The sequence below is a fragment of the Streptomyces sp. NBC_01017 genome, assembly GCF_045162795.1.
Classification (GTDB): domain Bacteria; phylum Actinomycetota; class Actinomycetes; order Streptomycetales; family Streptomycetaceae; genus Streptomyces; species Streptomyces machairae.
Genome location: NZ_CP108683.1, coordinates 8,416,360 through 8,474,030, shown reverse-complemented (window position 1 = coordinate 8,474,030; position 57,671 = coordinate 8,416,360). Strand labels below are relative to the sequence as shown.

At 70.3% G+C, this 57,671-nt stretch carries 49 protein-coding genes and 2 pseudogenes (2 of these 51 only partly in view); 16 read left to right on the top strand and 35 right to left on the bottom strand.

The annotated features are described in order from the left end of the window. Window positions 1-321: the end of a gamma-glutamyl-gamma-aminobutyrate hydrolase family protein gene (locus tag OG331_RS38900; protein WP_406210589.1), read on the top strand. It extends 378 nt beyond the left edge of the window; the window shows 321 of its 699 coding nt (coding positions 379-699); its start codon lies off the left edge, out of view; its stop codon occupies window positions 319-321. Between the two features lie 98 nt (window positions 322-419). Here OG331_RS38900 and OG331_RS38895 read toward each other — a convergent pair whose 3' ends face one another. Then, window positions 420-1,343, bottom strand: coding sequence for a LysR family transcriptional regulator (locus tag OG331_RS38895; protein WP_406205562.1), 924 nt, complete (start codon window positions 1,341-1,343; stop codon window positions 420-422). 70 nt (window positions 1,344-1,413) lie between these two features. Between OG331_RS38895 and OG331_RS38890 the strand changes: the two genes are divergently transcribed. After that, window positions 1,414-2,538 carry a TDT family transporter gene (locus tag OG331_RS38890; RefSeq protein ID WP_406210587.1) on the top strand — a complete coding sequence of 375 codons (1,125 nt, stop codon included), beginning with the start codon at window positions 1,414-1,416 and terminating at the stop codon, window positions 2,536-2,538. Here OG331_RS38890 and OG331_RS38885 read toward each other — a convergent pair. The 4 genes and pseudogenes from OG331_RS38885 to OG331_RS38870 form a co-directional block, all read right to left on the bottom strand. Then, a pseudogene (locus OG331_RS38885) lies at window positions 2,450-3,170 on the bottom strand (helical backbone metal receptor). The gene OG331_RS38890 and the pseudogene OG331_RS38885 sit on opposite strands and share 89 nt — an antisense overlap. Further along, complete coding sequence (locus OG331_RS38880) at window positions 3,170-3,739, bottom strand: helix-turn-helix domain-containing protein (RefSeq protein WP_406205559.1); 570 nt, start codon at window positions 3,737-3,739, stop codon at window positions 3,170-3,172. Before OG331_RS38880 ends, OG331_RS38885 begins: the two are co-directional and overlap by 1 nt. 533 nt (window positions 3,740-4,272) lie before the next feature. Further along, a complete protein-coding gene (locus tag OG331_RS38875; RefSeq protein ID WP_406205557.1) occupies window positions 4,273-6,096 on the bottom strand; it encodes an ABC transporter permease/substrate binding protein in 1,824 nt (607 codons plus the stop codon). Then, entirely contained in the window at window positions 6,089-7,165 is a 1,077-nt protein-coding gene (locus OG331_RS38870; protein ID WP_406205554.1) for a glycine betaine/L-proline ABC transporter ATP-binding protein, read from the bottom strand. Before OG331_RS38870 ends, OG331_RS38875 begins: the two co-directional genes overlap by 8 nt. A 171-nt stretch (window positions 7,166-7,336) precedes the next feature. Between OG331_RS38870 and OG331_RS38865 the strand changes: the two genes are divergently transcribed. The 3 genes from OG331_RS38865 to OG331_RS38855 all read left to right on the top strand — a co-directional run bounded on the left by OG331_RS38865 (window position 7,337) and on the right by OG331_RS38855 (window position 11,059). After that, complete coding sequence (locus OG331_RS38865; protein WP_406210584.1) at window positions 7,337-8,266, top strand: 5'-3' exonuclease H3TH domain-containing protein; 930 nt, start codon at window positions 7,337-7,339, stop codon at window positions 8,264-8,266. A 170-nt stretch (window positions 8,267-8,436) separates the two neighbouring features. Beyond that, window positions 8,437-9,282 (top strand): siderophore-interacting protein, encoded by an 846-nt coding sequence (locus tag OG331_RS38860; RefSeq protein ID WP_406205552.1) that lies wholly within the window; start codon window positions 8,437-8,439, stop codon window positions 9,280-9,282. Between the two features lie 220 nt (window positions 9,283-9,502). Beyond that, complete coding sequence (locus tag OG331_RS38855) at window positions 9,503-11,059, top strand: amino acid permease (RefSeq protein ID WP_406205549.1); 1,557 nt, start codon at window positions 9,503-9,505, stop codon at window positions 11,057-11,059. A 34-nt stretch (window positions 11,060-11,093) separates the two neighbouring features. Here the strand turns inward: OG331_RS38855 and OG331_RS38850 are convergent, their stop codons facing one another. Further along, window positions 11,094-11,675, bottom strand: a complete 582-nt coding sequence (locus OG331_RS38850; RefSeq protein ID WP_406205546.1) for a GNAT family N-acetyltransferase — start codon at window positions 11,673-11,675, stop codon at window positions 11,094-11,096. Between the two features lie 67 nt (window positions 11,676-11,742). Between OG331_RS38850 and OG331_RS38845 the strand changes: the two genes are divergently transcribed. Beyond that, window positions 11,743-12,717, top strand: coding sequence for an RluA family pseudouridine synthase (locus OG331_RS38845; RefSeq protein WP_406205544.1), 975 nt, complete (start codon window positions 11,743-11,745; stop codon window positions 12,715-12,717). Here the strand turns inward: OG331_RS38845 and OG331_RS38840 are convergent. The 6 genes from OG331_RS38840 to OG331_RS38815 all read right to left on the bottom strand — a co-directional run bounded on the left by OG331_RS38840 (window position 12,711) and on the right by OG331_RS38815 (window position 18,261). Beyond that, window positions 12,711-14,186: a cytochrome P450 gene (locus OG331_RS38840; protein WP_406205541.1), complete on the bottom strand. Its 1,476-nt coding sequence runs from the start codon at window positions 14,184-14,186 to the stop codon at window positions 12,711-12,713. The genes OG331_RS38845 and OG331_RS38840 overlap by 7 nt on opposite strands. 110 nt (window positions 14,187-14,296) lie before the next feature. Beyond that, entirely contained in the window at window positions 14,297-14,917 is a 621-nt protein-coding gene (locus OG331_RS38835; RefSeq protein WP_406205538.1) for a GTP-binding protein, read from the bottom strand. Continuing rightward, the gene (locus OG331_RS38830) at window positions 14,898-15,302 is read right to left on the bottom strand and encodes a DUF742 domain-containing protein (RefSeq protein ID WP_406205535.1); all 405 of its coding nucleotides are present in this window, start codon (window positions 15,300-15,302) and stop codon (window positions 14,898-14,900) included. Before OG331_RS38830 ends, OG331_RS38835 begins: the two co-directional genes overlap by 20 nt. Beyond that, complete coding sequence (locus tag OG331_RS38825; protein ID WP_328428875.1) at window positions 15,299-15,706, bottom strand: roadblock/LC7 domain-containing protein; 408 nt, start codon at window positions 15,704-15,706, stop codon at window positions 15,299-15,301. Before OG331_RS38825 ends, OG331_RS38830 begins: the two co-directional genes overlap by 4 nt. Then, window positions 15,703-17,301 (bottom strand): sensor histidine kinase, encoded by a 1,599-nt coding sequence (locus OG331_RS38820; protein WP_406205533.1) that lies wholly within the window; start codon window positions 17,299-17,301, stop codon window positions 15,703-15,705. The genes OG331_RS38825 and OG331_RS38820 overlap by 4 nt, the downstream gene beginning before the upstream one ends. Before the next feature lie 324 nt (window positions 17,302-17,625). After that, on the bottom strand, window positions 17,626-18,261 hold the full coding sequence (locus OG331_RS38815) for a TetR/AcrR family transcriptional regulator (RefSeq protein ID WP_406205530.1): 636 nt from the start codon (window positions 18,259-18,261) through the stop codon (window positions 17,626-17,628). A 193-nt stretch (window positions 18,262-18,454) separates the two neighbouring features. On the opposite strand from OG331_RS38815, the gene OG331_RS38810 reads away from it, so the two are divergent. From OG331_RS38810 to helR, 6 genes are all read left to right on the top strand, one after another. Next, a complete protein-coding gene (locus OG331_RS38810; RefSeq protein WP_406205527.1) occupies window positions 18,455-19,279 on the top strand; it encodes an urea amidolyase associated protein UAAP1 in 825 nt (274 codons plus the stop codon). Next, window positions 19,276-19,878 carry an urea amidolyase associated protein UAAP2 gene (locus tag OG331_RS38805; RefSeq protein ID WP_406205524.1) on the top strand — a complete coding sequence of 201 codons (603 nt, stop codon included), beginning with the start codon at window positions 19,276-19,278 and terminating at the stop codon, window positions 19,876-19,878. Before OG331_RS38810 ends, OG331_RS38805 begins: the two co-directional genes overlap by 4 nt. Beyond that, window positions 19,875-23,417: a 5-oxoprolinase/urea amidolyase family protein gene (locus OG331_RS38800; protein ID WP_406205521.1), complete on the top strand. Its 3,543-nt coding sequence runs from the start codon at window positions 19,875-19,877 to the stop codon at window positions 23,415-23,417. The genes OG331_RS38805 and OG331_RS38800 overlap by 4 nt, the downstream gene beginning before the upstream one ends. Beyond that, a complete protein-coding gene (atzF, locus tag OG331_RS38795; protein ID WP_406205518.1) occupies window positions 23,404-25,107 on the top strand; it encodes an allophanate hydrolase in 1,704 nt (567 codons plus the stop codon). The genes OG331_RS38800 and atzF overlap by 14 nt, the downstream gene beginning before the upstream one ends. A gap of 163 nt (window positions 25,108-25,270) precedes the next feature. Then, window positions 25,271-26,473, top strand: a complete 1,203-nt coding sequence (locus OG331_RS38790) for a glycosyltransferase (protein WP_406210580.1) — start codon at window positions 25,271-25,273, stop codon at window positions 26,471-26,473. Window positions 26,474-26,573: 100 nt separating this feature from the next. Then, on the top strand, window positions 26,574-28,760 hold the full coding sequence (gene helR / locus OG331_RS38785; RefSeq protein WP_406205516.1) for an RNA polymerase recycling motor ATPase HelR: 2,187 nt from the start codon (window positions 26,574-26,576) through the stop codon (window positions 28,758-28,760). Between the two features lie 94 nt (window positions 28,761-28,854). Here helR and OG331_RS38780 read toward each other — a convergent pair whose 3' ends face one another. The 11 genes from OG331_RS38780 to OG331_RS38730 all read right to left on the bottom strand — a co-directional run bounded on the left by OG331_RS38780 (window position 28,855) and on the right by OG331_RS38730 (window position 40,309). Continuing rightward, window positions 28,855-31,707 (bottom strand): DEAD/DEAH box helicase, encoded by a 2,853-nt coding sequence (locus tag OG331_RS38780; protein ID WP_406205513.1) that lies wholly within the window; start codon window positions 31,705-31,707, stop codon window positions 28,855-28,857. A 116-nt stretch (window positions 31,708-31,823) separates the two neighbouring features. Beyond that, window positions 31,824-32,774, bottom strand: coding sequence for a twin-arginine translocase subunit TatC (tatC, locus tag OG331_RS38775; protein WP_406205510.1), 951 nt, complete (start codon window positions 32,772-32,774; stop codon window positions 31,824-31,826). A 47-nt stretch (window positions 32,775-32,821) separates the two neighbouring features. Then, entirely contained in the window at window positions 32,822-33,118 is a 297-nt protein-coding gene (gene tatA, locus OG331_RS38770) for a Sec-independent protein translocase subunit TatA (RefSeq protein WP_406205508.1), read from the bottom strand. A 260-nt stretch (window positions 33,119-33,378) separates the two neighbouring features. Then, a complete protein-coding gene (locus tag OG331_RS38765) occupies window positions 33,379-33,573 on the bottom strand; it encodes a hypothetical protein (RefSeq protein WP_328428866.1) in 195 nt (64 codons plus the stop codon). Window positions 33,574-33,593: 20 nt separating this feature from the next. Then, window positions 33,594-33,887 carry a hypothetical protein gene (locus tag OG331_RS38760; protein ID WP_406205505.1) on the bottom strand — a complete coding sequence of 98 codons (294 nt, stop codon included), beginning with the start codon at window positions 33,885-33,887 and terminating at the stop codon, window positions 33,594-33,596. 48 nt (window positions 33,888-33,935) lie between these two features. Continuing rightward, window positions 33,936-34,952: a helix-turn-helix transcriptional regulator gene (locus OG331_RS38755; protein ID WP_406205502.1), complete on the bottom strand. Its 1,017-nt coding sequence runs from the start codon at window positions 34,950-34,952 to the stop codon at window positions 33,936-33,938. Between the two features lie 19 nt (window positions 34,953-34,971). Further along, complete coding sequence (locus OG331_RS38750; protein ID WP_328882758.1) at window positions 34,972-35,925, bottom strand: WYL domain-containing protein; 954 nt, start codon at window positions 35,923-35,925, stop codon at window positions 34,972-34,974. A gap of 168 nt (window positions 35,926-36,093) precedes the next feature. Further along, window positions 36,094-36,465 carry an FKBP-type peptidyl-prolyl cis-trans isomerase gene (locus tag OG331_RS38745; protein ID WP_328428862.1) on the bottom strand — a complete coding sequence of 124 codons (372 nt, stop codon included), beginning with the start codon at window positions 36,463-36,465 and terminating at the stop codon, window positions 36,094-36,096. Window positions 36,466-36,521: 56 nt separating this feature from the next. Continuing rightward, the gene (locus OG331_RS38740) at window positions 36,522-37,502 is read right to left on the bottom strand and encodes an FKBP-type peptidyl-prolyl cis-trans isomerase (protein WP_406205497.1); all 981 of its coding nucleotides are present in this window, start codon (window positions 37,500-37,502) and stop codon (window positions 36,522-36,524) included. A gap of 176 nt (window positions 37,503-37,678) precedes the next feature. After that, window positions 37,679-39,040, bottom strand: coding sequence for a Pup--protein ligase (gene pafA, locus OG331_RS38735; protein WP_406205494.1), 1,362 nt, complete (start codon window positions 39,038-39,040; stop codon window positions 37,679-37,681). A gap of 9 nt (window positions 39,041-39,049) precedes the next feature. Continuing rightward, on the bottom strand, window positions 39,050-40,309 hold the full coding sequence (locus OG331_RS38730; RefSeq protein ID WP_406205491.1) for an MFS transporter: 1,260 nt from the start codon (window positions 40,307-40,309) through the stop codon (window positions 39,050-39,052). 149 nt (window positions 40,310-40,458) lie between these two features. On the opposite strand from OG331_RS38730, the gene OG331_RS38725 reads away from it, so the two are divergent. Beyond that, window positions 40,459-41,478 carry a LacI family DNA-binding transcriptional regulator gene (locus tag OG331_RS38725; protein ID WP_406205488.1) on the top strand — a complete coding sequence of 340 codons (1,020 nt, stop codon included), beginning with the start codon at window positions 40,459-40,461 and terminating at the stop codon, window positions 41,476-41,478. Window positions 41,479-41,571: 93 nt separating this feature from the next. Here the strand turns inward: OG331_RS38725 and prcA are convergent, their stop codons facing one another. The 6 genes and pseudogenes from prcA to arc all read right to left on the bottom strand — a co-directional run bounded on the left by prcA (window position 41,572) and on the right by arc (window position 47,499). Beyond that, on the bottom strand, window positions 41,572-42,351 hold the full coding sequence (prcA, locus tag OG331_RS38720; RefSeq protein ID WP_406205485.1) for a proteasome subunit alpha: 780 nt from the start codon (window positions 42,349-42,351) through the stop codon (window positions 41,572-41,574). A 59-nt stretch (window positions 42,352-42,410) separates the two neighbouring features. Beyond that, window positions 42,411-43,256, bottom strand: coding sequence for a proteasome subunit beta (prcB, locus tag OG331_RS38715; RefSeq protein ID WP_406205482.1), 846 nt, complete (start codon window positions 43,254-43,256; stop codon window positions 42,411-42,413). After that, window positions 43,208-43,412 (bottom strand): annotated as a pseudogene (locus tag OG331_RS38710) (endonuclease domain-containing protein); the annotation flags it as partial. The pseudogene OG331_RS38710 and the gene prcB, both read right to left, overlap by 49 nt. A 146-nt stretch (window positions 43,413-43,558) precedes the next feature. Beyond that, window positions 43,559-43,777 (bottom strand): ubiquitin-like protein Pup, encoded by a 219-nt coding sequence (locus OG331_RS38705; protein WP_328428856.1) that lies wholly within the window; start codon window positions 43,775-43,777, stop codon window positions 43,559-43,561. A 199-nt stretch (window positions 43,778-43,976) separates the two neighbouring features. Then, window positions 43,977-45,488 (bottom strand): depupylase/deamidase Dop, encoded by a 1,512-nt coding sequence (dop, locus tag OG331_RS38700; protein WP_406205478.1) that lies wholly within the window; start codon window positions 45,486-45,488, stop codon window positions 43,977-43,979. Window positions 45,489-45,732: 244 nt separating this feature from the next. Then, window positions 45,733-47,499 carry a proteasome ATPase gene (arc, locus tag OG331_RS38695; RefSeq protein WP_406205475.1) on the bottom strand — a complete coding sequence of 589 codons (1,767 nt, stop codon included), beginning with the start codon at window positions 47,497-47,499 and terminating at the stop codon, window positions 45,733-45,735. A gap of 245 nt (window positions 47,500-47,744) precedes the next feature. On the opposite strand from arc, the gene OG331_RS38690 reads away from it, so the two are divergent. Further along, complete coding sequence (locus tag OG331_RS38690; RefSeq protein WP_406205472.1) at window positions 47,745-48,050, top strand: ferredoxin; 306 nt, start codon at window positions 47,745-47,747, stop codon at window positions 48,048-48,050. Window positions 48,051-48,108: 58 nt separating this feature from the next. On the opposite strand, the gene OG331_RS38685 is transcribed toward OG331_RS38690, so the two are convergent. From OG331_RS38685 to OG331_RS38675, 3 genes are all read right to left on the bottom strand, one after another. Beyond that, window positions 48,109-48,687, bottom strand: coding sequence for a hypothetical protein (locus OG331_RS38685; protein ID WP_406205469.1), 579 nt, complete (start codon window positions 48,685-48,687; stop codon window positions 48,109-48,111). 295 nt (window positions 48,688-48,982) lie between these two features. Next, window positions 48,983-49,885 (bottom strand): tRNA (adenine-N1)-methyltransferase, encoded by a 903-nt coding sequence (locus tag OG331_RS38680; protein WP_328882750.1) that lies wholly within the window; start codon window positions 49,883-49,885, stop codon window positions 48,983-48,985. Window positions 49,886-49,960: 75 nt separating this feature from the next. Beyond that, entirely contained in the window at window positions 49,961-51,481 is a 1,521-nt protein-coding gene (locus OG331_RS38675; RefSeq protein ID WP_406205466.1) for a site-2 protease family protein, read from the bottom strand. A gap of 175 nt (window positions 51,482-51,656) precedes the next feature. Between OG331_RS38675 and OG331_RS38670 the strand changes: the two genes are divergently transcribed. Together OG331_RS38670 and OG331_RS38665 are read left to right on the top strand one after the other, a co-directional pair. Continuing rightward, entirely contained in the window at window positions 51,657-52,670 is a 1,014-nt protein-coding gene (locus OG331_RS38670; protein WP_406205463.1) for a RecB family exonuclease, read from the top strand. Between the two features lie 15 nt (window positions 52,671-52,685). Then, complete coding sequence (locus OG331_RS38665; protein ID WP_030053339.1) at window positions 52,686-53,357, top strand: response regulator transcription factor; 672 nt, start codon at window positions 52,686-52,688, stop codon at window positions 53,355-53,357. An 82-nt stretch (window positions 53,358-53,439) separates the two neighbouring features. Here the strand turns inward: OG331_RS38665 and OG331_RS38660 are convergent, their stop codons facing one another. From OG331_RS38660 to OG331_RS38650, 3 genes are all read right to left on the bottom strand, one after another. After that, on the bottom strand, window positions 53,440-55,020 hold the full coding sequence (locus OG331_RS38660) for an ABC transporter substrate-binding protein (protein ID WP_406205460.1): 1,581 nt from the start codon (window positions 55,018-55,020) through the stop codon (window positions 53,440-53,442). Between the two features lie 99 nt (window positions 55,021-55,119). Beyond that, window positions 55,120-56,724, bottom strand: a complete 1,605-nt coding sequence (locus OG331_RS38655) for an ABC transporter substrate-binding protein (protein ID WP_406205457.1) — start codon at window positions 56,722-56,724, stop codon at window positions 55,120-55,122. A 444-nt stretch (window positions 56,725-57,168) separates the two neighbouring features. Then, window positions 57,169-57,671: the 3' portion of an HAD family hydrolase gene (locus tag OG331_RS38650; protein WP_406205454.1), read on the bottom strand. It continues 193 nt past the right edge of the window; only the last 503 of its 696 coding nucleotides appear in the window; the start codon falls outside the window, past its right edge; its stop codon occupies window positions 57,169-57,171.

Below are 57,671 nucleotides of genomic sequence, written 5' to 3'. Positions count from 1 at the left end.
GGCACGCTCGTGCAGCACCTCGACGGGCATGCCGAGGTCGTGGGCGTCTTCGGCAGCCATACCGTCAAGCCGGTGCCGGGGACTCTGTACGGCGGGGTCGTGCCGGAGGCGACGTCGGTGCCCGCGTATCACCACCAGGCCGTGGATCGGCTGGGTGCGGGGCTGGTGGCGTCGGCGTATGCGGAGGACGGGACGGTGGAGGCGGTGGAACTGCCGTCGGCCCAGGGGTGGGTGCTGGGGGTGCAGTGGCATCCGGAGATGGGGGTGGATGTGCGGGTGATGGGAGGGTTGGTGGAGGCCGCTGCGGGTGCGGGTGCGTGACCCGGAGACGGTTGAATCTCCGGCGCCGGTCCAGGCAGTCCAGCCCGTCTGGGGGCGCCCCCTCCGGGGGAGTTCGAGGACGAGGCCGTTGAGGCCGACTATCCCCTGGTCAGCGACAGCAACTCCCTCGCCGGCCCCACCGGCCGGTGCCCCGTCGGCCACACCGCACGCAGGTCCCGCGCCAGGGACACGTCCGCCACCGGCACACTCACCAGCCGCCGCATCGAGAGTTCCTCACCCACCGCGAGCTCGCTCAGCACCGCGGGCCCCGCCCCGCTCACCGCCGCGGCCTTGACCGCAGTGGTCGAGGACAGCTCGATCAGCGGCCGGGCCAACCCGCCCAGCGCCACGTCGAGTACCTGCCGCGTACCGGAGCCCTTCTCGCGGAGGATCAGCGGAGTCACCGCCAGCTCGGACGCCTCCAGCGGGCTCCGCCGCCGGGCCCAGGCGTGCCCCGGCGCTGTCACCACGATCAGGTTGTCGTGGGCGATGACCACGGAGTCCAGCCCGGAGGGGACGGTGAGCCCCTCCACGAACCCCAGGTCCGCCTCGTCCGCCAGCAGTCGTTCCGCGACGGCCGCCGAGTTCCCGGCGAGCAGGGACACCGCGGTGTCCGGGCGCTGCGCGCGCAGGGCGAGGAGCCACCCCGGCAGCAGATACTCCGCGATCGTCATGCTGGCGGCCACCCGCAGCCGCGAGTCCCGTCGGTCCCGCAGGGCCTGCGCCCCCACGTCGAACGCCTCCGCGGCCTCCACGATGCGCCGCGCCCAGTCCGTCACCAGCGCCCCGGCGTCCGTGAGCCGCGACCCTCTCGGCGACCGGTCCACGAGCGCCACCCCCAGCTGGCGTTCCATCGACCGGATACGGCTGCTGGCCGCCGGCTGGGTGATCCCCAGCTCCCGCGCCGCCCCACCGAGACTCCCGAGCCGCGCCACCGCCAGCAGCAACTCCAGCGCACCGAGCTCGGGAACGCGATGCGCCAGCGTTCCCGTACGAAACTGCCCCTCCGCCGCCTCTGTCATAAGCCCAGTTTATGTGCTCATAGAGGCGAACTCCCTGGTCGTGGTCCAGGCAGCGCGCGACGCTGAGCACATGGTCACCGCCGTCCGTCATCTCGGACCCCATTGGTACGCCGCCGTCATGGGCACCGCCGCCGTTGCCACCGCCGGAGCCGGGCTGCCGGTCCACGTCCCCGGTCTGCGTACCGTCTGCACGGCCGTCTGGGCCCTCTCCCTCGTCCTCCTCGCCACCCTGCTCGCGGCCCGCGCCCTGCACTGGACCCACCATCGTGACCAGGCCCGCGCCCACCTCCTCGACCCGGCCACGGCGCCGTTCTACGGGTGCCTCGCCATGGCCCTGCTGGCCGTCGGCGGCGGTGCGATCACCGTCGGACGGGACTGGATCGGGACCGGAGCAGCCGTCGCGCTCGACGTCGTGCTGTTCAGCGCCGGTACGGTCGTCGGGCTGGCGGCCGCGGTCGCCGTGCCGTATCTGATGGCCGTACGCCATCGCATCGAGGCCTCGCAGGCCACGCCCGTGTGGCTGCTGCCGCTCGTCGCGCCCATGGTGTCCGCCGCGCTCGGGCCGCTGCTCGTGCCGCATCTGCCGCCGGGGCAGGCCCGGGAGACGCTGCTGCTCGCCTGCTTCGCGATGTTCGGGCTCAGTCTGCTCGCCACCCTGCTGATGCTGCCGATCGTCTTCGCGCGGCTGATCACGGGCGGTCCCCTGCCCCTCGTCCTCACGCCGACCCTGTTCCTGGTGCTGGGTCCGCTCGGGCAGTCCACCACCGCCGTCGGCATGTTCGCGGACGTGGCCCCGGGCGTGGTCCCGGAGCCGTACAGCGAGGGCTTCGGCATTCTCGCCGTCCTGTACGGCGTCCCGGTCATGGGCTTCGCGCTGCTGTGGTTCGGGCTCGCCACCGCCCATGTCGTACGCGCCCGGCGGCACGGCATGGGCTTCGCGATGACCTGGTGGGCGTTCACCTTCCCGGTCGGCACCTGCGTGACCGGCGCCGAGGCACTGGGCCGGCACACCGGGCTCGTCGTCTACGAGGCGCTCGCCGTCGGGCTGTACGTCGTACTCGTCGGCGCCTGGCTCGTGGCCTCCGTGTGCACAGCGCGCGGTCTGCTCAGCGGCGTGCTGCTCGCAGGGCCTCGGACAGCATTCGTGGTGCGTCGGCCAGTGACGGGCCGTACCACGTCAGGTGCCGTCCGCTGACCAGCGCGCAGGGCAGGCCGGCAAAGGCCTCCGGACCGTCGTCGGCCGTGAAGCGGTACGGCTCGTCGGGGAGGACGACGACGTCGGTGGCTGCTGCGCGCAGCTCGTCCAGGGGGATGCGCGGGTAGCGGTCCTCGTGTGTCGCGTACAGGTGGTCCACGCCCAGGCGGGCCAGGACGTCGCCGGCGAAGGTGTCGCGGCCCAGCACCATCCAGGGGCGCCGCCAGATCGGGACGACAGCCGTCGTACGGCGGTCCGGGGGCGGGAGTGACGACCACGTGTCCGCCGCCTCGTCCAGCCACCGTGGGCGGGCCCCGACTCCACAGGCCGCCAGCACCCGCGCCAGCTCACCGAAGGCCTGCGGCACGTCCCGCACCTCGGTCACCAGGACCTCGACGCCGGCCGCGCGCAGGGCGGCGAGGTCGGGCTCGCGGTTCTCCTCCTCGTTGGCGATCACGAGGTCGGGGGCGAGGGCGACGATGCGCGACCTCGGGGTTCTTGGTGCCGCCGACGCGGGTGACGTCCAGGCCGGCGGGGTGGCTGCACCAGTCCGTGGCGCCGACGAGGACGCCGGGGGCGGCCGAGACGGCGACGGCCTCCGTCAGTGACGGCACCAGGGAGACGACGCGCATCAGCGTCCCGGCCGGTCCCGGACCGCCTCGATGTGTTCCGCCACCGCGACGACGACCACACGCGTGTCCGGCACGGTCGCCCGCCAGCGGTGGCGCACCCCGCCGGTGAGGTACAGGGTGTCGCCGCGGCCGAGGCGGTACGCGCGGCCCTCCGCCTCGATCTCGACGGCGCCGTCGGCGACGTACAGCAACTGGTCGTTGCGGTACTGGAATTCACGGCCCGCGTCATGGTCGCCGGTGAACTCCGAGGCGTGCATCTGGTGGTGACCCCGCACCAGGGAACGCGCCCGGGGGGCGGGCCCCCACTCGCTGCCGTCGGCGCGTACGACATCGACGCTGCACGCCGGGTCGGCGGCGGCGAGGAGTTCGACCGCGGTCGTGCGCAGGGCGTCGGCGACCTTTTCGAGGGAGCTTCTGCTGGGGCGTGCCCGGTCGTTCTCGACCTGGCTCAGGAAGGGCACCGACAGGCCGCTGCGCTCGGCCACGACGGCGAGGGTGAGCTCGAGGGCGCGACGGCGCCGACGCACGGCCGCGCCCACTCGAAGGGGCTGTTCTTTGTGGTCGCCCATCGCTCCGGCTCCCTCCTTCGCTCGTCGGTCCAGGGTCCTCGCGCCCGCCGCCCGGCGCACACCTTCTGTTGAGTTCTCTGCACCCTACGCATGTTCGGCAAACCGTTTCATGCGCCCGTCACATCGACGACACGTCGGGGGGAGTACGACCCACCGGTTCGCGCCAGCGGATCGGCTCCGCCGATACGCCGGGTACCCCTGTGCCGCGCTGACTCCCGCTCAGCACGCGAGAGTCCTTGTTCACTTCAATGCGTCGGGGCTCCCCTGTGTTCCCTCACCTCGTGCGGGGTGGAGTGCCTGTTCAGCGGGGTTGTGCGGGGGTACAGGACCGGCCTTGAAATCGGTGCCGGGAGCGCGGAGTTGGCGGGCCCGGGCTCGGGTGGTGGGGTAGCGCTGCGTGGTTGGCCGGATCCTGTTCGTAGGCATGCCATGTGCCTATGCGGGCCGGCATACCGCGAGGGGTGGGTCCGTCGTACGCAGGGGAAGACGTACGGCGAGACCCACCCCTCGGGCGGCGGTCCGGGGCTGTCAGGTCACCCGGCCGCCTTGCTCTTCTCCGACCCGGCGACCGGAGCCCACTTGTCCACCAGGCCCGGGTTCTGCTTCAGCCAGGAGCGGACGGCGTCCTGCTCCTTGCCCTTGCCGGCCTTGGTGATCTGCGACTCCAGGCTGGTGAGCTGCTTCTCCGTCATGGAGAAGTTCTTCAGCCACTTGCCGACCTCGGGGTTGTCGTCGGCGAAGCCCTTGCGGGCGAGCGTGTGCACGCCGTCGCCCTTGCCCCAGGCACCCTTGGGGTCCTTGAGCTTCGTCAGGTCGTAGTCGCTGTACGCCCAGTGCGGCGACCAGAGCGTGACGGCGATCGGCTCCTTCTTGGCGTACGCGCGCTTGAGCTCGGCCAGCATCGCGGGCGTGGAGCCGTCGACGACCTCGTACGAGCCCTCCAGGCCGTACTCCTTGAGGACCTTGTCCTTGAGCAGGCCCATCATTCCGGCGCTCGGCTCGATGCCGATGATCTTGCCCTTGAACTTGGAGGCGTTGTTCTTGAGGTCGTCCAGGGAGTCGACGCCCTTGACGTACGACGGGACGCTGAGCTCCAGGGACGTGGGGCCGTACCAGGAGCCGAGGTCCTCGAGCTGCTTGCCGTACTTCTTCCAGTACTCGGCGTGCGTGGTGGGCAGCCAGGAGTCCGTCTCGAAGTCGATCTGACCGGTGGCGAGGCCCGTGTAGAGGGGGCCGGCGGAGTACTGGCTGGTGGTGACCTCGAAGCCGCGGCGCTCCAGCAGTTCCTTCCACAGGAACGTGGAGGCGATGCCCTCGTCCCAGGGGATGTAGCCGAGCTTGATCTCCTTGCCCTTGCCGACGTTCGTGGCGGAGGCCTCGGCGGTGCCCGCGGAGGGGCCGAAGACGCCCAGGCCGCCCGCGACGAGAGCCAGGACGGCCACGCCGGCGACGGCGACGACCGGGCGGGGCCGGTGGTTCCAGACCTTGACGCCACCCGTGGCGCGGGCCTTGGCGGCGGCACGGCGGCCGAGCGGGGAGATCTGGGCGCCGAGCGCGCCGGTGATGCGGTCCAGGTAGATGGCGAGGACGACGATGCCGACGCCCGCCTCGAAGCCGAAGCCGATGTCGAGCTGGCCGATGGCCTCGTTGACCGCGCCGCCGAGGCCGCCGGTGCCGACCATGCCGGCGATGACGACCATCGACAGGCTCAGCATGATCACCTGGTTGATGCCCGCCATGATGGTCGGCAGGGCGAGCGGCAGCTGCACCCGCAGCAGGGTGTCGCGCGGTGCCGTACCGAACGCCTCGGCGGCCTCGACCAGTTCCGCGTCGACCTGGCGGATGCCGAGCTCGGTCATGCGGACGCCGGGCGCGAGCGCGAAGATCAGGGTGGCGATGACGCCGGCGGCGGTGCCCAGGCCGAAGAACAGGATGGCCGGGATCAGCAGCACCATCGACGGCATGGTCTGGAGCAGGTCCAGGACGGGCCGTACGGCCGCGCTGACCGCCTTGGAGCGGGCCGCCCAGATGCCCAGCGGGATCGAGATCACCAGGGCGATCACCGTCGCGACCAGCACCAGGGCCAGCGTCGACATGGCCCGGTCCCACAGTTCGAGCGAGTCGACCAGTGCGAAGCCGGCGAAGGCCAGGACGCCCGGCACCAGGCCGCGCAGCCACCAGGCCAGCACCGCGAGAATGCCCGCGAGGAGCAGGGGTTCGGGGGCGGTCAGGACGGCGTTGACGGCGTCGTACATGCCCTCGACGACCGCCTTGATCGCGTCGAAGAGCCAGGACATGTGGGTGACGAGCCAGTCCACGCCGGAGTCGACCCAGTCACCGAGATTCAGCCTAGGCACGGGCGGCCACCTTCCCGTCCGGGGTGTCGCAGGGCGCTGGTTCGGCACTCTCGTCGCCGAGGAAACCGACCAGCCGCTGCCGCGGCACGACGCCTATGACGTTGTTGTCCTCGTCCACGACCGAGACGCGGTGCGACAGCCGGGCGCTGATGGCGCACAGCTCCGCGAAGGTCGTCTCGCCGGTCGCGGTCTCGCAGGCGCACAGGGGGGCGTCGGCGGTGACCGTGGTGTCCATCAGGGCGCTCGCGGTGAGCACGCGGGACCGGTCGACGTCCTGGATGAAGGAGGCGACGTAGTCGTTCTCCGGGCGCAGCAGGATGTCCTCGGCCGTGCCGGTCTGCACGATGCGGCCGTCGCGCATGACGGCGATGCGGTCGCCCAGGCGCATGGCCTCGTTGAGGTCGTGGGTGATGAAGACGATCGTCTTCTTCAGGGAGCGCTGCAGCTCCAGCAACTGGTCCTGCATGTCGCGGCGGATCAGCGGGTCGAGCGCACTGAAGGACTCGTCCATGAGGAGCAGGTCGGCGTCGGTGGCGAGCGCGCGGGCGAGGCCCACGCGCTGCTGCATGCCGCCGGACAGCTCGTCGGGCCAGGAGTTCTCCCACCCGGCCAGACCGCACAGGGCCAGCGCCTCGCCGGCGCGCTTTTCGCGCTCGGCGCGGGGCACGCCCTGCACGGCCAGGCCGTAGGCGGCGTTCTCCAGCACGCTGCGGTGCGGGAAGAGCGCGAAGTGCTGGAAGACCATGCTGATCTTCTTCGCGCGGACCTCGCGCAGTTCGCGGTCGCTGATCGCGGTCAGGTCCTGGCCGTCGAAGCGGACGTGACCCGCGGTCGGCTCCAGCAGCCCGTTGAGCATGCGCAGCAGCGTGGACTTGCCGGACCCGGACAGGCCCATGACGACGAAGATCTGGCCCGGCTCCACGGTGAAGGAGGCGTCGATGACGGCGGCGGTGGTGCCGTCCGCGCGCAGTTCCTCCCGGTCGGCTCCCTGGCGGAGCCGTGCTACGGCCTCGTCCGGTCGTCTTCCGAACACCTTGTAGAGCTGTTCGGCCTCAAGCCTGGATGACACGTGTACCTCTTGTCTCGACGGCAAAGGAAGAGAGTGACGGGCGCAACAGTTGAATACGCAAGCGACGTCACTCCGGGAGGCCGCCTGCCCTGCTTCCCCGGACACAAACGCACAAGTGGTCCAGGCCACAGCCGCTGTCGATCGGGGCCGCTGTCAGTGCCGTACGGCATGATGCGTGGCGTGACCGGACGACTGATGCTCCTCGACACCGCCTCGCTCTACTTCCGCGCCTACTTCGGCGTCCCGGACTCCGTGAAGGCCCCGGACGGCACGCCGGTGAACGCCGTGCGCGGGCTCCTCGACTTCATCGACCGCCTGGTCAAGGACCACCACCCGGACGCGCTGGTGGCCTGCATGGACGCCGACTGGCGGCCCCAGTGGCGGGTCGATCTGATCCCCTCCTACAAGGCACACCGCGTCGCCGAGGAGCGCGAGGCGGGGCCGGACGAGGAGGAGGTGCCCGACACGCTGTCGCCGCAGGTGCCGGTCATCGAGGAGGTCCTGGACGCCCTCGGCATCGCGCGTGTGGGGGTCGAGGGGTACGAGGCGGACGACGTGATCGGCACGTTCACCGCGCGGGCGAAGGGCCCGGTCGACATCGTCACAGGCGACCGGGACCTGTACCAGCTGGTGGACGACGCCCGCGGGATCCGGGTGCTGTACCCGCTCAAGGGTGTGGGCACCCTCCAGCTGACCGACGAGGCGTGGCTGCGCGAGAAGTACGGCGTTGTCGGTCGTGGGTACGCCGATCTGGCGCTGCTGCGCGGTGACCCGAGCGACGGCCTGCCGGGCGTGCCCGGGATCGGCGAGAAGACGGCGGCGAAGCTGCTCGCCGAGTTCGGCGACCTGGCCGGGATCATGGCTGCGGTCGACGATCCGAAGGCGAAGCTCACGCCATCGCAGCGCAAGCGTCTGGACGAGTCCCGGCCCTACGTCGCCGTCGCACCGACGGTCGTGCGGGTCGCGGCCGACGTCCCGCTGCCCGACGTCGACACGACGCTGCCGCGTGCGCCCCGGGATCCCGCGGGGCTGGACGAGCTGGCGCTGCGGTGGGGGCTGGGCGGGTCGCTGCAGCGGCTGCTGGTGACCCTGGGGGCGTGAGGACACCGGGGGCGCGCACGGTGCCCCGATCGTGCGCATGGGGCTCGTGGCGCGGGGAAGTCGGTCCCTGCGTGCGAAGCATGCACCATTTCATGAACGTTCATAGCGGCATTCGCCAGAGGGAGATGCTAACTTAGGTAAACCTAAGCTTGGAATGAGGGAGGCCAGTGATGGCACTACGCCCTGCCCGCAAGCCGCGGAAGCCCCACAGCGCGCAGGTCATCCGCACCGAACGGCTGACCCCGCACATGCAGCGTGTGGTGCTGGGCGGCGACGGGCTCGCCGAATTCGCGGCGGACACGTGCACCGACCATTACGTGAAGATGCTGTTCTCCCCCACGGGCGTGGACTACCCCGAGCCCTTCGATCTGGAGCGCATCCGCGAGGAGCTGCCGCGCGAGCAGTGGCCGGTGACGCGGACGTACACCGTGCGCGCGTGGGATCCCGAGCACCGTGAGCTGACGCTGGACTTCGTGCTGCACGGCGACGAGGGCTTGGCCGGCCCGTGGGCCCTGCGCGCCCAGCCGGGCGAGACCGTGCGTTTCATGGGCCCCGGCGGCGCCTACGCCCCCGATCCGGACGCCGACTGGCATCTGCTCGTGGGGGACGAGAGCGCGCTGCCCGCGATCGCCCGCTCCCTCGAATCGCTGCCCGACGGCGCCAAGGCGTACGCCTTCGTGGAGATCGCCGGACCCGAGGAGGAGCAGAAGATCGACTCCGACGTCGACGTCGTCTGGCTGCACCGCGGCTCGCGTCCCGTCGGCGAGGCCCTGGTCGAGGCCGTACGCACGCTGGAGTTCCCCGAGGGCCGGGTGCACGCGTTCGTGCACGGCGAGGCGCACTTCGTGAAGGAACTGCGTCAGCTGTTGCGGGTCGAGCGCAGCATGCCCCGCGAGGACCTGTCGATCTCCGGCTACTGGCGGCTCGGCCACGACGAGGACGGCTGGCAGGCCTCCAAGCGGGACTGGAACGCGCGGATCGAGGCGGAGCAGGAGGGGTCGGCACCGGCCGCGTAGGCCTGCGTACCTCCCAGGGGCGGCACCTTCGAAGGTGCCGCCCCTTCGCTGTGCCCGGACGAGCGCGAGCGCCCTGCCCGGAGGAACGCGAGGCGCTAGGCGGCGTGAGGACTTGGGCCCGCCTCGGACATGGCCACGTCATGCGGACGAAACAGCGCGTCCCTAATTTCTGTCGCTCGACAGGAACTCTCGCGCCGCTGTGCGAAAGCAGGTTGCCGCCATGACGAGCACCATCCCCGCAGACCTCCGCCCCGACCCACCGCACGACCCCGACGCGGGCTCCCTCGCCGCGTTCGGCTACCGGCAGGAACTGCACCGCAGCCTCGGCCGGTACGCCTCCTTCGCTGCGGGCTTCTCCTTCATCTCCGTACTGACGACCGTCTTCCAGTTCTTCGCGTTCGGGTACGCGTTCGGCGGCCCCGTCTTCTTCTGGGCCTGGCCGGTGGTGCTCGCCGGGCAACTGCTGGTGGCCGCCTGCTTCGCGGAGCTGGCCGCGCGCTATCCGATCTCGGGCGCGATCTACCAGTGGTCGTCGCGGCTGTCGAACGTCACCTTCGGCTGGTTCGCCGGCTGGGTCATGGTGATCGGGCAGATCGTGGTGGTCGCGGCGGCGGCACTGGCCCTGCAGATGGTGCTGCCCGCACTCTGGTCCGGCTTCCAGCTGATCGGCACCGACCCCGCGCCTACGTCGGCGGACGGCGCGGCCAACGCGGCGCTGCTCGGCGTCGGCCTGCTGACGCTCACCACCCTGGTGAACCTCCTCGACAACCGCGTCATGTCGGTGATCAACCGCGTCGGTGTGACCGCCGAGATCATCGGCGCCGTACTGATCGTCACGCTGCTGCTGACCCACTCCGAGCGCACCCCCGGCATCACCTTCCACACCACGGGCGCCGAGTCGGGCCTGCTGGGCGCGCTGCTGGTCGGCTCGTTCACGGCGGCGTACGTGCTGATCGGCTTCGACAGCGCGGGCGAGATGAGCGAGGAGACACACCACCCGCGCCGCACCGCGCCCCGCACGATCCTCACCGCGCTCGGCGCCGCCGGCCTGCTCGGTGGCCTGCTCGTCCTCGGCGGACTGCTCGCCGCGCCCAGCCTCACCGACGGCCGGCTGGCGGTCGACGGCCTGAGCTACGTCCTGACGAGCAGCCTGGGCGACGGCGTGGGCAGGGCCCTGCTGGCCGACGTGGTCGTGGCCATCACCGTGGCGACCCTCGCCATCCAGACGGCGGCCTGCCGGATGCTGTTCTCGATGGCCCGCGACGGCCAACTCCCCTTCTCCCGCCGCCTCGCCCGGGTCAGTCCCCGCACCGGCATGCCAGGCGCACCCGCCTTGGTGGTCGGCGGTCTCGCGGCGGCCCTGCTGCTGCTCAACTTCGCCTCGCCGGAGGCGTTCCTGGCCATCGGCACGACCTGCATCGTCCTGCTGTACCTGGCGTACGCGATGGTCACCGGCCCACTGCTGGTGGCCCGGCTGCGCGGCCGGTTCACCACCGACGGCACCGACGAGACGGGCAGCCCCCTGTTCTCCCTGGGCCGCTGGGGCGTCCCGGTCAACGCCCTCGCGCTCCTGTACGGCCTCTTCATGACCGTCAACCTCGCCTGGCCACGGGCGGCGGTGTACGACCCGGCGGGCGGGCACTGGTACTTCCAGTACTTCACCGTGCTGTTCCTGGGCGTGACGGTGGTCGCCGGAGCGGCATTCCGGGCGTACCGCCGACGCGGCGCGGCCCCGACGGCCGTACCCGAGACGGTAGCCGGGGAAGAGGCCGGATAGCCGGGCGCGGTGGCCCGCGCGGCGGAGCGTCCGGTCAGTCGCCCTGCACACGGGCGTGCAGATGCATGTCGTGCCAGCCGTCCCTGTGCAGGGCGGAGCTGCGCTTGGTGCCCTCCAGGGGGAAGCCGGCCTTGCCGGCGACACGGCAGGACGCCTCATTGCGGACGGCATGCAGCAGTTCGAGGCGATGGAAGCCGATGTCGTCGAGCGTCCAGCGGGCCAGGGTGGTCGTGGCGCGTGCCGCGACGCCCCGGCCGCGGGCCTCGGCGGTGGTCCAGTACGCGACCTCGGCCGTGCCGTCGTCGAGGTGGATCTCACGCAGGGCCACGCGGCCCAGCAGCCGGTCGCTCTCCGCGTCGACGACGGCCCACTGCGGGTCCCGCTCCTCGGTCCACGCCGTCCGCCACTCCTCTATCCAGCCGCTGACTTCGGCCACGGAGTCGGCGGCCCGCGCGTGCCACTGATGCATCACAGGGTCCTGGAAGGCCGCATGCACGGCGGGCGCGTCGTCGGCCCGCCATGGGCGCAGGAGCAGGCCGTCACCGCTGGGGAGCGTGGGCTGCGGCATGCGGGCGAGGGTTCCGGCGGGCAGGACGGGGCTGGTCAGGAAGGGCATGTGCGGGATCCTGCCAACCCGCGCGGGCAGGTCCAACGGGTTTTCCGGCACCGTACGCTTGCTCGTGATGAGACGCCGTAACCCGCTCCCGCCCTCTCCCCTGCCGCAGCGCGACGGGATCGACGCGGTGCGGGTGCGCCTGCCCCTCGACGGGGCGTGGGCGACCGTGCGGGAGTATCTGACGGACCGGCTCGCGGGGGCCGGGCCCGAGGTCGTCGCGGGGATGTTCGAGGCGGGGCAGGTCGTCGGGGCGGACGGGAAGGCGGTGGCGCCGGACGCGGCGTACGAGCCGGGGATGTTCGTGTGGTTCCACCGGGAGCTGCGCGCAGAGGTGCCGGTGCCGTTCCCCGTGGACGTCGTGTATCGCGACGAGCACATCGTCGTCGCCGACAAGCCGCACTTCCTCGCCACCACCCCGCGCGGCGGCCATGTCACCCAGACCGCGCTGGCGCGGCTGCGCCGGGAGCTGGGCATCCCGGCGCTGGGCGCCGCGCACCGGCTCGACCGGCTCACCGCCGGACTGGTGCTGTTCACGGTGCGGCCCGAGGAGCGCGGCGCGTACCAGACGCTGTTCCGGGACAAGCTGGTGCGCAAGGAGTACGAGGCCGTGGCACCGTACGATCCCGCGCTCGCCCTGCCCCGGACCGTGCGCAGCCGCATCCTGAAGGAGCGCGGGGTGCTCGCCGCCCAGGAGATCGAGGGCGAGCCGAACGCCGTCACGCGGGTCGATGTCGGTGAACACCGCGCCGACGGATTGGCCCGCTACCGGCTGGCGCCCGCCACCGGCCAGACGCATCAGCTGCGGGTCCATATGAACGCCCTGGGCGTACCGATCCTCGGCGACCCGCTCTACCCGGAGGTGACCGCCCCCGTCCCGGCCGACGACTTCCGGCGCCCGCTCCAACTGCTGGCGCGAGCCCTGGAGTTCACCGACCCGGTCACGGGGACGGAACACCGGTTCCGCAGCACGAGAACCCTCGAAGCCTGGGTCTCGTACGGCGGTTGGGCGGCTGAGGAGCCGCGTACCGGGTCGGCTCAGTAGCCGCGCCACCACATCAGGAAGCGCCGCCAGGCGCCCTTCGGGCGGACCGGTTCCGGGGTCGGTACGGGCTGTTGCGGTGCGATCGTCTCGGCTGCCGGGGCGGTGGCCGGCTGCGCCTGGGGCGTGCCCACGTGCCAGGTCGGGCGCTGGGGCGCGACCGGGGCGCGGCCGGGCCGCTGCTTGATGTCCTGTGGCGGCTTCGGAGCGAAGCGGGCCGGCATCGACACCAGGTGGGCCGAGGCGATCGACTGCCGCCAATCCAACTCGTCCTCACCGCAGTCGAGTTCGACGTCGGGCAGACGCATCAGGAGCGCGTCGACGCCGACTTCGGCGATGGCACGGCCGATGTCCGCGCCGGGGCACTCGTGCGGTCCGCCGCCGAAGGCGAGGTGGGAACGGTTGCCCATCATGTTGGCGGACAGGTCGGGTCGTACCCGCGGGTCGACGTTGCCCGGGGCGGGGGCGAAGAGGAGCCCGTCACCCTGGCGGATGCGCTGGCCGCCGAGCTCGGTGTCCTGCTTGGCGAAGTAGGCGAAGACGGTGCTGAACGGCGGTTCGTCCCACAGGGACTGCTCGACCGCCTGGGGAACCGTCATCTGGCCGCCGCTGAGCTGGGCGCGGAACCGCGGGTCGGTGAGGACCACACGCAGCACGTTGGCGAGCAGGTTGGTGGTGGCCTCGTAGGCGGCGATGAGCACGACCCGCAGGTGCTGGCCGATCTCGTCGTCGGTGAGCCGTGCCGGGTGGTTGATGAGGTGGGTCGCGAAGTCCTCCTCGGGCTGCGCCCTGCGCTTGGCCGTGAGTCGCATCAGCGCGTCCATGATGTACGCGTTGCTGGCGATCGCCGTCTCGGTGCCCTTGAGCATGTCGCGGGCGGCCTCGACGATTCGGTCGTTGTACTCGTCGGGCATGCCGAGGATCTCGCACATCACGGCCATCGGCAGGTGCTCGGCGAACTGGCTGACCAGGTCGGCGCGGCCCTCCTCGCAGAACCGGTTGACGAGGCGCTGCGTGGAGCGGTTGATGTGCCGGCGCATACCGCGGTGGTCGATGGTGGACATGGCGCCGGTGACCGCGCTGCGCAGCCGCAGGTGTTCGTCGCCCTCCGCGTGGGAGCAGATCGGCTGCCAGGCGATGTGCGGCATCAGCGGGTGGTCGGGCTTGACCTGGCCCTCCAGGAGCGGGCTCCAGATGCGGCTGTCCCGGCAGAACTGCGAGGGCGTGCGCACCATGTGCAGGTTCTCGGTGTGGCCGAGGACCACCCACATCGGCACGTCGTCGTGGAGGAGTACGGGCGCCACCTCACCGTGCTGCTCGCGCAGTTGCTCGTACAGCTCGCTCAGGTCCTCCGCCTCGTGGAGCCGGTGCAGTCCGCCGGGGCCGAGTCCGAGCCCGTGGGCGGGGCAGCCGGGCGGCGGGGTGGACAGGGGGTCGTGCATACCGGTCGTGGAATGGGATTCAGGCATCACAGGGGTCGCTCCGAAGTGGATCCGGTGTCAGGGGAGTCAGGGCGGATGCGGATGCAGGGGGTTGCAGGGTCGCCGGATGCACGGGGGTGGGATCGATCCGGCGGGCGGGTCTACCTGAGCGCGCCCGACATGGCGAGCGAGTGCAGGAAGCGCATCAGGGTCATCAGGACGTCACGGCTGGAGGCCCGGCGGCGTACGTCGCACTCGACGATGGGGATCTCCGGGTCCAGGTCGAGGGCCGCACGCAGGTCGTCGACGGGGTAACGGGGCCCGTCGGGGAAGGAGTTGACGGCGACGACGAACGGCACGCCGCGCTCCTCGAGACGCCCTATCACGTCGAAGCTCACCTCCAGCCGACGGGTGTCGATCAGCACGACCGCGCCCAGCGCGCCCTCGAACAGCCCGTTCCACAGAAACCAGAAGCGCTCCTGGCCGGGGGTGCCGAAGAGGTACAGCACGAGCTCGTCGGTGATGCTGATGCGGCCGAAGTCCATCGCCACCGTCGTGGCCGTCTTGGTGTCCGAGCCGAAGTTGTCGTCGACACCGATGCCGGCCTGCGTCATGGTCTCCTCGGTCGTCAGCGGCCTGATCTCGCTGACAGAGCCGACCATCGTCGTCTTGCCGACCCCGAAGCCACCCACGATCACGATCTTGACCGCGGCCTCGGCCGTGTGCGGCAGCTGGTCCTCGGTCCGTGGACCGGGGATGGTGTCAGAGCCTTTGAAGTCCATGCATCACCGCTTCCAGAAGGGACCGGTCGGCGACGGACTGGCGCACGAGGGGGGCGCGCGCCGTCACCAGGTCGGCCGTCAGCATGTCGGTGAGCAGGACCGTCATCGCGCTGAACGGCAGATTCAGGTAGGCCGAGAGTTCGGCCACGGACAGAGGAGTCGTGCAGAGCCGGAGCAGCGCCGTCTGCTCGGGCGCGGAGGAGGGCGATGGGACGGCGCTCGCCACGATTAAGGTGACCAGGTCGAGCTCGGCGCGCTCGGCACCGTCCTTCCCCGCCACCACGAAGAGCCGTTCCGGGTTCTTCTTCACTCCCGGCCGGGGCGGCGGTGGCGGTGGGGGCAACGGCTCCTGGGGAAATCGCCGCTGGCGTTTCGGAGGAGTCATACGGTCTGCCCGTTGCGCCTCGACGGACTGGTGAGGTGGGCCCCGATGCGGCTGACGAGGTCCGACATGCGGTTGCTCATCAGTCCGGGTTCGGCGAACGTGTCGGAGAGCACGGCGAGATACGCGTTGGCGCCGGCGGCCATCAGATAGAAGTAGCCGCCGTTGATCTCGATGAGGACCATCTTCATCTTGCCGTCGCTGTTGGGGATCTCCGTGGCGACGGCGGTCGCCAGGCTCTGCAGACCGGCACAGGCCGCGGCGACGCGGTCGGCGGTGTCCGGGTCGCCGCCGTAGCGGGCGATGCGCAGTCCGTCGGCGGAGAGCACCACGATCATCTCGATGCCCGGTACGCCGTCGTGGAGCTCCTTGAGCATCCAGTCGAAGTTGGCGCGTTGCTGGATCACTTGAGGTCCCCCTCGTCGTCGGCCTCGGCACGGGCCGGTCGGCCCGGTTGGGTTCGCGGCTGGAGTGTGTAGGGGTCGGGCTTGTCCTTGAGTCCGTTCCAGAACGCCTCGACCCACGCACCGGGTGCGGGCTCGTCCACGGCCGGCTCGGGCTCGGGTTCCGGCTTGGCCGTCGACCAGATCGTCGGCCTGCCCTCCCGTTCGGCCTGCTCGATGGCCGCCTGCTCGGCGATCCGCTTGCTGAGCGGGGTCTTGACCCGGCTGCGCCGCTGCGGCAGCCCGTTGGCGGTCCACTCGGTGACCACGGGGACGTCGTCCTCCATGGAGACCGTGGCCGGGATCTTCGGGCTGGTGGGCCGCCGCTTCTTGGGGGTGCGCTTGGGGCCTTCGAGGGCGCCGGGGCTGAGATCGGGTGCGGCGGCCGCACCGATGCCGTGGGCGTAGCCGGGCGCGGGGTCGGTGGTCAGCATCTCGCGCGGGATGATGAGGACCGCGCGGACACCGCCGTACGCGGAGGTGCGCAGGGAGACCTGCATGTTGAACGCCGTGCACAGACGGCCCACGACGGCGAGACCCAGCCGCGGGGACTCGCCGAGTTCCTGGAGGTCGCTGCCCTCCTTGGCGCGCTCCAGCATGTTCTCGACCCGGGCGCGGGCCTCCTCGCTGAGACTGACGCCCGCGTCCTCGATCTCGATCGCGATGCCGGTCTGCACCTCGGTCGCGGTGACGTGCACCTCGGTCTGCGGCGGCGAGTAGCGGGTGGCGTTGTCGAGGAGTTCGGCCGCGGCGTGGATGACCGGCTCGACGGAGATGCCGCGGACGTTGACCGAGACGATGGAGTCCAGCTTGATGCGGCGGTACTCCAGGATCCGGGACATGGCGCCGCGCAGCACGCTGTAGAGCTGCACCGGGTTGGGCCACTGCCGGCCGGGGCGGCCGCCGCCGAGCACGGAGATGGAGTCGGCGAGGCGGCCGATCAGCATGGTGCCGTGGTCGATGCGCAGCAGGTCGTCGAAGACCTCGGGGTTGCGGCCGTGGTCCTCCTCCATCTCCCGGAGTTCCTCGGACTGCTGGTGCACGATCGACTGGACGCGGCGGGCGATGTTGACGAAGGACCGCTGGGAGGAGTCGCGCAGGGCTTCCTCGCGGTCGACGATGTTGAGCATCGACTTCACCAACTCCACCTGTGCCGGTGGGAGTTGGGCGTAGGAGGGGTCGATCAGGGCGAGGTCGCGAATCACCTCATGGGGTGAATGGTCGCAACGCAGACGGTAGATCGCGGCGGGCGTGATCTCCGTGGCGAGGCGTTTCATCTCCTCGTCGTGGGAGGCGATACGCCGCTCCAGGTACGCAGCGTGACGGGCGTGCTCGGCCCGCACATCCCGCAGGGCGCGACCGCGGCGCACCGCTTCGGCCACGGCTGCCAGCACCAGCAGCATGGCCACGGCACCGCTCACACCGACGGCCGTCCGTGCCGGTTCAGCCACCACGGCGACGGCTGCTCCGGTCGCCGCGGCCATCACTATCGCCGGGAGCAACAGTGCGCGCATGTACGGGAGTTCACGGTGTCTGGACGGGGATTGAACGCTCACCATGTGGGCCCTCTGAAACGAATCGGGTGGGTGTAGGGGGAGCTTGCAGTGGGGTACGTCATGGGTATGTCGGAATCTTCTGCATGTTTGGGAACAAGCGCACGATTACACCTCAACTCGGTGCGCTGCGGGCGAGCTTAGTCCGACCGGATCATCGCCGTGTCATATTCAGCAAGCACCTGAAACGGCGCGCGCGGCGGTAGTACCCTCAAGCCCATTTATACGCTCGGATTACATTCGTACACGGTGCGTCACGGCGTACGCGTGTGCGAAGAATACTCACCGTGACGGGTGAAGAACGGGTTCCGGTCGCCGGTCGCGGCTGGTTCAGATCCCGGCGATGCGCAGCGCCGCGTCGGCCGTGGCCTCGGCGAACACCGATACCGGGCGCTCCGGATCGGACCGGTGGACGAGGATGACGCCCTCGATCAGACCGAACAGCAGATCCGTACGCAGCTCCAGCTCGCTCTTGGCGAGTGCGCCGCCGGCGTGCGTGGCGGCGAGCAACTGGCGGTAGGCGTCCTTGAGTTCGGCGCGCACGGCGTGGAAGCCGGCGAACCGCTCGGCGCGCACCTCGGGCAGCAGGTAGAGCCCGCCGAGGTTGTGCGGTCCGCCGCACAACAGCTCCACGTCCGTGCGGCACAGCTCCCACAGCCGGTCCTCGGCCGGGGCCGAGTCGTCGGCGAGGAGCTCGCGGGCGTACGTGAGCGAGGGCGTGACCGTGGATTCCAGGAGCTCGGCGAGGAGCTCCTCCTTGCCGGAGACGTAGTGGTACATCGACGCCTGCCGCATGCCCGCCCGCTCGGCGACGGCACGGGTGGTGGTGGCGGCGTAGCCGCGGGTGGTGAACAACTCCGCGGCGGCGGCGAGCAGTTCGTCGCGCGGCGGGAGGCCACTGTCCGGCCGCTGCGCCGCCCGCGGCCTGCCGACCCGGCGACCCGCCGGTCCACCCGCTGTTCCCATGCGTTCGATCCTCGCACACGGCCCCGGCCAGGAGATCTTCCCGCGCAGCGCGGGCGCCTGGGGGCGGTCTGCGTGAGGGGTCGGTAACCGACCGGCAACACCCGGGCAACGCCGGTGACGCGCCCGGCTCCTAATTTCTGTCGCGCGACAGAAATGAACCCGCAGGCCCACTTCCGAGCCGGAGGTCCCGCGAATGGCGACAGCGACCACGTACGGAGCCCGTGACCATGCCCGTGCCCAGGAAGGGGCCCGGGCCGAGGCGATGCCCGTCGTCCCGGCCACCGACTGGCCGGACCCGCCCTGCGAGGCGGGCCACCTGGTGTGGGCGGAGACGGTGGCGGGCGGCAACTACACGCACCGGGTGCTCGCCCGCGGCACAGAGCTGCGGCTGACCGACCTGCGCGGCGACGCCTGCGCGCATCTGCTGCTGTTCGCGGCCGACCGCCCCTGGGAGCGGCTGAACGTCGCCGACACGGTGAAGGTGCAGTGGAACGCCTACCTGGGCGAGGACCGGCTGCTGCTCTCCGACCAAGGCCGCGTCCTCGCCTCCGTCGTCGCCGACACCTCCGGCCGGCACGACGCCCTGTGCGGCACCTCCACGCTCGTACGCAACACCGGGCGGTACGGCGACGGCACCCCGCAGTCCCCCTCCCCCGCAGGCCGCGAACTGTTCAAGCTGGCCGCCGCGAAGAACGGCCTGGAGCCCCGGGATCTGCCGCCCTCGCTGTCCTTCTTCCAGGGCGTGGAGGTCCGCGAGGACGGCACCCTGGACTTCACCGGCTCGACCGGACCCGGCGCGAGCGTGACCCTGCGCGCCGAGCAGGACGTGACCGTGCTGATCGCCAACGTGCCGCATCCGGTCGATCCCCGCGCCGAGTACGTCAGCACCCCGCTGGAGGTCCTCGCCTGGCGGGCCGGGGCGACAGCGCCCGGCGACCCCCTGTGGGAGGCCACGCCCGAGGGCCGCCGCGCCTTCCTCAACACCGCCGGGTTCCTGGCCGCGAGGGGGCTCGCATGAAGGCCGTCGTCGCCGCCCGCGCCGCCTGGTCGCACGTCGTCCGCGCCGGCGAGACGCTCACCATCACCGACCTGCACGGCAACCAGGCCGTCGACTTCCTCGTCCACGACGCCCACGACACATCGGTCCGCTACAGCGCCCCCGACACCATCCACGCCCAGGGGAGCATCTTCCTGACCACGGGCAGTGTGCTGATGTCGAACGAACACACCCCGCTGATGACGGTGGTCGCGGACGACGTGGGCCGCCACGACACGGTCGGCGGCGCCTGCTCCAAGGAGTCGAACACGCTCCGGTACGGCCACCACACCTGGTCGCAGCACGCCTGTGTGGACAACTTCCTCGCCGAGGGCGCCCGGCACGGCCTAGGCAAGCGCGACCTCGTCTCCAACATCAACTGGTACATGAACGTCCCGGTCGAGAAGGACGGCACCCTCGGCATCGTCGACGGCATCTCGGCACCCGGCCTGTCCCTGACCCTGCGCGCCGAGCGCGACGTCCTGGTCCTGGTCTCCAACTGCCCCCAGATCAACAACCCCTGCAACGGATTCGAGCCGACGTCCGTGCAGATGACGGTCACCGAGGCGGTCAGCGCATGAGCTTCGACACGCTGCTGGTCGCCAACCGGGGCGAAATAGCGGTCCGGATCATCCGCACGGCACACGAACTGGGCCTCAGGACAGTGGCGGTGTACTCCGACGCCGACCGGTCCGCACCCCACGTACGGCTCGCCGACCAGGCCGTACGGCTCGGCCCCGCGCCCGCGAAGGAGTCGTACCTCGACGCCGACCTGATCCTGAAGGCGGCCAAGGACAGCGGGGCCGGGGCGATCCACCCCGGGTACGGCTTCCTGTCGGAGGACGCGGTGTTCGCCCGGCGCTGCGAGGACGCCGGGATCGTGTTCGTCGGCCCGACACCCGAGCAGCTGGAACTGTTCGGAGCCAAGCACACGGCGCGGGCGGCGGCGACGGCGGCGGGCGTACCGCTGGCACCGGGGACGGGCCTGCTCGGGTCGCTCGCCGAGGCACTCGAAGAGGCCCAGGTCATCGGCTATCCCGTCATGCTCAAGGCGACCGGCGGCGGTGGCGGAATCGGCATGTCGGCATGTCGCTCCGCCGACGAACTCACCGATTCCTGGGAGCGCGTCCAGCGTGTCGCCGCCGCCTCCTTCTCGTCGGCCGGTGTCTTCCTGGAACGGCTCGTCGAGCACGCCCGCCACATCGAGGTCCAGGTCTTCGGCGACGGCGAGGGCACGGTGGTGACCTTCGGCGACCGGGACTGCACGCTGCAGCGCCGCAACCAGAAGGTGGTGGAGGAGGCCCCGGCACCAAGCCTCCCGGCCCTCATACGCGACCAACTGGCCTCCGCCGCACATGACTTGTGCGCCTCCGTCGGCTACCGCTCGGCCGGAACCGTCGAGTTCGTGTACGACGCCGCCCGCCAGGAGGCGTACTTCCTCGAGGTCAACACCCGTCTCCAGGTGGAGCACCCGGTCACCGAGGAGATCTACGGCGTCGACCTGGTCGCATGGATGCTGCGCCTGGCGCGCGGCGAGCGGGACGTCGTCCGCGACCCGGGCACCCCGCGCGGCCACGCCGTCGAGGCCCGCCTCTACGCCGAGGACCCGGCGCGCGATCACCGGCCCGGCGCGGGCCTGTTGACGCGGGTGGAGTTCCCGAGCGGGGTGCGGGTCGACGGCTGGGTCGAGACGGGCACCGAGGTGACGACGTCGTACGACCCGATGCTCGCGAAGATCATCGCGTACGGCGCCGACCGCGCGCACGCGCTGCGCCGGCTGGACGAGGCGCTGGCCCGCACCCGGGTCGACGGCATCGAGACGAACCTCAACCTGGTGCGCGCGGCGCTCGCCGACCGCCGTTTCCGCGACGCCACCCACTCGACGGCGACCCTTGCCACCGTCGCCGACCCGACGCCCCGGATCGAGGTCGTCGCCGGCGGCACCCTCACCACCGTGCAGGACTGGCCGGGCCGCACCGGCTACTGGCAGGTCGGCGTTCCGCCCAGCGGCCCGATGGACGACCGGTCCTTCCGGCTCGGAAACCGGGCGCTGGGCAACCCCGAGGGCACCCCGGGACTCGAATGCACGCTCCAGGGACCGGCGTTGAGGTTTACACACGCCACCACCGTGTGCGTGACGGGCGCCCCGGCCTCGGTCACCGTCGACGGTACGGCGGCGGTGCAGTGGGAGCCGGTGACGGTGCCGGCGGGAGCCGTACTGGAGGTCGGAGCGCCGGCCGAACACGGTCTGCGGACGTACGTCCTCGTCGCGGGCGGTCTCGACGTCCCCGCATTCCTGGGCAGCGCGAGCACCTTCACGCTCGGGCGCTTCGGCGGCCACGGCGGACGCACGCTGCGGACGGGCGACGTACTGCGCGGCGGGGCGGTCACCGAGGGAACGCCGGTTCCCGTGCCGGACCGCCCTTCCTTCGGCTCCGCATGGCAGGTGGCCGCCGTCGAAGGACCGCATGCCGCCCCGGAGTTCTTCACCGAGGACGACATCCGCGACTTCTACGCCGCCGAGTGGAAGGTGCATTTCAACTCCGCGCGGACCGGCATCCGGCTCGTCGGCCCAAGGCCCCGCTGGGCGCGCACCGACGGCGGTGAGGCGGGCCTGCACCCGTCCAACATCCATGACACGCCGTACTCCGTCGGTGCCGTCGACTACACCGGCGACATGCCGGTGCTGCTCGGCCCGGACGGCCCGTCGCTGGGCGGGTTCGTGTGCCCGGCGACCGTGATCAGCGCCGAGCGCTGGAAGCTGGGCCAGCTGCGCCCGGGCGACACCGTGCGCTTCCTGCCGGTGGACGTGGCCGGCGCGCCCCGCCCGGCCCTCGTGGACGGCGGCATCCTCGCCCGCGACGGCGATGTGACGTACCGGCGCAGCGGTGACGACAATCTGCTGGTCGAGTTCGGGCCGATGCAACTGGACCTGGCCCTGCGCATGCGTGTCCACGCGCTGATGGAGACGGTGGCCGGGGCGGGCCGGGACGGCATCGCCGACCTGACCCCGGGCATCCGCTCGCTCCAGATCCGCACGGATCCGGCCCGGCTGCCGCAAGATGAACTCCTCGCCGAGGTACGGGAGATGGTGGCCGCCCTGCCGCCCACCGACGAGCTCGTCGTCCCCTCCCGCACGGTCCATCTCCCCCTCTCCTGGGACGACCCGGCCACGCGCGAGGCGATCGCCCGCTACATGGCGGGGGTGCGCGACGACGCGCCCTGGTGCCCGTGGAACATCGAGTTCATCCGCCGCGTCAACGGCCTGGCGGCGGTCGAGGACGTGTACCGCACGGTCTTCGACGCGGAGTACCTGGTCCTGGGGTTGGGCGACGTGTACCTGGGCGCCCCGGTGGCGACCCCGCTGGACCCCCGCCACCGTCTGGTGACCACCAAGTACAACCCGGCACGCACCTGGACGGCGGAGAACTCGGTCGGCATCGGCGGGGCGTACCTGTGCGTCTACGGCATGGAGGGGCCGGGCGGCTACCAGTTCGTGGGCCGTACGACCCAGGTGTGGTCGGGGTGGCAGCAGCGCGGCGCGTTCGAGCCGGGGGCGCCCTGGCTGCTGCGGTTCTTCGACCGGATCAGGTGGTATCCGGTGGGCGCCGAGGAACTTCTGGAGCTGCGGGCGGACCTCACGTCCGGGCGGTTCGTGCCGCGCATCGAGGAGGGCACCTTCTCGCTCGCCGGGTACCGGGCCTTCCTGGACGAGCACGCCGAGTCGATCGCGCAGTTCAGGTGCCGGCAGCAGTCGGCCTTCGCGGCGGAGCGGGACGCGTGGGAGGCGGCCGGCGAGTTCGCGCGGGCGGATGCGGCCGTGGCGCCCGCCGCACCCCCGGCCGAGGTGAGCGTCCCGGCCGGCGGCCGGCTCGTCGAGGCCGAGTTCGCGGCGTCCGTCTGGCAGGTGAACGTCCGGCCGGGTGACGAGGTGACGGCCGGACAGCCGCTGCTCGCCCTGGAGGCGATGAAGATGGAGTCCAGGGTGCACGCGCCGGTCGCCGGCGTGGTCGCCGAGATCCTGGCCGGACCCGGGGACCAGGTGGAGGCGGGAGCGGCTCTGGTGGTCCTCGCGCCCGCCCGGGGAAGCGACCCGTCAACCGAGCTTGCAGACAGGTGAGTCGAAAGTCGAGGAGCACCGTATGTCCACCACTGTCTCCCGCGTCCGCGCGGCCCACGCCCGCATCGAGGCCACGGGCCGCCCCGAGATCTGGATCGGCCTGCGCCCGCAGGAGGAGGTGGAGGCCGAGGCCCGGCTGATCGACGAGCGGGTGTCCGGCGGGGAGAGACTCCCGCTCGCGGGGCGCCTGTTCGCCGCCAAGGGCAACATCGACGTCGAGGGCCTCCCGACGACGGCGGGCTGCCCTTCGTACGCCTACGATCCCGAGGCCGACGCGCCCGTCGTCGCCCGGCTGCGCGCGGCCGGTGCGATCGTGCTCGGCACCACCAACCTCGACCAGTTCGCGACGGGCCTGGTCGGCACCCGCTCCCCCTACGGCGCGGTCCGGGGCGCCCATGACCCGGCCAGGATCAGCGGCGGCTCCAGCTCCGGCTCGGCCGTCGCGGTGGCACTCGGCATCGTCGACTTCGCGCTCGGCACGGACACGGCCGGATCGGGCCGGGTCCCGGCCGCCTTCAACGGCATCGTCGGCCTCAAGCCCACCCGGGGCCTGGTGCCGACGACGGGCGTCGTCCCGGCCTGTGCGTCGATCGACTGCGTGACGGTGTTCGCGCGGACGCTTCAGGAGGCCGAGCAGGCACTGTCGTTCATGGCGTCTCCGCCCGCCCGCGCCCTGCCCGCGCTCCCGGCGCGGGTGCCGGGGCCCTGGCGCATCGCGGTCCCGCCGACGCACCAGCTCGGCGAACTGGACGAGGGCTGGGCCGAGGCCTACGACGCAGCCGTGGGGCAGCTCGCAGCCGCGGGCGCCGAGATCCGCCCCCTCGACCTCACCCCGTTCACCGAGGCCGCCGCGATGCTGTACGAGGGCGCCTTCGTCGCCGAGCGCTACACGGCCGTGGGGAGCTTTGTCGACAAGGCCATGGCCGAGGGTGACGCGGCCCTCGATCCCACCGTCGCCGGCCTCATCACCCGCGCCCGCGACATCCCGGCCCACCGGCTCTTCGCCGACCAGGACCGGCTCGCCGCCCTGCGCGCACGCGCCGAGGCCGAACTCGACGACGCGGACGCCCTGTTGCTCCCCACCGCGCCGGGCCACCCGACCCTCGCCGAGGTGGCCGCCGACCCGCTCGGCGCCAACGCCCGGCTGGGCCGCTTCACCAACTCCACGAACCTGTTCGACCTGGCGGCGGTCGCCGTCCCGGCCGGTGAGGTGAACGGCCTGCCCTTCGGCGTGATGCTGCTCGGCCCCGCGTTCACGGACGACCGGCTGGCCCGGGTCGCCGGCCTGCTCCAGCCGGAGGTCCGCCTCGCGGTGGTCGGGGCGCACCTCACGGGCCAGCCCCTCAACTCGCAGCTTCTCACCCTGGGCGCCCGTTTCGACCGTACGATCGCCACGGCCCCCGTCTACCGGCTGCACGCGCTGCCCACGTCCCCGCCCAAGCCGGGCCTGGTCCATGTCGGCCCCGGCGCGGGAGGAGCGGCGATCGAGGCGGAGGTGTGGCGGCTCCCGGCGGAGGGGCTCGGCCGGCTCCTCGCCGACCTGCCCCGGCCGATGGCCCTGGGGCGCGTGGAACTGGCGGACGGCAGCCACGTCCCGGGGTTCCTGTGCGAGCCTGCGGCCTTGGCGGGCGCCGAGGACATCACGTCGTACGGCGGCTGGCGGGCGTATCTCAGGGGCGACCGCACCTGAGAACACGTACGACGCCTGAAAACACGAAGGGCAAGGAGGTCACGCTCTCCTTGCCACTATTAACTTATAACGCATTGGGGGGCTTGCGGCAAGGCCCCCCTCTTGCCGCAGAATCTCCGGCCTAAGGCCAAGACCTGCGGAAACGGGGAGTCACGTAGTGCGTGTGTTGTTGTCGACCTATGGGTCGCGCGGAGATGTCGAACCGCTCGCGGCACTCACGGTGCCCCTGCGGGAACTCGGCGCCGAGGTGCGGGTGTGCGCGCCGCCGGACGAGGACTTCGCGCGACGGCTGGCCGAGGTCGGGGTGGCGATGGTGCCGGTCGGACCGTCGGCACGTGAGCTGACGCAAGCGGTGCCGCCGCCGTCGATGCCCGAGCGCGCGGCGCAGGTGATCGCCGCCCAGTTCGAGGCGGTCACCGCGGCGGCCGAGGGCTGCGATCTGCTGGTGGCGACCGGCATGATGCCGGCCGCGGCGGGCGCGCGGTCGGTGGCCGAGAAGCTGGGTGTCCGCTCCGTGTCCGTGATCTTCCAGCAGCTCACCCTGCCGTCGCCGCACCGCCGGCCGCTGGCGTACCGGGGCCGCCCGTTCCCGCCGGAGGTGACCGACAACCGGGCGCTGTGGGACCTGGACGCCCGAAGCATCAACGAGCTGTTCGGTGAGGCGCTCAACACGAACCGGGTGTCGAACGGTCTGCCGCCGGTGGCCGACGTCCGCGACCACGTCTTCGGCGACAGCCCGTGGGTGGCGACGGACCCGGTCCTGGATCCGTTGCACGAGATGCCCGGCCTCGACGTCGTCCAGACCGGTGCGTGGGTCCTGCCCGACGTCCGTCCGCTCCCGGCCGAGCTGGAGGCGTTCCTGGACGCCGGCACCGCGCCGGTGTACGTGGGCTTCGGCAGCATGCCCATGCATGCCGCGGCGGACGCCGCCCAGGTGGCCATCGACGCGGTTCGCGCGCAGGGCCGCCGTGTCCTCCTCTCCCGCGGCTGGGCCGACCTCGCCCTGATCGACGACCAGGACGACTGCTTCGCCGTGGGCGAGGCCAACCATCAGGCGCTCTTCGGCCGGGTGGCCGCCGTACTGCACCACGGTGGCGCGGGCACGACGGCCACGGCCGCCCGGGCCGGCACGCCCCAGGTCGTGGTGCCCCAGCTGGCCGACCAGCCGTACTGGGCCGGCCGCGTGGCAGACCTGGGCATCGGCGCCGCACACGACGGTCCGACGCCGACCCTCGAGTCCCTGTCGGCCGCGCTCGAAGCGGCCCTGACCCCCGAGACCCGCGCCCGCGCAGCCGCCGTCGCGGCGACGATCCGCACCGACGGGGCGGACGTGGCCGCGAAGCTGCTGCTCGACATGGTCGGCTGACACTGGCCGCCCGCGTCCGCGTGAACCACGCGTGTTCTTCCCAGGCGCCGCCTTTCGCCGCGCGATGGTCGCCATCGACCGCACATTCGGAGCAACTGCCATGACATACCTGACCACCAGCGCGTTCGATCTTCCCGACCGTCTCTCCCTCAAGGCCAACCCGAAGCTGATCGCGGCCGACGAGCAGCACTTCGCGGCCATCGCGCGATGCCTCGAAGAGACGATCGCCGAGCTGACCGGCCGCCTCAACGCCGCCCGCAGGGCACCCGGCGGCATGGGCCGGGATGCCATGGACCGGGACACGGAGATCCACCGGCTCACCGCCCGCCTGCGCACCCTGCACCGCTTCGGCCTGGATCTGTGCCTCGGGCACATGGTCGGCGCGGACGACTCCGAGCCCGTGTACGTGGGGCGGCTCGGCCTGACCGACAGCACGGGCCGGCGGCTGCTGCTCGACTGGCGCTCCCCCGCGGCCGAGCCGTTCTTCGGAGCCACCCACGGCGACCCGATGGGCCTGGCGAGCCGCCGCCGGTACCGCTGGACCCGCGGCCGGATCAGCGACTACTGGGACGAGGTGTTCACCCCGGACGGGTTCGCCGGTCACCATGCCTCGCTCGACGACCAGTCCGCCTTCATCGCCAGCCTCGGCACCGACCGGTCGCCACGGATGCGGGACGTGCTGGGCACCATCCAGGCCGACCAGGACGCCATCATCCGTGCGGGGTCGCGCGGCGCCCTCGTCGTCGACGGCGGCCCGGGCACGGGGAAGACCGTCGTCGCCCTGCACCGGTCCGCGTACCTCCTGTACTCGGACCCCCGGCTCGGTCACCGCCGGGGCGGCGTGCTGTTCGTCGGTCCGCACCGCCCGTACCTGGACTACGTCGCCGACGTCCTCCCCAGCCTCGGCGAGGAGGGCGTGCAGACCTGCATCCTGCGCGACCTCGTCGCCGAGGGAGCCGAGGCAACCGTCGAGGCCGACCCGGAGGTGGCCCGCCTGAAGTCGTCCGCGGACCTGGTGAAGGCGCTCGAGAAGGGCGTCAGGTTCTACGAGGAGCCGCCCACGAAGGGCATGACGGTCACGACCCACTGGTCCGACATCTGGCTGAGCGCCACCGACTGGGCCGTGGCCTTCGAGGCGGCTGAACCCGGCACTCCGCACAACGAGGCGCGCAACCAGGTCTGGGAGGAACTGCTCACCATCCTGGTGGACAAGCACCAGGGCGACGCTTCCGGTGACGACGCACACGTCTCGCCCGACCTGGTCCGCAGGTCGCTGAGGCAGAACAGGGAACTGCTCACGGCCTTCAACCGCGCCTGGCCCCTGCTCGAAGCGGCCGACCTCGTCTCCGACCTGTGGTCGGTGCCCGCCTACCTGCGGCTGTGTGCTCCCTGGCTCAGCCGCGACGAGGTGCAGAAGCTGCAGCGCGCGGACGCCCAGGCCTGGACGGTGTCCGATCTGCCCTTCCTGGACGCGGCACGGCAGCGCCTCGGCGACCCGGAGGCGTCGCGGCGCAAGCGGCGGCACGACGCCGTCATCGCCGCCCAGCGGGAGCGCATGACCCAGGTCGTCGACAACCTGATCGAGGCCGTGGCCAACTCCGGTGCCGACGGCGACGACGGCATCGGCCTGGTGTCGATGCTGCGCGGCGAGGACGCCCAGGTCAGTCTCGTCGACGAGTCCGAGGTCTCCACTGCCGACCCGGACCTGCTCGCCGGCCCGTTCGCACACGTCGTCGTGGACGAGGCCCAGGAACTCACCGACGCGGAGTGGCAGATGCTGCTGCTGCGCTGCCCGTCCCGAAGCTTCACCATCGTCGGCGACCGCGCCCAGGCCAGGCACGGCTTCACGGAGTCGTGGCAGGAACGCCTCAAGCGGATCGGCCTCGACCGGATCGACCTGGCCTCCCTGAGCCTCAACTACCGGACACCGGAAGAGATCATGACGGAGGCCGAGCCGGTCATCCGAGCCGCGCTCCCGGACGCGAACGTGCCGACGTCCATCCGCAGCGGCGGTACCCCGGTCGTACACGGTTCGACCTCGGACCTGGACTCGATCCTCGACACCTGGCTCGCCGCCCACACCGAGGGCACCGCCTGCGTCATCGGGGCCTCCGCATTCCACCCGACGGACCGTGTCCGCTCACTGCCCCCGGAGTTGTCGAAGGGACTGGAGTTCGACTTGGTCGTCCTCGTCGACCCGGAGAGCTTCGGCGAAGGGATCGAGGGAGCGGTGGACCGCTATGTGGCGATGACGCGAGCGACCCAGCAACTGGTCATCCTCCGCTGAGTGCATGCCCGAGGGACGCGGGGCCGCATCTGTGCGGCCCCGCCGCGTGGGCGCGACCAGCCACAACGAACCCCGCACCCGCCCGACGAACGCGTCACCCCACCGACGAATAGGCGACAACCCCCCGCAGCAGCCCCTCCACAGCCTTACGCGCATTCTTGGCCACAGTGGAGCCCTCCGCGGGAGACGCCGCCGCGATCTGCCCCAGCACATCAATCACCTGCTTGCACCACCGCACAAAGTCCCCCGCCGGCATCTCCGCCTCACGCAGCACCTCGTCCAGTCCCTTACCGCTGGCCCACATGTACGCGGCCCAGGCAAAGCCGAGGTCGGGCTCACGCTGCCCGACGCCCTCGGACTGCGTGATCCGGAACTCCTCCTCCAGGGCGTCCAGCCGCCCCCAGATCCGGACCATCTCACCGAGCGCTGCCTTGGCCTTGCCCGACGGCAGCTTCGGGGCCATGGCGTCGTCCGCGGCCCTCGACTCGAACACCAACGCCGAGACACAGGCGGCCAGTTCGGCCGGGCTGAGCCCTTCCCACACCCGCTCGCGGACGCACTCGCTGGCCAACAGGTCGAGTTCGCCGTACAGCCGCGCGAGCCGCTTGCCGTGCTCGGTGACCTCGTCGCCGCGCAGATAGTCCAGTTCGGTCAGCAGCGCGACGATACGGTCGAAGGTCCGGGCGATGGTGTTCGTACGGCCTTCGATACGGCGCTCCAGCTGCGAGGTGTCCCGCAGCAGCCGGTGGTAGCGCTCGGCCCAACGGGCGTGGTCCTCACGGTCGTTGCAACCGTTGCAGGGGTGCGCGCGCAGGGCCTTGCGCAGCCGCTCGATCTCGCGGTCGTCGGCCGCCTGGGAGCGCCGCTTGCGCTGCCGCTCCGGCGAAATGTGCCCGGCCTTGGTGCGCAGCGCGGAGGCCAGGTCCCGACGGGACTGCGGGGAACGCGGGTTGAAGGACTTCGGGATCCGCATCCGCTCCAACGCCTCGACGGGCACCGGGAAGTCCATCGAGGCGAGCCGCTTGACCTGCCGTTCGGCGGTCAGTACCAGCGGGCGCGGGCCGTCGTGGTGCTCGAAGCCGCGGTGGCCGTTGGACCGCCCGGCCGGCAGCCCGGGGTCCAGCACCAGCGCGAGACCGGCGTACTTGCCCGTCGGCACATGGATGACGTCGCCCGGCTTGAGCTTCTCCAGCGCGACCGCGGCCTCCGCGCGGCGCTCCGCCACCCCCTGCTTCGCCAACTCGTTCTCGCGGTCCTTCAGTTCGCGGCGCAGGCGCGCGTACTCCTCGAAGTCCCCGAGGTGGCAGGTCATGGACTCCTTGTAGCCCTCCAGCCCCTCCTCGTTGCGCTGCACCTGCCGGGAGATCCCGACGACCGACTTGTCGGCCTGGAACTGCGCGAACGACGTCTCCAGCAGCTCGCGCGAGCGGTGCCGGCCGAACTGCTCGACGAGGTTGACCGCCATGTTGTACGACGGCTTGAAGCTGGACCGCAGCGGATAGGTGCGCGTGCCCGCCAGCCCCGCCAGGTGCTCGGGGCTCATGCCGCGCTGCCACAGCACGACGGCATGGCCCTCGACATCGATGCCGCGCCGGCCCGCGCGGCCGGTCAGCTGCGTGTACTCACCGGGGGTGATGTCGGCGTGCTGCTCGCCGTTCCACTTGACGAGCTTCTCCAACACCACCGACCGGGCAGGCATGTTGATGCCCAGCGCGAGGGTCTCCGTGGCGAACACGGCCTTCACCAGCCCGCGGACGAACAGTTCCTCGACGACCTCCTTGAAGGTCGGCAGCATTCCGGCGTGGTGAGCGGCTATGCCGCGCTCCAGGCCTTCCAGCCATTCGTAGTAGCCGAGGACGTGCAGATCCTCGGTCGGGATGGCGGCGGTGCGCTCCTCGACCAGGGCGCGCACCCTGTCCCGCGCCTCCTCGTCGTTCAGCCGCAGTCCCGCGTGCAGGCACTGCTGGACGGCGGCCTCGCAGGCGGCGCGGCTGAAGATGAAGGTGATGGCGGGCAGCAGGCCCTCGGCGTCGAGGCGTTCGATGACCTCCGGGCGGCCCGGCGTCCACACCCGGGACCGCTGTCGGCGCTCCCGCTCCCGGTCTGCCTCGCGCATGGCGCGACCGCGCCGGCGGTCCTGGTACGAAGGTCTGGTCGCCTCCATGCGGGCCAGCCGCGTGAGATCGGGGTTGACGGCCTTCTTGTGGCCCTCGCCCTCCTCGAACAGGTCGTACATCCGCCGTCCGGCGAGCACGTGTTGGAACAGCGGCACGGGCCGGTGCTCGGAGACGATCACCTCGGTGTCGCCGCGGACGGTGTCGAGCCAGTCGCCGAACTCCTCGGCGTTGGACACGGTCGCCGACAGCGAGACCAGCGTGACCGACTCGGGGAGGTGAATGATCACTTCCTCCCATACGGCACCGCGGAAGCGGTCGGAGAGGTAGTGCACCTCGTCCATGACCACATGGCCGAGGCCGAGGAGGGTCTGCGACCCGGCGTACAGCATGTTCCGCAGCACCTCGGTCGTCATCACGACCACCGGGGCGTCGGAGTTGATGCTGTTGTCGCCGGTGAGCAGACCGACCATGCCGTCGCCGTAACGGCGGCACAGGTCGGCGTACTTCTGGTTCGACAGCGCCTTGATGGGCGTGGTGTAGAAGCACTTTCTGCCCTGCAACAGGGCGAGGTGGACGGCGAACTCGCCCACGATCGTCTTGCCCGAGCCGGTGGGCGCGGCCACCAGCACGCCCTTCCCCGCTTCGAGCGCCTGGCACGCCTCGATCTGGAAGGGGTCGAGGCCGAAGTCGTACATCTCGCGGAATGAGGCGAGCGCCGTGGCCTGCTCGGCAGCACGCTGACGCGCTGCCGCGTACCGCTCGGCCGGTGAGAGGTCCTCTGTCATCGTGCTTTCGAGCGTACCGGGCGGCACTGACAACAGGACGATCATTATCCGGATCGCCGCCGGACAAACCCGGGATCCCTGCAGCTCACGGCTGCAAAGCGGAAGCGGCCGGGCACGCCCTGTAGGCGCCCGGCCGCACTGTTCCCGAAATTCCGCCTCGGTCAGGTCACGTCGTCGTAGCCGTTGACCCGCTCGGTGGTGGCCTGCTCGGGCAGGGCCCGGCTCGCGGAGACGGTCTCGACCTCGCCGATGCTCTCGGGGGTCAGATCGAGGTCGGACGCCTCGTCGTCGGCGGGGCCCATGGCCTCTCGGCGGCGCCTGCGGCGGTCGTTGACCAGGGAGACGAAGACGGCGCCGAAGTACAGGATCCAGATCGGTCCGGCGAGGGCCATCATCGTCAACGGGTCGGTGCTCGGGGTCGCGATCGCCGCGAACACCGTGATGCCCATGATCATGCCGCGCCACCAGCCGAGCATGCGCTTGCCGGTGATGGCTCCGGTGAAGTTGAGCATCACCAGCAGCAGGGGCAGCTCGAAGGAGAGACCGAAGACGATCACCATGCGCGTGACGAGGTCGAGCAGATCGTCCAGCGGCAGCAGGTTGTCGACGCCGAACGGCGTGAACTCGATCAGGACGTCGGCGGTCTTGGGCAGCACCTTGTAGGCGAAGTAGGCGCCGGCGAGGAAGAGCGGGAAGCCCGTGGCGACGAACCCGTAGGCGTACTTCCGCTCGTGCTTGTGGAGGCCGGGGGCGACGAAGCCCCACAGCTGGTACAACCAGACCGGTGCGGCCAGTACGACGCCGGCCATCAGGGACACCTTCAGGGCCAGCGTGAACGGCGCGAGCAGACCGTTGATCGTGATCTGCGCGCACGGGTTCTGGTCACGCGACGTCTTGGCCAGTTCCTCGAACGACTTCGGGCAGCCGACCGACTCGAGGACCGGCTTGGTGAAGAAGTTGATGATGTCCTGATAGAAGAAGGCAGCAACGATCGTGATGACGACGATCGCGAGCAGCGCTTTCGCAAGCCGGTTGCGGAGCTCACGAAGGTGCTCCGCGAGGGGCATCCGCCCCTCGGGATCCTTCTCCTCTGTGCGGGCAGACTTCAGCAACCCACGTTCCCATCTCGTGCGGCGGGCCGGAGGTCACCGGCCCTGCGTCAGCGCTTGGTCGTGTCCGTGGGCTCGTTGACCGGGCGCGAGCTGGTCACGTCGCCGGGGGATGCCTGGATCACGCGCTGAGCCGGGGGCTGCTGGTCGTCGCCGGTGTTGTTCGGCGGGTCGGCCGGGGCGGCGGACTTGCTGCCGTCGTCCTTCATCGCCTTCGCCTCGCTCTTCAGGATGCGCGCGGACTTGCCGAGCGAGCGCGCCATGTCCGGAAGCTTCTTCGCGCCGAACAGCAGGATGATGACGACGAGGATGAGAATGATCTCGGGGGCTCCGAGCCTTCCGAACATAAGTCTTTACCTTCTCACCGAGGCTACTGGGGTGGGGTGCTGTCCGACCGGTCGGACATGTGTCCGAACGATCGCGTTGACAGCGATCGTAACGCTCAGGGGTAAACGTCAGGCAATCCCCGTGCGTACTCCCTGTCCGCGGACCGGGCCTCGTTCTCCGGGCCGCGACCAGCAGCGTACCTGTCCGGGACGTCAAGTTGACAGGGCGAAGTGGCCCAAAACGCATGCGGGGAGGGACTCACACCCAATCCTTGGCGGGGCTAGAGCGTGTCCACAGCCCGGGCGGCGCTCATGCTCGCCCGCTCCAGGTCCTCTGCCGCCCTGCTGATGCGCCGCGCGGAGTCCGTCACCTGCCGGCCGAGGCGCTGTGCCTCCAGAAAGACCCGCACGGCGAGCACACCGAGAACGGCGAGACCCAGGAAACCCACAGCTACCGCGAACATCGGCCAGAACATGACGCCGAGCCTAGACCGTCCTACAGCGTGGAGTGCAGCCGCAGGGTGCTGACCCCGCCGCCGGTCAGCAGCTCGATGATCCGCTCCCCCGCGGGCTTGCGGACGGAGGCGCCGCACTCGGGGCACGTGAACGAGTAGAACGTCGTACGGCTGCTCGCGCCGATGACGAGGCGCAGCGCGCCCGCGGCGAGCTCGAAGCTGCCCCGGCAGTCCGGGCAGCCCGCCCTGAACTTCACCGGGGTCACGCTTCTCATCCCGGCGAACGCGGACGCCACCGTCATTCCCACCGCACCGGACGTCGCCGACTCACTCAAAGCCCTTGCTCCCCTTCTCCGTGGTCGCTCGCCTTCGGGGGCGCTGTCCTACTGTCCGTCGTGAACCCGGTGCGCCCCGTGCTCGCCCCGCACCTCGACCCCGTCGTACGCCGACAGCGCCTCGCGGGCCCCGTGCCGGGCGCTGTCGGCCAGCGCGGCCGGTGAGACGATCCGGCCGTCGCGCCCGAGCCGCAGTGCGAGGCGCCGCAGCGACGTGGGGTCGGGGGTGCGCAGAGTGATACGCAGCCCGCCGTCGGCAAGCTCATCGGCGCTGTCGTGCGGGTAGTACTCGGCGACCCAGCGCCCGCCCGGGCCGACCTCGATCACGACCTCCGGGTCCTCAGCGGCGGGCTGCACGAGGCCCTCGGACAGGTCCCGCAGCTCGATCTCGGGCGGCGCGGACGGCTCGTCCAGGATCCTGATCTCGGCGACCCGGTCGAGCCGGAAGGTGCGGCGCGCCTCGGAGCGGCGGCACCAGGCCTCGACGTAGGTGTGGCCGACGCTGACCAGGCGGATCGGGTCGATCTCGCGCTCGGTGACCTCGTCGCGGGCCGGTGAGTAGTAGCGGATCCACAGGCGGCGGCGCTCGGAGATCGCACGGTCCACGTCGGCGAAGACGCCGCCCTCGGACTCGAAGGTCACCGACAGCCGCGAACTGGCGCCGGCCGCCTCCCCGGCCGCGGCCTCCACCTTGGCGGTCGCCCGCAGCAGCGCCTGCCGGTCACTCTCACGCAGTCCGGGCAGCGTGGACACCGCGCGGGCCGCCACCAGCAGCGCGGTCGCCTCGTCGGCGGCCAGCCGCAGCGGCTCGGCCACATCGTCGGGGTTGTGCCACCAGATGCGCTCGCCGTCGGTGTCGATGTCGAGCAGGTCACCACCACGGAAGCTGGTGCCGCACATGGGCAGCACGTCGAGGTCCGAGACCAGCTCGTCCTCGGAGATGCCGAAGGCACGCGCGACGTCCTCGATGCGGGCGCCGGGGCGCTCCCTGAGATAGGTCACCAGGGAGAGCATCCGCCGGGTCTGGTCGATGGCGTTGACGGGCCTGACCGGTTTGCCTGCCACTGTGTCGCTCCGCTCCCCCTCAGCCCTTGGCCACGGCACGCAGCCGGTCCACCACGTCGGCCCGCAGCTCCGCGGGCTCCAGGACCACCACGTCCGGTCCGAACTCCACCAGCCAGGCATCCAGTCCGTGGCCGTACGGAATCTCCAACTCGTCCCAGCCGTCCCCGAGTTCCCTGACCGAGGTGGCCTTCGCCCGAAGGGGGTAACCGGCGTCCGTGCGCAGCCGGATCCGCGCGGAGCGGTCGGCGGTCTCCCCCGCCCAGCTCATGACGGTCTCCCGGACGGTGACGACGTCGGGGACCGGCGCGGTGAACCGCGAACCGCGCGAGCGCACCTTGCCCGTGATGCGGGACAGCCGGAAGACGCGCTCGGCGCCACGGTCCCGGTCCCAGCCGGCCAGGTACCAGTGGCCGCGCCAGCACTCCAGCGCCCACGGTTCGACATGCCGGGGTTCGGGGCGGGCGGCGGTGGCCTTGCGGTAGTCGAAGACGACCGGGCGGCGGTCGCGGCACGCCAGCATCAGCGGCTCGAATGCGGCCTCGTGCACCGGAATGCGGGGCTCCAGGGCGCCGTGCGCCTCGTACGGATCGACGTCCTCCGGCAGCCCGGCCGCGCGCAGCTTCTGCAGAGCGCCGCTGGCCGCACCCGCGAGCCGGACCTGCTGCCACACCTTGGCGGCCAGGCCCAGGGCGGCGGCCTCCTCGGCATCGAGGGTGATCGGCGGCAGACGGTTGCTGTCGCGGCGGGCGAGATAGCCGACCTCGCCGTCCAGGTTCTCCACGGTCTCGATGACCAGGCCGAGCTCGCGCAGATCATCCTTGTCGCGCTCGAACATCCGGTTGAAGGAGTCGTCGGAGCCGGCTTCGAGGTAGGCCTCGATGGACTCACGCAGCTCGCGCTTGCTCAGCGGCCGCCGCGTCCCGAGCAGACACAGCGCCAGGTTCATGAGCCGCTCGGCCTTGGCAATGGCCATCGACGCCCTTCGCCTTCCCTATGGTGCTTACGACCGATGAACCTACCGCCCCACGGTGGCCCGGCAAAAGCCGAGGGCCCATGCCCGGACAGGCATGGGCCCCAGGTAGTCGGGTCCGGTCGTGCGCCGATCAGACCCGACGAGCCGTACGCCGGTCGGACTGGGCGATCAGACGCCGAGCAGGTCGACGACGAAGATCAGGGTCTCGCCGGGCTGGATCGCCGGGGTCGGGCTCTGGTTGCCGTAGGCGAGGTGGGCCGGGATGGTCAGCTGGCGACGGCCGCCGACCTTCATGCCCTGCACGCCCTGGTCCCAGCCCTTGATGACGCGGCCGCCACCCAGCGGGAAGCGGAACGGCGCACCGCGGTTCCAGCTGGCGTCGAACTCCTCGCCCGTGCTGAAGGCGACACCCACGTAGTGCACGGTGACGGTCTGACCCGCCTGCGCGACGGGGCCGTCGCCCTCCCAGATGTCCTTGATCTCGAGGTCCGCCGGGGGCTCGCCGCCCGGGAAGTCGATCTCGGGCTTGTCGATGCTCACTTCATCACTCCTTGTTGCGTGACCTGGGTCGCGAAGCGACCGCACGGACACCTCGGTCAGACGACGTCGAGGATATCCACCACGAAGACCAGTGTGTTCTTGGACAGCTCGCTGTTGGGGCTGGAGCCGTAGCCGAGGGAGGGCGGGATCACCAGCAGCACCCGGTCGCCCACGTTCTTGCCGACGAGGCCCTTGTCCCAGCCTGGCACGACGGAGCCGGTGCCGATCTGGAAGGCGGTCGCGCCGCCGTGGTCCCAGGAGGAGTCGAACTTCTTGCCGTCCTCCCACTTGACCCCGGTGTACTGGGCCACGAGCCCCTGGCCGGCCTCGACCTTCTTGCCGTCGCCCTTGATCAGCACCTGCTCCTTGAGGTCCTTGGGGGCCTTGGTGTTCTTGGGGATGGTGATGGTCGCCGCCTTCTGCGAGGGGGCCTTCACCTCCGGCATGCCCGCTTCGGTGGCCGCCTGCTCGCCCTTGGCCTCGCCCTTGGCGTCGACGGTGCCGGCACCGGACACGTCGACCACCCAGATCAGTACGTCCTTCTGCTTGATGCCGGAGGACGGGTTCAGCGACTCGCCGATCAGATCACCCGCGGTGCCCTGCACGAGGACCCGGCTGCCCGGCTTCTTCCCCTTGACCGCGTCGAGGACCTTCGCGGGCAGCTGCTGGCTCGGCTTGCCGATCTGTTCGACGGACTGCCTGCGCGGGGTGCTCTCACCGGTCGACGTGGCCGCCCAGGTGCCGCCCAGTTCCTGGTCCTCGCCCCACTTCTCGACGGTCCAGTCCAGGCGGACGAAGTCGGACGCCTTGATCGCGGTTCCACTGCCCTCCGAAACCGTCTCGACCACGGTCTTCCCGGACGGGTCGCCGTCCTTGGGTACGGAGATCTTGGGCTTCTCCCCGACCTTGCCGTCGACCTGGGCGACCCCTGCCGTCTCTCCCCCGTTGCTGTCGTCGTCCGATCCGCAGGCGGCGGTGAACAACAGGGCGGGAACGGCCAGCAGCGCCGCGACGCGGCGTTTCGTGTTGTAGTTCATCAGTCCCACTGGGCTCGGGGGTGGCGGGCAATGGCCGCCACTCTACGACGAACATGCGCTCGGCACCGGTCGTCACCCGACACGCCGTCGAGGAAAACGCCCGGTGCCCGGAGGTATCACCACCTCCGGGCACCGGGCGTTCTGTACGGGACGCAGCCGAGGCGGCCGCGGCCCGCTCACATACCGGCGATCAGTTTCTCCACCCGGTCGTCCACCGAACGGAACGGGTCCTTGCACAGCACCGTGCGCTGCGCCTGGTCGTTGAGCTTGAGGTGGACCCAGTCGACCGTGAAGTCACGGCGCTGTTCCTGGGCCCTTCTGATGAAGTCGCCGCGCAGCCGGGCCCGAGTGGTCTGCGGCGGCACGGACTTGCCCTCGAAGATCTTCAAGTCGTTGCAGATACGGGCTGCTTGACCCTTCTTCTCCAGCAGGTAGTAGAGGCCACGACGGCGGTGGATGTCGTGGTAGGCGAGGTCTATCTGCGCGACCCGCGGATGCGACATGGTCATGTTGTGCTTGGCCCGGTACCGCTCGATGAGCTTGTACTTCATGACCCAGTCGATCTCGGTACCGATCCGGTCGAGGTCCTCGGCCTCGATCGCGTCCAGCGTGCGGCCCCACAGCTCCAGGACCTGCTCGACCGTGTCCGTACGAATGCCGCGGCGCTCGCAGAAGTCCACGGCCTTCTCGTAGTACTCGCGCTGCACCTCGAGCGCCGATGCCTCCCGGCCACTGGCCAGGCGCACCTTGCGCCGCCCGGTGATGTCGTGGCTGACCTCGCGGATCGCCCGGATCGGGTTCTCCAGGGTCAGGTCGCGCATCACCGTGCCCGCCTCGATCATGCGCAGCACCAGGTCGGTCGCGCCGACCTTGAGCAGCATGGTCGTCTCGGACATGTTCGAGTCGCCCACGATGACATGCAGGCGCCGGTAGCGCTCGGCGTCCGCATGCGGCTCGTCGCGGGTGTTGATGATGGGCCGGGAGCGGGTCGTCGCCGAGGAGACGCCCTCCCAGATGTGCTCGGCCCGCTGACTGACGCAGTACACGGCGCCCCGCGGGGTCTGCAGCACCTTGCCGGCGCCGCACAGAAGCTGCCTGGTGACCAGGAACGGGATCAGAATGTCCGCGAGCCGGGAGAACTCCCCATGCCGTGCGACGAGATAGTTCTCGTGGCAGCCATAGGAGTTGCCCGCCGAGTCGGTGTTGTTCTTGAAGAGGTAGACGTCGCCCGCGATTCCCTCCTCGTGCAGGCGTCGTTCCGCGTCTACCAGGAGTCCTTCCAGAATGCGTTCGCCGGCCTTGTCGTGGGTGACCAGTTCGGTCACGTTGTCACATTCGGGTGTCGCGTATTCCGGATGTGAGCCCACGTCGAGATAGAGGCGGGCGCCGTTTCGCAGAAAGACATTGCTGCTACGGCCCCATGACACGACACGGCGGAAGAGGTACCGCGCCACCTCGTCAGGCGACAGGCGGCGCTGTCCCCTGAACGTGCACGTGACGCCGTACTCGTTCTCCAGCCCGAAAATGCGGCGGTCCATGACTGAACATTACGCCCGATCCCCTGAGCTGAAACGGGGTTCGACAGCACGGTTTGGATCATTTTCCGATGAAGCCGCAACGACCGCACCCCTGGCGGGAGCTGCGAGGACCCGTCCCGTGGCCAACAGGACCAGCAAGGACACGGCCCCCGCGGCCCCCGGCACGGCAAACCCCCACAGCGCCCCGCCCGCCTCGACGACCGGCCCCGCCAGGCCCGTTCCCACCGACGCACCAACGGTGAACGTCGTCACAAGCCAGGAGAACGCCTCGGTGACCGTCCCGCGCGGGGCGTGCCGGTCCACGAGCACGAACGCGCAGGCGATGCACGGCGCGAGGAACACCCCCGCGAGCAGGGCCAGCAGGGTCATCGCGGCGACACCCGGCATCAGTGTCAGCGGCAGGTAACACACCGCCAGAAGCGCGACCAGCCAGCGCAGTCGCCGAGCCGGCTCACCGGCCCACTGCCGCGCCCCGTACACCATGCCGCCGATGAGCGCGCCCAGTCCCAGGCCCGCCATCAGCCAGCCGTACACCACATCCCCGCCGTGGTCGTCCGCGTACGACACGGCCGCGACCGCGATGGACCCCATCGCCACGCCGACGAACAGAAAGGCGGCGAGGAGCGCCAGCAGCCCGGCCGAGCGCAGCGCGCCCAGCCAGTGCGCCTCACGCGGCGCCGAACGCCACGCGCGCGAGGGCTGCGACACGACCACCGACAGGGCGCCCAGCACCCCGATCACGTTCAGGATCAGCAGCGCCGCCTGCGCCGACCACAGCGAGGCGCACAGCGTGAGCAGCAACGGTCCGATGGTGAACATGACTTCCTGCGCCACCGCGTCCATCGCATACGCCGTGTGCACCTGGCCCTCCTTGTGGAGGACGGACGACCACAGCGCCCGCAGACCGCCCTCCAAGGGCGGCGTGAACAGTCCGGAGGCGGCCACGGCTGCATAGGCGAGCGGCAGCGGGCCGAGGCCCACGAAGGCGAACACGCCCATCGCGAGCGCCGACGCGACGGCGGCGGGCAGCTGCACCCGCGGCTGCCCGTACAGGTCCACCAGCCGCCCCAGCAGCGGCTGGCCCACGGCATTGGCGACCCCGTACACGGCCGCCAGGCCACCGGCCATGCTGTACGAGCCGCCCTCCGCGCGCACGAACAGCACGATGGCGATCGCGGCCACGGCGTTCGGCAGCCGGCCTATGAGCGTGCCGACGAGCAGCCGGGCGGCATGCCTCGCCCTGAGGACCTCCAGGTATGCGCCGGTCATCAGCAGCGCCGCCCCTCCGGGTAAGTTTTACGTATAACGTCCTTCGTCATACGTACCATGTGCGCTGTTCACGAGTCCAGACAACGGAGTGAGCCGCAGGGCTGGAGCGCCCCGCGGCGAACGACCAGGAGCAAGGAAGCAGGCGGACGGTGGCACACGGCAGCACCCGCCCCACCAGCCGCGACGTCGCCCAGGCGGCGGGCGTCTCGCAGGCCGCGGTCTCCCTCGTCCTCGGCGAGAAGTGGCGCGGCCGGGTCTCCGAGGCCACCGCCGAACGCGTCCGCGAGGCCGCCCGCGAACTCGGATACCGGCCCAACCTCGCCGCCCGCAACCTACGCCTCGGCCACACCCGCACCGTCCTCCTCGTCGTCCCCGCCCTCACCACCGAGTTCTTCGCTGGCGTCTACACCGGCGCCGCCCGCGTCGCGGCCCACCACGGCTTCGGCGTCGTCCTCTACCCCTCCCCCGAAGGCATCGGCCCCGCCCGCGACCCCTTCGCCTCCGCCCAGGCCGCCCTCGACGGCGTCATCGCCTCCTCCATGGCCGCCGACGCCCTCACCGCCATCCGCGGCGGCGACCAGCTGCCCCTGGTCATGCTGGACAGCGACCCGGACGGCAGCCTCGGGGCGGCGACGGTGAACCTCGACATCACGGACGGCGTCCGTCAGGTCGCCGATCACCTGCTCCGCCTCGGCCACCGCCGCTACCTGCACCTCGCAGCCGACGTGCCCTCCTGGACCTTCGACATACGGGCACGTGAGCTCGCCGCACGCATCGGCGAGGTGCCCGGCACCTCGCTTCTCACCGTCCGCGCACCCATCTCCATCGAGGGCGCCCGCACCGCCGCCGAGACCGCCCTCTCCGCCAACGGCCCCCGCCCCACGGCCATCGTCTGCGACGACGACAAACTCGCCGCCGGCGCCTACAAGGCCGTGCGCCGCCTGAGCCTGCGCATCCCGGACGACATCTCCGTGACCGGTCTCGACGACCTCGCCCTCGCCACCGCCATCGACCCCGAGCTGACCACCGTCCGCCTGGACGCCGAGCTCTTCGGGGAACGTGGCATGCAGGCCCTTCTGGCGGTCCTGGAAGGCCGTGAGCCCAAGGAGGGTGACATTCCGGTCGAGCTCGTCGTACGGGGCTCCACAGCACCGCCCAGCGCCCCCTGAAGGCCCGCGTGAACGCCTGTGCCCCGGCCGAGCGGGCGGCCGGGGCACAGTACGGGCGAATCGAGGTCGGAACTGCTCCTCGGTGAGGTCGGACTACTCCTCGGAACTGCCGGAGTCCTCGGAGTCCTCGGGTTCGTCCCCGTTGTCGGCGCTCTCGGCCTCGGTGGCCGCACCCTCGGCCGCCAGCAGCCGGGCCAGCTGACGGCCGACGATGCGCTTGAACTTGCGAGACTGCGGACGCGTACGGTCCAGCACCGCGACCTCGAGCCGCTCCGCTGGAATCTCCCGCTGCGTGCCGTTCGACTCGCGCGACAGGGCCTGGACCGCCAGCTTCAGCGCCTCGGCGAGACTCACGCCGTCCTGATGACGCTGATCCAGGTAATTGCTGATCAACTCGGCATTGCCGCCGACCGCGACCGAGCCGTGCTCGTCCACGATCGAGCCGTCGTGCGGCAGCCGGTAGATCTGGTCACCGTCAGGCGTCTCACCGACCTCGGCGACGACCAGCTCCACCTCGTACGGCTTCTCCGCCGCGGAGGAGAAGATCGTGCCCAGCGTCTGCGCATAGACGTTGGCCAGACCACGCGCGGTCACGTCATCACGGTCATAGGTGTAACCACGCAGATCGGCGTACCGCACGCCGCCGATCCGCAGGTTCTCGTACTCGTTGTACTTGCCGGCGGCCGCGAAACCGATCCGGTCATAGATCTCGCTGAACTTGTGCAGCGCACGGGACGGGTTCTCGCCGACGAACACGATGCCGTCGGCATACTGCAGCACGACGAGGCTGCGGCCACGGGCGATGCCCTTGCGGGCGTACTCCGCCCGGTCGGCCATGGCCTGCTGGGGTGAGACATAGAACGGCGTCGACACCGGTTATCCGTCCCTTTCTGTCGAAGTCACAGGATCACCTTGCTAAGACCGAGCCGCCGCTACAGCAGCGCAGCCCGCGGGCCGTCGGGCTGCTCCAGACGCCGCGCCAGAATGGAACGGGCGATCTCGGAGGACTCGTCTTCGCCCAGTCGGCGGAATCCGTCCTCGGTGATCACGGTGACGATCGGGTAGATCCGGCGGGCGACATCGGGACCACCGGTCGCCGAGTCGTCGTCAGCCGCGTCGTACAGGGCCTGCACCACGAGGGTCGTGGCCTCGGCCTCGCTCAGGTCATCACGGAAGAGCTTCTTCATGGCGCCACGCGCGAAGATCGAACCGGAGCCGGTGGCGGCGAAACCGTGCTCCTCGGAACGACCACCGGTCACGTCGTACGAGAAGATCCGCCCCCTCTCCCGGTCGACGTCGTACCCCGCGAAGAGCGGTACGACGGCCAGCCCCTGCATGGCCATGCCCAGGTTGGACCGGATCATCGTCGACAGCCGGTTCGCCTTGCCCTCCAGCGACAGCTGAGCGCCCTCGACCTTCTCGAAGTGCTCCAGCTCCAGCTGGAAGAGCTTGACCATCTCCACGGCCAGACCGGCGGTGCCGGCGATACCGACGGCCGAGTACTCGTCGGCCGGGAACACCTTCTCGATGTCGCGCTGGGCGATCACATTCCCCATGGTCGCCCGCCGGTCACCCGCCAGCACGACACCGCCCGGGAACGTCACGGCCACGATGGTCGTGCCGTGCGGCGCCTCGATCACGCCCTGCGTGGGCGGCAGTTGGCGGTTGCCGGGCAGCATCTCGGGCTGATGCTCGGAGAGAAAGTCCATGAAGGAGGACGACCCAGGCGTCAGGAAGGCAGCTGGTAGACGCCCGGTGCTACGAGTGTTGGCTTCCACGCGATTCCTTCCAGGTAATCGGCAGCTCGGTTCATCGCTTCGGGATCGTTCCCTCAACAGGCCGAGGCCGGAAAAGCAGTTGAAGCACAGTACGCCACGGACCCTACCCGTCTTGTGGCGGTGATCCACATGAACGGCAAGCCCCTTGAAACAGATCGCGCGGAGCTCGTCCGAGCGGCAACCGGCTGGTCACGCGAGGGCTGCGCGCGGCTTGGACCTGCCGCACCGCACGCAGCCCTTCATCTCCGACTCACCGACCACCACTCCACCCCGTTTGCCTTCGAATCGAAGGAAAGGGCGACCTACTGCCCACCCTTTTGGACGAAGGACCGCACAAAGTCCTCCGCGTTCTCCTCGAGGACGTCGTCAATCTCGTCCAGAACCGAGTCGACGTCGTCGCTCAGCTTCTCCTGGCGCTCCTTGAGGTCCTCCGAAGCCTGCGTCTCCGCGGTCTGCTCCTCGACTTCCTCCGTGGAACGCGTGGCCTTCTGCTGTCCGCCGCCGGTGTCCTTGGTTGCCATATCCCTCACCCCGCTCAGTTCGCCCGACATGGTCGACAGGTCGGCTTTCCTGCCGATCGGTGATGATCAGACCCTACAAGCCGGGTCTGACATCGGCCCCGCAGTTTCTCCAACGTACGGGGGCCATCTCGATGATTCCCGGACGCCGGGATTTCCACCCTGCTCGGCCGATGTCCGGCTGACACCGCACGAGTACCCCTCAGTTGCCCGAGAGGACCTTGACCAGGTCTTCCGCCGTGCGACAGCGGTCCAGGAGCTCCTTGACGTGATTTCGCGTTCCGCGAAGCGGTTCGAGGGTTGGGACGCGCTGGAGGGAGTCCCGGCCGGGCAGGTCGAAGATCACCGAGTCCCAGGAGGCCGCGGCGACGTCGTCGGCGTACTGCTCCAGGCAGCGCCCGCGGAAGTACGCGCGCGTGTCCTCCGGCGGCTTCGTGCGGGCCCTCTCGACCTCGTTCTCGTCCAGGAGGCGCTTCATGCGTCCGCGGGCCGCGAGACGGTTGTAGAGGCCCTTCTCGGGGCGTACGTCGGCGTACTGGAGGTCGACGAGGTGAAGCCGCGCGGCGTCCCAGTCGAGGTCGTCGCGGCGCCGGTAGCCCTCCATGAGCTCTCGCTTGGCGACCCAGTCCAGCTCGCCCGCCAGGCTCATCGGATCCCGCTCCAGGCGGTTGAGGGTGTCCTCCCAGCGGGTCAGGACGTCCTTGGTCTGTTCGTCGGCGTCGGCGCCGAAGCGTTCCTCGACATATTTGCGGGAGAGCTCGTAGTACTCCATCTGGAGCTGTACCGCGGTCAGTGTGCGGCCGCTACGGAGCGTGATCAGGCGTTTGAGGGACGGGTCGTGCGACACCTGGTGGAGTGTGCGCACGGGCTGGTCCACGGCCAGGTCGACCGCGATGAAGCTGTCCTCGATCATCGACAGGACCAGGGCCGTGGTGCCCAGCTTCAGATACGTCGAGATCTCCGACAGGTTCGCGTCGCCGATGATCACGTGCAGGCGGCGGTATTTCTCCGCGTCCGCATGCGGTTCGTCGCGCGTGTTGATGATCGGGCGCTTCAGGGTCGTCTCGAGGCCCACCTCGACCTCGAAGTAGTCCGCTCGCTGGCTGAGCTGGAAGCCGTGTTCGTGGCCGTCCTGGCCGATGCCGACGCGGCCGGCGCCGGCGAAGACCTGGCGGGAGACGAAGAAGGGCGTCAGGTGGCGCACGATGTCGGAGAAGGGGGTTTCCCGCTTCATCAGGTAGTTCTCGTGCGTGCCGTAGGAGGCGCCCTTGTTGTCGGTGTTGTTCTTGTAGAGGTGGATGGGCTGGGCGCCGGGCAGCTGGGCGGCCCGCTCGGCCGCCTCGGCCATGATCCGCTCGCCGGCCTTGTCCCAGAGGACGGCGTCGCGGGGATTGGTCACCTCGGGGGAGCTGTATTCGGGGTGTGCGTGGTCGACGTAGAGCCGTGCCCCGTTGGTGAGGATGACGTTGGCGAGGCCGATGTCCTCGTCGGTGAGCTGGCTGGAGTCGGCGGCCTCGCGGGCGAGGTCGAAGCCTCGCGCGTCCCGCAGCGGGTTCTCCTCCTCGAAGTCCCAGCGAGCCCGGCGGGCCCGGTGCATCGCCGCCGCGTAGGCGTTGACGATCTGGGATGAGGTGAGCATGGCATTGGCGTTGGGGTGGCCGGGGACGGAGATCCCGTACTCCGTCTCGATGCCCATTACTCGCCGTACGGTCATGCGGCCCTCCTTGCCCGGCGGCGCCCTCGGTCGGGGGCGCCGCTCAAGTACCGCTGGCGCTCCGGTGCGTGTGCGGTGCCCGTCCCCGCACTGCGCGACTCGGCGGTACCGAAGAGCCTAGAACGCCTTTGCGCTGGTGGGGAGATCATTTGCGTCATTGCGTTGCTCGCCTTTGTTCCGGCGGTGGCCGGAAAAACAGTCGGCTGCGGGTACCCGGTGGGGGCACCCGCAGCCGCCCTGTCTTTTACAGGTACTGACCGGTGTTTGCCACCGTGTCGATGGAGCGTCCGGTGTCTGCGCCCTGCTTTCCGGTGATGAGGGTGCGGATGTACACGATCCGCTCGCCCTTCTTTCCGGAGATCCGGGCCCAGTCGTCCGGGTTGGTGGTGTTGGGCAGGTCCTCGTTCTCCTTGAACTCGTCCACGCAGGCCTGGAGGAGGTGGGAGACGCGGAGGCCCTTCTGGTTGTGCTCCAGGAAGTCCTTGATCGCCATCTTCTTGGCGCGGCCCACGATGTTCTCGATCATGGCGCCGGAATTGAAGTCCTTGAAGTAGAGGACTTCCTTGTCGCCGTTGGCGTAGGTGACTTCCAGGAAGCGGTTTTCCTCGGATTCGGCGTACATCTGCTCGACGGCGGTCTGGATCATGCTCTGGACCGTCATGGCCCTGTCGCCGCTGTGCTCGCCGACGTCCTCGGTGTGGAGCGGCAGGCGCTGGGTGAGGTACTTGCCGAAGATGTCCTTGGCGGCCTCGGCGTCCGGGCGCTCGATCTTGATCTTCACGTCCAGGCGGCCGGGGCGCAGGATGGCGGGGTCGATCATGTCCTCGCGGTTGGAGGCGCCGATCACGACCACGTTCTGCAGGCCTTCGACACCGTCGATCTCGGCGAGCAGCTGGGGGACGATGGTGTTCTCCACGTCCGAGCTGACACCGGAGCCACGGGTGCGGAAGAGGGATTCCATCTCGTCGAAGAAGACGATGACGGGTGTGCCCTCGCTGGCCTTTTCACGTGCACGCTGGAAGACGAGGCGGATCTGCCGCTCGGTCTCACCCACGTACTTGTTCAGAAGCTCGGGGCCCTTGATGTTGAGGAAGAAGCTCTTGCCGGTGGCCTGCCCGGTCACCTCGGCGACCTTCTTGGCCAGCGAGTTGGCGACGGCCTTCGCGATGAGCGTCTTGCCGCATCCGGGGGGCCCGTACAGGAGGACACCCTTGGGCGGCCGCAGTTCGTGCTCCCTGAACAGGTCGGGGTAGAGGTACGGGAGCTCGACCGCGTCGCGGATCATTTCGATCTGGTTGCCCAGGCCGCCGATCTGCTCGTAGCCGATGTCCGGTACTTCTTCGAGGACGAGTTCCTCGACTTCGCTCTTGGGGACGACCTCGTAGACGTAGCCGGAGCGGGGTTCGAGCAGCAGGGCGTCGCCGGGGCGGATGGTGACGTCCAGCAGAGGCTCGGCGAGCCGTACCACCCGTTCCTCATCGGTGTGCCCCACTACGAGGGCGCGCTCGCCGTCCTCGAGGATCTCCTTGAGGGTGACGATGTCGCCGACGCTCTCGTACTCCATGGCCTCGACCACGTTGAGCGCTTCGTTGAGCATTACTTCCTGGCCGCGCCTGAGGTCGTCTAGTTCGACGCTCGGGCTGACGTTCACGCGGAGTTTGCGGCCACCGGTGAAGATGTCGGCCGTGCCGTCCTCGTTCTGCGTCAGGAAGACACCGAAGCCGGCCGGTGGCTGTGCGAGCCGGTCGACTTCCTCCTTGAGGGCCACGATCTGGTCGCGGGCCTCACGGAGCGTGTTGGCGAGTCGCTCGTTCTGTGCGGACACGCCGGCCAGATTGGTCTGCAGCTCGACGATCCGCTCCTCGAGAATCCTCGTGTGCCGCGGAGAGTCGGCGAGCTTGCGTCGCAGGACGGCGATCTCCTGCTCAAGGTAGGCAATCTGCCCGGCCGGGTCGTCGGACCCCCGTCCCGGGCGGATGCCGCGGTTCATGTCGTCGTCGTGGGCTGCCACGGTCCTCACCTCCTCCAAGGGGAGCTGGACGCTTCCAGACCCTACCTGGGTGGGTGTCGATTGAAACCCCTAGATCACAAAGACTGTCGGGGTGTGTCCGATCTTCACCCTTGCGCTCTCCCTCACGCCAGGGGAATACCCACCGAACATGATTGGGAAGCCGCCGCAGGTAGGCTCGAAGCGTTCAACACCCTTCAGAGCTGGCCGGATTCCCGTCCGGCTCGGCGTACGGAACGGCAGGAGAGATGAGCGTGGAACAGGCGGCCGGGGTCGAGGGTCAGGCGCTGGAGGTCTGGATCGACCAGGATCTCTGTACCGGTGACGGCATCTGTGCCCAGTATGCGCCCGAGGTCTTCGAGCTGGACATCGACGGTCTGGCCTACGTGAAGGGCGCGGACGACGAGCTGTTGCAGGCCCAGGGGGCCACAACGCCCGTGCCGCTGCCGCTTCTCACGGACGTGGTGGACTCGGCGAAGGAGTGTCCGGGCGACTGCATCCATGTGCGTCGCGTTTCGGACAAGGTCGAAGTCTTCGGTCCGGACGCCGAGTGACCTTGCGCGTACGGGGTGTTACGACTGTCTGATTTCTCACACGTGCCCGTGGCGTAGGTCAGACGCTGTGGGCACCGGCGGGTGTCGAGCGGGCGAACGAGCCGTTCTTCCACTGCCACTTCGCGCTGTCCTTCACGTCGGGGCAGCACCGGGGCACGTCGTCGGTCGAGTAGCCGAGCAGGTCGGCGACGACGGCTCCGTCACGGACGGCGAGGTCGGAGACGGTGATGCTGTCCTTCGGGTTCACAAGGGTGGCGACGACGCGGGGCGTGGCCGCCCCGGTGCCACGGGTGAGGACGTAGACGCCGTCGGGCGGGGTGCCCATGGGGGCGTCGCAGTGCACGACGGTCACGGTTTCGGGACTGCCGTCGCCGTCCAGGTCCCCGCTGGCCTTCTTGACCACGACCGCCTTCACCGGGCCGCATTCCAGGGGGAACTCCACGCTCGCGGGATCCGGGGGCGCGACGGCCGCGGGGGCGTTCTTCGCATCCGGACCGGCCGTCTGGGCCGCTGTCGCCGAGTTGGGCTGCAGGACCGAGGACAGGGCCACGACACCGGCGACCGCTGTGGCGGTGGCGAGCCAGTGGATCGGGCGGGTGTGAGTGTGTGCCAGTTCCGGGACGGCGGATTGCTGCACTAGGAGCGTCTCCTGTGAGGGCTGTGCCGGTGGGGGTGGCCAGCATGGTGCCACACGTCACAGTACGGGGGAACGGCGGGGTGTGGAGTTCCCGTGCCGGTGTGATGGTTGGGAGTGCGTGGGGGGCGTGCGGGAGTCGTGCGGCGTTCGGACCAGCCGTTTGTCGTCTCGTGGATTTGTTGGCTTGTGGGTTTGTGGGCTTTTGCGTCAACAGAAAGGCGCTGTGGTCGAGTTCCGGGGGCGTTCCGGGAACTCGACCACAGCGCTTGTACGTTGATCGCGGCACAGGGCCGCCTCAGCGGCGGTTGCCTCCGTCGGCGTTGGGGCCCTCGTAGTCCTCGCCGTAGGCGCCCTTGGCGGGACGGCGGCGGCGCATGGGCGGCTCGACTCCGTCGGCGAGGCGGCGGGCGGTGAGCAGGAAGCCGGTGTGGCCGATCATCCGGTGGTCCGGGCGGACGGCCAGGCCCTCGACGTGCCAGTTGCGGATCATCGTCTCCCACGAGGTCGGCTCGTTGAAGCAGCCGATCTCGCGGATGGACTCGACGGTCCGGGCGAGCTGGGTGGTGGTGGCGACGTAGCAGCAGAGGATGCCGCCGGGCACGAGCGCCTTGGAGACGGCCTCCAGGCACTCCCAGGGGGCGAGCATGTCGAGGATGACGCGGTCGACGTCGGTGTCCGACAGGTTGTCCTGGAGGTCGCCCACGGTGAGCTGCCAGGCGGGGTGCGGGCCCCCGAAGTAGCGCTCCACGTTCGCCTGCGCGATCTCGGCGAAGTCCTCGCGGCGTTCGTAGGAGTGCAGCATGCCCTGGTCGCCGATGGCGCGCAGCAGGAAGCTGCTGAGCGAGCCGGAGCCGACGCCGGCCTCCACGACGCGTGCGCCGGGGAAGATGTCGGCGAAGGCGAGGATCTGCCCCGCGTCCTTGGGGTAGACCACGGCGGCACCGCGGGGCATGGACAGGACGTAGTCGGGGAGCAGGGGGCGCAGCGCGAGGTAGGCGACGTTCCCGGTGGTGCGGACAACGCTGCCCTCGGGAGCACCGATCAGTTCGTCGTGCGGGAAGGAACCCTTGTGGGTGTGGAAGTTCTTCCCGGCCTCGAGCGTGAACGTGTAGTGGCGGCCCTTGGGGTCGGTCAGCTGAACCTGGTCCCCGACCTTGAAGGGCCCGCGCCTGCGGGCGGCACCGGTCGGTTCGGACATGTGAACAGCCTACCGGCGTTTCGGGGGGCCGCCGACCACCGGGAATTGGGCGGCACCGCTTGGGGAGAGCGGTGATCAGCTCGGGCGGGCCATCGCCTTCACGAAGGCGCGCTCGACATCCGCCGCCGACAGCACGCCGTAGATCTCACCGGTCTCCTCGACGACCAGGTACTCGGTGGCGGGGGTGGCTCGGAGGGCGTCGAGGAGTTCCTCTCCGGCGAGTTCGGCGGAGACGCGCATGCCGTCGGTCAGGTCCTGCGCGAGGCCACTGACGGCGACCCAGGGGCGACGGTGTTCGGGTACGCCGACGATGGCGGCCTCGCGGACGAGGGAGAGGGGGTTGCCGTCGGCGTCGACGACGACCAGGGCGCGGGCGCCTGCGTCGTTGGCGCGGCGCAGCGCCTCGGACAGGGGTGTGCTCGTCTCGACGGGGACGGCGCGGCGGGTGAGGGTGCGGGCGCGCAGGTCGGGGAGGTGCTCGCGCAGGCGGGCCATGCGCAGGCTGTTGCCGGCGCCGGTCCAGATGATCGCGGCGAGGATGGCGGCCAGCAGGGCGTCCATGACGGTGTCCATGCCGACGTTGTCCACGGCGTCGGAGCCGAGCGCACCGGACTGGGTGAGCCACGGGAGCCCGACGAGGACGGAGACGGCGAGGGCGCGGCCGACCCAGGCGGCGGCGACGGTGCCGGTCATCGGCCTGCCGGTGATCTTCCAGACGACCGCGCGGAGCATGCGGCCACCGTCGAGGGGCAGGCCGGGGAGCAGGTTGAAGGCGGCCACGATCAGGTTGGAGATCATCAGGCCGGCCAGCAGGACGCCGGGGACGGTACCGGGTTCGACGGCCTGCAGGGCGCCGTAGAAGACGCCGGAGAGGACGAGGGAGAGCAGGGGTCCGACGAAGGCCAGCACGAACTCCCGCCCTGGCGTCTCGGCCTCCTTCTCGATCTCGGAGACCCCGCCGAAGAACTGCAGCTGGATACGGCGCACGGGCAGCTTGAAGCGGAGCGCGGCGACGGTGTGGGCGAGCTCGTGGACGAGGACGGAGGCGTAGAAGGCGACCGCGAAGAAGAGGGAGACAAGGTAGCGGACGGCGCCGAGCTCCGGCAGCACGCGCTCGAGCTGTCCCCCGAACACCCAGGTGATCAGCGCAGCGACCAGGAACCAGCTGGGGGCGACGTAGACGGGCACGCCGAACGGCCGGCCCATGAGCAGCCCGCCGCGGGGGTCCTTGGGGCGCTGCGGCGGACGGCCCTTGGTGGTGCCGGAGTGGGCGAGGGTGCGGTCGGGGTGGGTGTCGCTGTGGGAGGCCTGCGCGAACGGGCTCTCGGCGTCGCGACGGTCAGGCGTGCGCGGGTCGGTGGCGTCGCCGGGGGCGGGGTCGGCTTCCTCGCGGGACTCGGACGAGACCGGCGTCGCGGGGCCGGGAGTCGTGTCGCCGCTGTCGCCGGTGCCGCTCGCGTCGTCCTTGGGCTGCTCGTCGGACGGAGCCGGGTCGGGGCGCGCGGGTCCGGTGGCCGGGGCCTCACGGTCCGGTCGGCGCTCGCTCGACTCGTCGGTGCCGGACCGCGGCTGCCCGCTCCCGCCGCTCTCGTCCACGGTGTCCCCTCGTTCGAAGCGTCTTCCGCGCCTGCCGGGCGGATGGGTCTCGGGTCGATGGTATGCGGCCGTCGCAGCGCGTTTCGCCCCGGCACCCCCTCTGTTTCCCCGTCCGCCGCAGCCGTAACGGCCGGGGCTGGGTCACTGTCAGTGGTGGGCCGTAAGGTCTGTGGTCATGGAGACGAGCACGGAGGGTGCCGCGGCGGACTGCGGCAGTGACACCGCGCCGGCGGCAGAGCCGGTGACGGACGAGTACCCGGTGGGGACGGACAGTACGGCGACGGCGGTCGAGGCGGGTGAGAGCGCGGCCGCAGCGGGCGGCACGGCCGTGCGTCCGGCGATAGCGCCGGCCTCGCTGTCCCCTTCCCGTGCCAGTGACTTCATGCAGTGCCCGCTGCTCTACCGGTTCCGGGTGATCGACCGGCTGCCCGAGAAGCCGAGCGCGGCGGCGACCAGGGGCACGCTGGTGCACGCGGTACTGGAGCGGCTCTTCGACGCCCCGGCCGCCGAGCGGACCGCTCCGCGCGCCAAGTCCCTCATCCCGGGCCAGTGGGACCGGCTGCGGGAGAGCAGGCCGGAGGTCCTGGAGCTGTTCGCGGACGATCCCGAGGGCGAGCGGCTGGCGACCTGGCTGGGTGAGGCGGAGCGGCTCGTGGAGCGGTGGTTCGGTCTGGAGGATCCGACCCGGCTGGAGCCCGCCGAGCGGGAGCTGTTCATCGAGGCCGAGCTGGACTCGGGGCTGCGGCTGCGCGGCATCATCGACCGCGTCGACGTGGCGCCGACGGGCGAGGTGCGGATCGTCGACTACAAGACGGGCAAGGCGCCCCGGCCCGAGTATGCCGAGGGCGCGCTGTTCCAGATGAAGTTCTACGCCCTGGTCGTGTGGCGGCTGAAGAAGGTGATCCCTCGCCGGCTCCAGCTCGTCTATCTGGGCAGCGGTGACGTGCTGACGTACGACCCCGTCCTCGCCGACCTGGAGCGGGTGGAGCGCAAGCTGCTGGCGCTGTGGGAGGCGATCCGGACGGCGACCGAGACGGGTGACTGGCGTCCGAAGCAGACGAAGCTGTGCGGCTGGTGCGATCACCAGGCCCACTGCCCGGAATTCGGCGGCACTCCCCCGCCGTATCCGCTGCCGGTCAGGGCGGGCGAGTCCGGCGGCGGTGCGCAGGGCAGAATGGGGCCGGACTAGGCGAAGGAGACTCACGTGGCCATCCGCGTCCTACTGGTCGACGACCAGCCCCTGCTGCGTACCGGCTTCCGGATGATTCTGGAGGCGGAGCAGGACATCGCGGTCGTGGGCGAGGCCGGTGACGGCCTGCAAGCTCTCGACCAGGTGCGGGCCCTGCAGCCCGACGTGGTTCTGATGGACATCCGCATGCCTCGCATGGACGGGGTCGAGGCGACCCGGCAGATCACCGGTCCCGGGCGGGACGGCCCGGCGAAGGTGCTGGTGCTGACCACGTTCGACCTCGACGAGTACGTGGTGGAGGCGCTCAAGGCGGGAGCCAGCGGCTTCCTGCTGAAGGACGCCCCGGCCAACGAGCTGGTGCAGGCGATCCGGGTGGTCGCGGGCGGCGAGGCGATGCTCGCGCCGAGCATCACGCGCCGGCTGCTCGACAAGTACGCCACGCATCTGCCGTCGGGCGACGAGCCGGTTCCGGACACCCTGCACACGCTGACCGAGCGCGAGGTGGAGGTGCTGAAGCTGGTGGCGCGGGGCCTGTCCAACGCCGAGATCGCCGCCGACCTCTTCGTCAGCGAGACCACCGTCAAGACCCACGTGGGCCACGTCCTGACCAAGCTGGGGCTGCGGGACCGGGTGCAGGCCGCGGTGTACGCGTACGAGAGCGGGCTGGTGCGTCCGGGCGCCCAGTAGGGACCCGCACGGCACGACTAGGCGACGACGCAGAGGGCGCCCCTTCTCAGGAAGGGGCGCCCTCTGCGTACTTCGTCCTCCGTCAGCCCTTGCTCAGCTCCCAGAAGCGGAACACGGTGGAGGCGTCGAGGCAGTACTCCAGGCCGTAGACGTTGTCGCGGACGACCGCGTACTGCTTGGCCTGCCAGACCGGAAGGACGGGGACTTCCTCGGCCACGATGTCCTGGAGCCGGTTGAACTCGTCGTCCGTCGCGGCGCGGTCGCTCTCGGCGGCGGTGCGCGGGATGAGCGTGCCGGTGATGGCGTCGTTGCTGTAGTTGTTGCTCAGCACGTTGCCCTTGCCGAAGAAGGGGGCCGTGAAGCTGTCGGCGTCCGGGTAGTCCGGGATCCAGCCCTTCACGTACACGCCGTACTTGCCGTCGGCGATGTCCCTCTCGTACTGGTCGAACGCGACGGACTGCACATCGGCGTCGAACAGGCCACTGGCGTTGAGCTGCTGCGCGATCGTCTCCAACTCCTGGTCGGTGGCCGGGCCGTAGCGCGACGGGGTGGACCAGAGGGTGAGCTTGACCTTGCCGTCGATGCCCTCGTCCCGCAGGGCCGCGGCGGCCTTCTCCTTGGAGGGGCGGGCGCCGTAGGTGTCGAAGAAGGCCGTGTTGTGTCCGCTGATACCGGCCGGGATGATCGAGTACAGCGGGGTGGCCGTGCCCTGGTAGACGTCCTTGATGAGGGCGTCACGGTCGAGGAGGTAGGCCATGGCCTTGCGCACGCCGAGCTTGCCGGCGACCGGGTCGTCCATGTTGAAGACCAGGTGCTGGACCTCGGCGCTGCTGCCTTCGACGACCTCCGCACCGGAGTCGCCGCCGGACTTCTCGACGTCGGCGATGCCGCCCGCGGTGAGGCCGCGGTAGGCGATGTCGACCTCGTTGGCGCTCAGGGCCTTCTTCAGGGCGTCCTGGTCGCCGTGGAAGAACTTCATGGTCACGCCGTCGTTCTGTACCTCGGCGGTGCCCTTGTAGTTCTCGTTGACGGAGAAGACGGCCTCGTCGTCGTCGAACTTGTCGAGCTTGTACGGGCCGGAGCCGACCGCCTGGTCGTCCTTGCGCAGGCCGCTCGCGTCGTACTGCTCCTGGTCGACGATGGAGCCGGCGCCGGAGGCTATCTTGCTCGGGAAGGTGGCGTCGGGGGTGTTGAGCTGGAAGACGACCGTCTTGTCGTCCGGCGTCTCGACCTTGTCGAGCGTGGGGAACATGACGGCGGGGCCGTCGGGGTCGTTGATCTTCAGCATGCGGTCGAAGGAGAACTTGACGTCCTCCGAGGTGAGCGCGTCACCGTTGCTGAACTTCAGACCGTCCTTGAGCGTGCACCTGTAGACCGTCGTCTGTGTGTCGGAGAAGGAGCACTGCTCGGCGGCCTCCGGCTGCGGTTCGGTGGCGCCCTTGGGGAAGCTGAGCAGCGACTGGAAGACGTTGTTGAACAACAGCCAGGAGCCGGGGTCGTAGCCGGAGGCGGGGTCGGTGGCGAGGACGTCGTCCGACATTCCCATGACCACCGAGGTACCGGTCCCCCCGGTGCCCGCGGTCTCGGTTCCACAGCCGGTCAGCAGGCCGGAGGCCAGCCCTGCCACGACGGGCAGGACCGGCCACTGGTTGCGCATGTTCACTTACAAGTGCCTTGTCGTCGGTTGTGAGGTACCCGGGCACCCGTCCTGGATCCCGGGCCGAGCCGGCGCCCTGGTCGTGGCCGCCGGGCACGGGTGAGGTCAGCCGCTCACGCCACGGCCGAGCTCCCACAGCTGAAGGGTCGAGGAGGAGTTGAGCACGTACGCCGTGCCCGTGACGTCATCGCCGGCGGCGACGAACTGCTTGCCCTGCCACAGCGGCAGCACGGGCACGTCATCGGCGACGATGTCCTGAATGTCCGTCAGGCTGCCGGAGGCCGACAGGCGGTCGGCGACGCGGCGGGACTCCGGGATGAGGGTGTTGCGGATCGTGCTGTTGGCGTACGGCGAGCCGAGGAAGTTGTCCTTGTCGAGGAACGGCGCGAGGTAGTTGTCGGCGTCCGGGAAGTCCGGGAACCAGCCCATGCCGTAGACCTCGTACTCGCCCTTCTGCTCGGCGGGGCGGAACGTCGCCCAGGGGGCGCCCTTGATGTCGACGTCGAACAGGCCGCTGTCGTTGAGCTGCTTCTGCAGCAGCTCGAACTCCTTCTTCGTGGCCGAGCCGTAGTGGTCGGTGGTGTAGTGCAGCGTGAGCTTCACCGGGGTGGTGACGCCGGCCTTCTCCAGCATGGACTTGGCCTTGGCGGTGCTCGGGTCGCCGTACTTGTTGAAGAACGCGTTGGAATGGCCCGTGATGCTGGCGGGGACCAGCGAGTAGAGCGGTTCGGCCTGGGAGCCGTAGACCTTGGAGACGAGTTCGCCGCGGTCGATGACCTGTGCCATGGCCTGACGGACGGCCTTCGTACGGACCGACGCGTCGTTGGTGTTGAAGGCCAGGTAGCGGATTTCCAGGCCGGACATGTCGACGAGGTCGACGGTGTCGTCGGAGTCGGCCGACAGCTTCTGGATCTGCTCGGGCGACATGGTGCGGGTCATCAGGTCGATGTCGCCCTTGTCGAGGGCGGTGCCCATCTCGTCGGCGTCCGTGAAGTTGCGCAGCTCGACCTTGTCGTTGTTCACCTTCAGACTCCCCTTGTAGTCGGGGTTCTTGGTGAACACGGCGGAGACCAGCTCGTCGTTCTTGACCTCGGACTGGAGGGTGTACGGGCCGGAGCCGTCGAGCTCGAAGCCGTCGCGCAGCTTGTCCTTGGCGTAGATGTCCGGGTCGACGATGCCTGCGACCGGGGTGGACAGCTTGAACGGGAAGGTGGCGTCGGCGGTCTTGAGGTGGAAGATGACCTCGCGGTCGCCCTGGGTCTCGACGGTGTCGATGGTGGACAGCAGCGCGAAGACGCCGCTGTCGGCCTTGAGAGCGCGGGCGCGGTCGATGGAGTACTTCACGTCGTCCGCGGTGACCGGGTCGCCGTTCGAGAACTTCAGGTCCTTGCGCAGGGTGCACGCGTAGCGCTCGTTGCCGCTGTCGGTGAAGCCGCAGGTCTGGGCGGCCTCCGGCACCGGTTCACCCTCGCCGCGCGGCTGGATCATCAGGGTCTGCACGGTCTGGCGCAGGATGTTCCAGGTGCCGACGTCGTAGGCGTAGGCCGGATCGAGCGGTGCGGGAGCGTCCTTCGAGGCAGTGAACGCGTCCGTGGTGCCGACGACGATCGCGTCGCCGCTGTCGCTGCCGCTGTCGGTTCCACCACAGGCGGCGAGAACCGGCACAAGCAGGCCGATGACGGCCGGCAGCACCAAAGTCTTGCGGTTCATGCTCGGGTTTCTCCAGCTGTCGACTCCGTGTACCCGGCATGCAGGGGTGTCGCGGCGGATCACGGGGTAAGTTCGATGTTCTCGCGACGAGGTTAGTCCGCGCCCGCAGGAGGGTTCGCCGCGACCGGAGTTGAGGCCCCATCACGCTGTGGAGCCGGTCGCGGACGCACCGGAAACCTTGGACCGGAAGGATTCGTGCACCGGTCCATCAATCGGGACACAAAGGTGCGCCCCAAACCCTCGGCACAGGGGGTGCTGCACACTGCGAGCCACCTGTCGACCCCATGGGCAGTGGTAAACGTCACAAACTGAACGGTCTTGGCGCGCACCGGAATTCAGCCATCCGGCGCCACTCGAATTCCCTTGCGGAATTCCCGCGCTATCGGCGTTGCACGCTGGGTGAACGCCGGCCCTATTTCAGTTGTCGCACGTTGTCAGTCGTCGTCAGACGGTGATCAGGCCGCGCAAAAATGCCAGATCGACCTCTTCCAGCGAGGTCACCACGGTGCGCCGGGCGGCCGGGGTGATCGGCGCAACCGACGGTACGGCCACGACGTGACAGCCGGCGGCCTCCGCCGCGGCGACGCCGGTCGCGGTGTCCTCGACGACCGCGCACCGGGTGGGATCGGCGCCCAGTCCGGCCGCGGCGAACAGGTACGGGTCCGGGTGCGGCTTGGTGCGCTCCACCTCGTCGCCGGCGACGGTCAGCGCGAAGTGCTGCGGGCCGAGCGAGGTGAGCACCCGGTCGATGATGCGCCGGTGCGAGGCGGACACCAGCGCCGTGGGGATCTCGTACGCGGCCAGCTCGGCCAGCAGCCGGGCCGCGCCCGGCATCAGCGGCAGGGCGCGGTCGATACGGTCCTCGAAGCCCTGGTTCAGCAGCAGCGTGAGCTCGGCGAGAGCGATGTCGGCGCCGGTGGCCTCGATCAGGAATCCGGCGCTGCGGC

Coding starts and splice junctions, on each gene's coding strand:
- OG331_RS38895 (WP_406205562.1), bottom strand. CDS start 1,343: ATGACAGAGGCGGCGGAGGGGCAGTTTCGTACGGGAACGCTGGCGCAT.
- OG331_RS38890 (WP_406210587.1), top strand. CDS start 1,414: ATGGTCACCGCCGTCCGTCATCTCGGACCCCATTGGTACGCCGCCGTC.
- OG331_RS38880 (WP_406205559.1), bottom strand. CDS start 3,739: ATGGGCGACCACAAAGAACAGCCCCTTCGAGTGGGCGCGGCCGTGCGT.
- OG331_RS38865 (WP_406210584.1), top strand. CDS start 7,337: ATGCGTGGCGTGACCGGACGACTGATGCTCCTCGACACCGCCTCGCTC.
- OG331_RS38860 (WP_406205552.1), top strand. CDS start 8,437: ATGGCACTACGCCCTGCCCGCAAGCCGCGGAAGCCCCACAGCGCGCAG.
- OG331_RS38855 (WP_406205549.1), top strand. CDS start 9,503: ATGACGAGCACCATCCCCGCAGACCTCCGCCCCGACCCACCGCACGAC.
- OG331_RS38850 (WP_406205546.1), bottom strand. CDS start 11,675: ATGCCCTTCCTGACCAGCCCCGTCCTGCCCGCCGGAACCCTCGCCCGC.
- OG331_RS38845 (WP_406205544.1), top strand. CDS start 11,743: ATGAGACGCCGTAACCCGCTCCCGCCCTCTCCCCTGCCGCAGCGCGAC.
- OG331_RS38835 (WP_406205538.1), bottom strand. CDS start 14,917: ATGGACTTCAAAGGCTCTGACACCATCCCCGGTCCACGGACCGAGGAC.
- OG331_RS38830 (WP_406205535.1), bottom strand. CDS start 15,302: ATGACTCCTCCGAAACGCCAGCGGCGATTTCCCCAGGAGCCGTTGCCC.
- OG331_RS38820 (WP_406205533.1), bottom strand. CDS start 17,301: ATGGTGAGCGTTCAATCCCCGTCCAGACACCGTGAACTCCCGTACATG.
- OG331_RS38815 (WP_406205530.1), bottom strand. CDS start 18,261: ATGGGAACAGCGGGTGGACCGGCGGGTCGCCGGGTCGGCAGGCCGCGG.
- OG331_RS38810 (WP_406205527.1), top strand. CDS start 18,455: ATGGCGACAGCGACCACGTACGGAGCCCGTGACCATGCCCGTGCCCAG.
- OG331_RS38805 (WP_406205524.1), top strand. CDS start 19,276: ATGAAGGCCGTCGTCGCCGCCCGCGCCGCCTGGTCGCACGTCGTCCGC.
- OG331_RS38800 (WP_406205521.1), top strand. CDS start 19,875: ATGAGCTTCGACACGCTGCTGGTCGCCAACCGGGGCGAAATAGCGGTC.
- helR (WP_406205516.1), top strand. CDS start 26,574: ATGACATACCTGACCACCAGCGCGTTCGATCTTCCCGACCGTCTCTCC.
- OG331_RS38780 (WP_406205513.1), bottom strand. CDS start 31,707: ATGATCGTCCTGTTGTCAGTGCCGCCCGGTACGCTCGAAAGCACGATG.
- tatA (WP_406205508.1), bottom strand. CDS start 33,118: ATGTTCGGAAGGCTCGGAGCCCCCGAGATCATTCTCATCCTCGTCGTC.
- OG331_RS38765 (WP_328428866.1), bottom strand. CDS start 33,573: ATGTTCTGGCCGATGTTCGCGGTAGCTGTGGGTTTCCTGGGTCTCGCC.
- OG331_RS38750 (WP_328882758.1), bottom strand. CDS start 35,925: ATGGCCATTGCCAAGGCCGAGCGGCTCATGAACCTGGCGCTGTGTCTG.
- OG331_RS38740 (WP_406205497.1), bottom strand. CDS start 37,502: ATGAACTACAACACGAAACGCCGCGTCGCGGCGCTGCTGGCCGTTCCC.
- pafA (WP_406205494.1), bottom strand. CDS start 39,040: ATGGACCGCCGCATTTTCGGGCTGGAGAACGAGTACGGCGTCACGTGC.
- OG331_RS38730 (WP_406205491.1), bottom strand. CDS start 40,309: ATGACCGGCGCATACCTGGAGGTCCTCAGGGCGAGGCATGCCGCCCGG.
- OG331_RS38705 (WP_328428856.1), bottom strand. CDS start 43,777: ATGGCAACCAAGGACACCGGCGGCGGACAGCAGAAGGCCACGCGTTCC.
- dop (WP_406205478.1), bottom strand. CDS start 45,488: ATGACCGTACGGCGAGTAATGGGCATCGAGACGGAGTACGGGATCTCC.
- OG331_RS38690 (WP_406205472.1), top strand. CDS start 47,745: ATGAGCGTGGAACAGGCGGCCGGGGTCGAGGGTCAGGCGCTGGAGGTC.
- OG331_RS38680 (WP_328882750.1), bottom strand. CDS start 49,885: ATGTCCGAACCGACCGGTGCCGCCCGCAGGCGCGGGCCCTTCAAGGTC.
- OG331_RS38670 (WP_406205463.1), top strand. CDS start 51,657: ATGGAGACGAGCACGGAGGGTGCCGCGGCGGACTGCGGCAGTGACACC.
- OG331_RS38655 (WP_406205457.1), bottom strand. CDS start 56,724: ATGAACCGCAAGACTTTGGTGCTGCCGGCCGTCATCGGCCTGCTTGTG.